This is a genomic window from Acinetobacter apis, assembly GCF_900197575.1.
Taxonomy (GTDB): Bacteria; Pseudomonadota; Gammaproteobacteria; order Pseudomonadales; family Moraxellaceae; genus Acinetobacter; species Acinetobacter apis.
In genome coordinates this window covers 115,343-173,013 of sequence record NZ_FZLN01000003.1, presented here as the reverse complement: position 1 = coordinate 173,013, position 57,671 = coordinate 115,343, and the positions used below count along the sequence as shown (strand labels likewise).

The 57,671-nt window shown below is 38.3% G+C and carries 36 protein-coding genes and 2 tRNA genes (1 of these 38 cut by a window edge); 17 read left to right on the top strand and 21 right to left on the bottom strand.

What is annotated here, in order from left to right:
* Positions 1-595 precede the first annotated feature (595 nt).
* From recD to CFY84_RS08790, 3 genes are all read right to left on the bottom strand, one after another.
* Positions 596-2,353: an exodeoxyribonuclease V subunit alpha gene (recD, locus tag CFY84_RS08800; protein WP_143218781.1), complete on the bottom strand. Its 1,758-nt coding sequence runs from the start codon at positions 2,351-2,353 to the stop codon at positions 596-598.
* A gap of 108 nt (positions 2,354-2,461) precedes the next feature.
* Complete coding sequence (locus CFY84_RS08795) at positions 2,462-6,175, bottom strand: UvrD-helicase domain-containing protein (RefSeq protein WP_088823844.1); 3,714 nt, start codon at positions 6,173-6,175, stop codon at positions 2,462-2,464.
* Positions 6,176-9,859, bottom strand: coding sequence for an exodeoxyribonuclease V subunit gamma (locus tag CFY84_RS08790; RefSeq protein ID WP_088823843.1), 3,684 nt, complete (start codon positions 9,857-9,859; stop codon positions 6,176-6,178).
* 175 nt (positions 9,860-10,034) lie between these two features.
* On the opposite strand from CFY84_RS08790, the gene CFY84_RS08785 reads away from it, so the two are divergent.
* Both CFY84_RS08785 and CFY84_RS08780 read left to right on the top strand, forming a co-directional pair.
* Positions 10,035-12,125: a TonB-dependent siderophore receptor gene (locus CFY84_RS08785; RefSeq protein WP_088823842.1), complete on the top strand. Its 2,091-nt coding sequence runs from the start codon at positions 10,035-10,037 to the stop codon at positions 12,123-12,125.
* A 324-nt stretch (positions 12,126-12,449) separates the two neighbouring features.
* Complete coding sequence (locus CFY84_RS08780; protein WP_088823841.1) at positions 12,450-12,989, top strand: hypothetical protein; 540 nt, start codon at positions 12,450-12,452, stop codon at positions 12,987-12,989.
* A gap of 35 nt (positions 12,990-13,024) precedes the next feature.
* Here CFY84_RS08780 and CFY84_RS08775 read toward each other — a convergent pair whose 3' ends face one another.
* Positions 13,025-14,434, bottom strand: coding sequence for a phosphate--AMP phosphotransferase (locus CFY84_RS08775; protein WP_088823840.1), 1,410 nt, complete (start codon positions 14,432-14,434; stop codon positions 13,025-13,027).
* A 256-nt stretch (positions 14,435-14,690) separates the two neighbouring features.
* Between CFY84_RS08775 and CFY84_RS08770 the strand changes: the two genes are divergently transcribed.
* The 4 genes from CFY84_RS08770 to CFY84_RS08755 all read left to right on the top strand — a co-directional run bounded on the left by CFY84_RS08770 (position 14,691) and on the right by CFY84_RS08755 (position 19,255).
* Positions 14,691-15,665, top strand: a complete 975-nt coding sequence (locus tag CFY84_RS08770) for an SUMF1/EgtB/PvdO family nonheme iron enzyme (RefSeq protein WP_088823839.1) — start codon at positions 14,691-14,693, stop codon at positions 15,663-15,665.
* Positions 15,666-15,886: 221 nt separating this feature from the next.
* A complete protein-coding gene (locus tag CFY84_RS08765; protein WP_088823838.1) occupies positions 15,887-16,864 on the top strand; it encodes a formylglycine-generating enzyme family protein in 978 nt (325 codons plus the stop codon).
* 221 nt (positions 16,865-17,085) lie between these two features.
* Positions 17,086-18,060: an SUMF1/EgtB/PvdO family nonheme iron enzyme gene (locus tag CFY84_RS08760; RefSeq protein ID WP_088823837.1), complete on the top strand. Its 975-nt coding sequence runs from the start codon at positions 17,086-17,088 to the stop codon at positions 18,058-18,060.
* Positions 18,061-18,280: 220 nt separating this feature from the next.
* Positions 18,281-19,255, top strand: a complete 975-nt coding sequence (locus CFY84_RS08755; protein ID WP_088823836.1) for a formylglycine-generating enzyme family protein — start codon at positions 18,281-18,283, stop codon at positions 19,253-19,255.
* A gap of 47 nt (positions 19,256-19,302) precedes the next feature.
* Here CFY84_RS08755 and CFY84_RS08750 read toward each other — a convergent pair whose 3' ends face one another.
* Both CFY84_RS08750 and CFY84_RS08745 read right to left on the bottom strand, forming a co-directional pair.
* On the bottom strand, positions 19,303-22,212 hold the full coding sequence (locus tag CFY84_RS08750; RefSeq protein WP_088823835.1) for a hypothetical protein: 2,910 nt from the start codon (positions 22,210-22,212) through the stop codon (positions 19,303-19,305).
* A 16-nt stretch (positions 22,213-22,228) separates the two neighbouring features.
* Positions 22,229-25,003: a type VI secretion system Vgr family protein gene (locus CFY84_RS08745; protein ID WP_088823834.1), complete on the bottom strand. Its 2,775-nt coding sequence runs from the start codon at positions 25,001-25,003 to the stop codon at positions 22,229-22,231.
* Between the two features lie 411 nt (positions 25,004-25,414).
* On the opposite strand from CFY84_RS08745, the gene CFY84_RS08740 reads away from it, so the two are divergent.
* The 3 genes from CFY84_RS08740 (at position 25,415) to CFY84_RS08730 (ending at position 29,056) form a co-directional block, all read left to right on the top strand.
* A complete protein-coding gene (locus tag CFY84_RS08740; RefSeq protein WP_088823833.1) occupies positions 25,415-26,128 on the top strand; it encodes an FFLEELY motif protein in 714 nt (237 codons plus the stop codon).
* Between the two features lie 116 nt (positions 26,129-26,244).
* Positions 26,245-27,168 carry a bifunctional demethylmenaquinone methyltransferase/2-methoxy-6-polyprenyl-1,4-benzoquinol methylase UbiE gene (ubiE, locus tag CFY84_RS08735; RefSeq protein WP_088823832.1) on the top strand — a complete coding sequence of 308 codons (924 nt, stop codon included), beginning with the start codon at positions 26,245-26,247 and terminating at the stop codon, positions 27,166-27,168.
* Positions 27,169-27,436: 268 nt separating this feature from the next.
* Complete coding sequence (locus CFY84_RS08730) at positions 27,437-29,056, top strand: ABC1 kinase family protein (protein ID WP_088823831.1); 1,620 nt, start codon at positions 27,437-27,439, stop codon at positions 29,054-29,056.
* A gap of 133 nt (positions 29,057-29,189) precedes the next feature.
* Here CFY84_RS08730 and CFY84_RS08725 read toward each other — a convergent pair whose 3' ends face one another.
* Positions 29,190-30,317, bottom strand: coding sequence for an acyltransferase family protein (locus CFY84_RS08725; RefSeq protein ID WP_088823830.1), 1,128 nt, complete (start codon positions 30,315-30,317; stop codon positions 29,190-29,192).
* A gap of 186 nt (positions 30,318-30,503) precedes the next feature.
* Between CFY84_RS08725 and hisIE the strand changes: the two genes are divergently transcribed.
* Positions 30,504-31,268, top strand: a complete 765-nt coding sequence (gene hisIE / locus CFY84_RS08720; RefSeq protein WP_088823829.1) for a bifunctional phosphoribosyl-AMP cyclohydrolase/phosphoribosyl-ATP diphosphatase HisIE — start codon at positions 30,504-30,506, stop codon at positions 31,266-31,268.
* Positions 31,269-32,756 (top strand): UvrD-helicase domain-containing protein, encoded by a 1,488-nt coding sequence (locus CFY84_RS08715; protein ID WP_088823828.1) that lies wholly within the window; start codon positions 31,269-31,271, stop codon positions 32,754-32,756. It begins immediately after the preceding gene.
* 38 nt (positions 32,757-32,794) lie between these two features.
* Here the strand turns inward: CFY84_RS08715 and fbaA are convergent, their stop codons facing one another.
* Positions 32,795-33,874 carry a class II fructose-bisphosphate aldolase gene (gene fbaA / locus CFY84_RS08710; protein ID WP_088823827.1) on the bottom strand — a complete coding sequence of 360 codons (1,080 nt, stop codon included), beginning with the start codon at positions 33,872-33,874 and terminating at the stop codon, positions 32,795-32,797.
* Between the two features lie 928 nt (positions 33,875-34,802).
* On the opposite strand from fbaA, the gene CFY84_RS08705 reads away from it, so the two are divergent.
* Genes CFY84_RS08705 through CFY84_RS08680 form a run of 6 tightly spaced genes read left to right on the top strand, consistent with a single transcriptional unit; the run spans position 34,803 to position 41,060 of the window.
* A complete protein-coding gene (locus CFY84_RS08705; protein WP_088823826.1) occupies positions 34,803-37,622 on the top strand; it encodes a monovalent cation/H+ antiporter subunit A in 2,820 nt (939 codons plus the stop codon).
* A 6-nt stretch (positions 37,623-37,628) separates the two neighbouring features.
* Positions 37,629-38,000 carry a Na+/H+ antiporter subunit C gene (locus CFY84_RS08700; RefSeq protein ID WP_088823825.1) on the top strand — a complete coding sequence of 124 codons (372 nt, stop codon included), beginning with the start codon at positions 37,629-37,631 and terminating at the stop codon, positions 37,998-38,000.
* Entirely contained in the window at positions 38,000-39,829 is a 1,830-nt protein-coding gene (locus CFY84_RS08695) for a monovalent cation/H+ antiporter subunit D (RefSeq protein ID WP_088824059.1), read from the top strand. Before CFY84_RS08700 ends, CFY84_RS08695 begins: the two co-directional genes overlap by 1 nt.
* 2 nt (positions 39,830-39,831) lie before the next feature.
* Complete coding sequence (locus tag CFY84_RS08690) at positions 39,832-40,362, top strand: Na+/H+ antiporter subunit E (RefSeq protein WP_088824058.1); 531 nt, start codon at positions 39,832-39,834, stop codon at positions 40,360-40,362.
* Complete coding sequence (locus CFY84_RS08685; RefSeq protein WP_088823824.1) at positions 40,359-40,634, top strand: monovalent cation/H+ antiporter subunit F; 276 nt, start codon at positions 40,359-40,361, stop codon at positions 40,632-40,634. Before CFY84_RS08690 ends, CFY84_RS08685 begins: the two co-directional genes overlap by 4 nt.
* A gap of 9 nt (positions 40,635-40,643) precedes the next feature.
* Entirely contained in the window at positions 40,644-41,060 is a 417-nt protein-coding gene (locus CFY84_RS08680) for a Na+/H+ antiporter subunit G (protein WP_088823823.1), read from the top strand.
* Between the two features lie 52 nt (positions 41,061-41,112).
* Here the strand turns inward: CFY84_RS08680 and CFY84_RS08675 are convergent, their stop codons facing one another.
* The 13 genes from CFY84_RS08675 to gltB all read right to left on the bottom strand — a co-directional run.
* Entirely contained in the window at positions 41,113-41,511 is a 399-nt protein-coding gene (locus CFY84_RS08675; protein WP_088823822.1) for a ribosome-binding factor A, read from the bottom strand.
* A 5-nt stretch (positions 41,512-41,516) separates the two neighbouring features.
* Positions 41,517-44,213: a translation initiation factor IF-2 gene (gene infB / locus CFY84_RS08670; protein WP_088823821.1), complete on the bottom strand. Its 2,697-nt coding sequence runs from the start codon at positions 44,211-44,213 to the stop codon at positions 41,517-41,519.
* A gap of 10 nt (positions 44,214-44,223) precedes the next feature.
* Positions 44,224-45,708, bottom strand: coding sequence for a transcription termination factor NusA (gene nusA, locus CFY84_RS08665; protein WP_088823820.1), 1,485 nt, complete (start codon positions 45,706-45,708; stop codon positions 44,224-44,226).
* 32 nt (positions 45,709-45,740) lie between these two features.
* Positions 45,741-46,259 (bottom strand): ribosome maturation factor RimP, encoded by a 519-nt coding sequence (gene rimP, locus CFY84_RS08660; protein ID WP_088823819.1) that lies wholly within the window; start codon positions 46,257-46,259, stop codon positions 45,741-45,743.
* Positions 46,260-46,465: 206 nt separating this feature from the next.
* Positions 46,466-46,542 (bottom strand) — tRNA-Met (locus CFY84_RS08655).
* Between the two features lie 589 nt (positions 46,543-47,131).
* A tRNA-Met gene (locus tag CFY84_RS08650) sits at positions 47,132-47,208 on the bottom strand.
* Between the two features lie 120 nt (positions 47,209-47,328).
* Positions 47,329-48,957: a PglL family O-oligosaccharyltransferase gene (locus CFY84_RS08645; RefSeq protein ID WP_088823818.1), complete on the bottom strand. Its 1,629-nt coding sequence runs from the start codon at positions 48,955-48,957 to the stop codon at positions 47,329-47,331.
* A 42-nt stretch (positions 48,958-48,999) separates the two neighbouring features.
* Complete coding sequence (locus CFY84_RS08640) at positions 49,000-49,431, bottom strand: pilin (RefSeq protein ID WP_088823817.1); 432 nt, start codon at positions 49,429-49,431, stop codon at positions 49,000-49,002.
* A gap of 206 nt (positions 49,432-49,637) precedes the next feature.
* The gene (locus CFY84_RS08635; RefSeq protein ID WP_088823816.1) at positions 49,638-50,201 is read right to left on the bottom strand and encodes a TPM domain-containing protein; all 564 of its coding nucleotides are present in this window, start codon (positions 50,199-50,201) and stop codon (positions 49,638-49,640) included.
* Positions 50,195-51,277 (bottom strand): TPM domain-containing protein, encoded by a 1,083-nt coding sequence (locus CFY84_RS08630; protein WP_407640205.1) that lies wholly within the window; start codon positions 51,275-51,277, stop codon positions 50,195-50,197. Before CFY84_RS08630 ends, CFY84_RS08635 begins: the two co-directional genes overlap by 7 nt.
* A gap of 22 nt (positions 51,278-51,299) precedes the next feature.
* Positions 51,300-51,893 (bottom strand): LemA family protein, encoded by a 594-nt coding sequence (locus CFY84_RS08625; RefSeq protein WP_088823815.1) that lies wholly within the window; start codon positions 51,891-51,893, stop codon positions 51,300-51,302.
* 110 nt (positions 51,894-52,003) lie between these two features.
* The gene (locus tag CFY84_RS08620; RefSeq protein ID WP_088823814.1) at positions 52,004-53,425 is read right to left on the bottom strand and encodes an FAD-dependent oxidoreductase; all 1,422 of its coding nucleotides are present in this window, start codon (positions 53,423-53,425) and stop codon (positions 52,004-52,006) included.
* 71 nt (positions 53,426-53,496) lie between these two features.
* On the bottom strand, positions 53,497-57,671 hold the 3' portion of the coding sequence (gene gltB / locus CFY84_RS08615) for a glutamate synthase large subunit (RefSeq protein ID WP_171289069.1). The gene runs 301 nt beyond the window's last position; the window shows 4,175 of its 4,476 coding nt (coding positions 302-4,476); its start codon lies beyond the right edge, outside the window — the gene reads right to left on this strand; it ends in the stop codon at positions 53,497-53,499.

Below are 57,671 nucleotides of genomic sequence, written 5' to 3'. Positions count from 1 at the left end.
TTATGCCAACATATAACCACAAACAAAGTAATAGATAAATTTTATTTATAAATAATTTGGATTCACAGTAACTCGAATGATTCCCATGGTAAATAATAAACTAAGTCGTTTACGATACAATATGATTTTTCTTAAAATAAAAAACTGTAGACCAATAATAAAATTAAAACGAGCTATTCACATAGCCATTAAATTAATAATAGATAAATACAAATAAGTTTTAAATATACAGTATTATATGTTTTTATGTCATGGTTCACATAAAATAAAAAATAACTGATTTATAATAGTATCTCAAGGTAATGATGGGCTGTAACCTAGAATATTTATAATACGAATAAAGAAAAAGGCCTTTTAGTCTCTCCCAAAACTAAAAGGCCTAATCATTACGCTATTTTATTTAACCCACACTTCATTGTAAGTTCGCTGTCATTCATTTGACTCTTTTAATTATTCTTTACGGTTTTAACTTAATTTCCTATTAAGCTTATTTATAAAACCAATCATCGCAGATATTAGAGATTTAAACTACTAGTTAATTTCTTGATTCTATGTAAGCCAAAACGTACACCGAATTACAAAATTTACCGTTAAGTTAATTAAATTTTGATGAAAAATGATATAAAAAGCCACTTTGGCGTACAGTGCGTTGCAGTAATGCAGAACTTAGGGTGGTTTCATCTGCTAAGAAGGTAACTACTTTTTTAGCGCGAGTAATCGCTGTATACAATAACTCTTGACTCATTAATTTGGCTGCTGCTTGCTCTAATACCACGGCAGTATGGGTAAATTCTGAACCTTGTGACTTATGAATCGTCATTGCAAAAGCAGTTTGTATCGTTTTTGGCAAGCGTGTCGCCAACACCCACATATTTAAACTTGGAAAGTAAACTTCAAATTGGGTGTGATGCTGCCGATGCTGAAAGCAGATCCCAATATCTCCATTCGATAACCCCAATTGATAATTATTTTCTGTCACCATGACAGGTCGTCCAACATACCAATCCCCTTGCCTTACATGAGTAGATGGCAGTTCACTTAATAGTTGTTGCTCCATATATTGATTCAGACGCTGAACACCAAAGTCACCATAGTGCATGGCTGTTAGAATTCGATAATCATCAAAACATTGAATCACTCGATCAAAGGCATGCGTGTCAGATGGTTGATGACAATACGCTGTGACTGCAACTGCATACTGTTCAAAGCCATACCATAAACGATTTAAATATTCTGTTTTTTGCGCTGAATCGTGCCATTGCGCAGGTAAATATTCAAACTGTACTTGATCTACTGTAATACGCTGCAAATCGATAGGTTGAATTGTCGTAGGCTTTGTCACCTTTTGTTCAAACAATTGGCGTATATGTACAGCATCTGACGTATTTGATTGCTGAATAAAGTGCGCAAACTGACCAATTTCAGCATCTGAAGTAAAACGACGGCTATGTTTTAAAATGACATGCTGGTTTTTTAAAGCAGGTACAGTTTGCAAATCGGCAAGTACTGCACCAACATCCACCGAAGTAAGCTGATTCGCATCACCCAATAAAATCAATCGAGTCTGATCATCAATTGCTTCAAATAACTGTGTTGCTAAGCTCAAATCAAGCATAGATGCTTCATCAACCACCACCACATCATAAGGTAAGGGCTGTTGTAAATGATATGAAGCACGACCTTGCCGACCAATATTCAAAAGGCGGTGAAGTGTGGTGGGTTGGATCATTTTTAAAGCAGGTGTAACCAAATCACGAGCAACCAAATCATGATCTGAAAAGGCATATTGTAATGCTTCTTGCATCCGCTGAGCAGCTTTCCCTGTTGGTGCAGCCATGGCTATCCGCAGATTGGGAATGGTTTTATTCAATACAGCAATAATTCGCGCCAAAGTATAAGTTTTACCTGTACCTGGCCCACCTGTGATTAATGACAATGCAGAATGGCTGACACAAATTAATGCATGTTTTTGATAAGTATCAGTTAACAATTCATGGTATGGGCGACTGTCGCATGGGGCAACAGTTTGGCGACTTAAACGCTGAACTTGCTTGGCCAAACGCTGTTCAAGTATAAAGTGCCGATAAAGATATAATAAACCATGCTGATAAATAAAAGGCGTGACATGCGTAGATGGCTGATCTGACACCAATCCCCCTAACGGCTGAACATCAGATGGAGATATTTTTAAACAACTATTGCCTTGCTCAATTGCAGCAAATAAATAGCGAATAACCATGATCGCTTGCTGACGACGCTGTTCTGTTTCAAATACAGCATGTTGTGTTATATAATTTGCCCATGCCACTACCCATGTATCTTCTGCAAGCGTATATTCTGACCATTCATCCACGTTTTAACTTCCTTATATTCAATCAGATATCAACAGAGTTATACTCAATGTTATCCACAATTTAAGTCATTATTTTTATTATCTATTAATACAAAAACACCATTTTATTTACTTACCGTAGTAGCCTAAAATTGCGTCTAAACGTGCAATAAACTCAACTGATGGTTGCCAATGGTATACGCCATAATTTGGATCACCAATCATACCTCGTAAATATAAATAACTTGCACCGCCTAAATGATGGCTTATATCATAATTGCGAAGACGCTGTTTTAAATAGCGATGTAATACCACTAAATATAAGCTAGCTTGCAACCAATAGCTGCTCTGTGACATATTTTGTGCGATGGCTTCTTTTGAGTAATCTTCAAGATCCTCACCTAAAAAATTACTTTTATAATCCGCTATATAGTATTTGCCATCATATACATAGACCAAGTCAATTGATCCATTTAAAAATCGTGCAGACTCTGCTGTGTTTAATGCTGGAATATATATTTGATACTCTTCAAATAACTTATAAATTCTTTGGCTTGAAAAAATATGGTCTGCCATCGCCAAATAAAATGAAAACTCAGACAAATAACTGTTTTGAGGCAATTGATTTAAACAAAAATGATCATGCAAAGGTTGTGCTAAAACTTGGCTTAACCAATATTGCACAGCGTTTATCACCTGTTCATCTAATATTTCAGCAGATGTTGTATAAGTAATACGTTTTTGATAAGTCTCACTGAGCTGTTGTTTTAATGCATGATAATCATTTTTGAAACGACGATAAACCTCTGTCCCCCATTCTGCATTATTTTGAAAATCAATATGTTCAAAAATTTCATGTAAGAAATTTCCTGCTTGAACACCCATTGGAAAATCTCGTGCAATATCTAAAATCGGATGCTGTTTTTCATTTATGGGCTCAAAACGTTGAATTGGATCTTGCACCTGTTCATCATCTGCGGGGGCAGTAATATCTAAAGTTTGTGCCATAAAATCCAAAGCCTGTTGCCGAGTCAAATGCTGAGCAAGCCCTGTAAAACTGGTTTTAAGCCGTGGATATAACCTTAAACGAGGCTGCGGTTTTGCATATAATGTTACAGCTTCAGTACGGATTTCTTGATATCTTTCAGGAGCACTATCCATTATGGTTTCAAAACCACATGCAGGGTGTGCAAAAACATGCTCCTGATGACGCCAATAATTGACCCCAACCTTCGATTTCGGCTGTGTTAAGACAGCATAAATACGATGGCTTGCACGTGTTAATGCCACATAATACAAGCGATATTGTTCTGCTTGCGTTCTTAGCTGATGTTGGCTGACTTCATCTTCATTTAACTGTTGTTTATCATAAATCGCAATCACACGCTGTGATTCAAGCTGTTGAGTTTGAGTATTTTCAACCTGTTGTATTGAAAAATTTAACGTTGGCTGTCGGTCTTCAGAGACCTTATCTGCTTCTAGAATAAATACAATTTTAAATTCAAGACCTTTGGACTGATGAATCGTCATCAGCTGTACACCCGCTGCAGTAGATAAACGGCGCTCTAGCTCCCATTCACGGGTACTTGGAGAAGTCAGTTGTTTTAAATACCACTGATAAAGATTTTGTGGACCTTGATATTGAGCACTGTACTGGCTTAATAAATCAGTCAAATGCCTTAAATTGACCACTACCCGCTCATTGTCACGGCTTTGATAGCGAACTAAATTGGCCCAAACATGAAAATGATCAACCAAGGCATGCCATGCGGTTAAAAAATTGCGCTCAAACCAAAGCTCACGCATATCATTAAACACACCAATATACTGCCCTAAGCCATCAGCATGTTGTTCAAGCTCTTGTAAATCTGAAAGTTTAAATCCAAGTAAACGACTTAATAATGCCCGCCGAATATAGGTTTCATCATAAGGAAATAACATCGCGGTTAATACTGCAGCCACATCTTTAGCAATAGGGCTGTCAAATACACTGCGTTTTGCAGGTCGATTGACCCGAATTCCCAATCGTTCTAATTCATATTGGACTTGGTCAAGGGCTGTATGATTTCGAGATAAAACCGCAATATCATCTGCAACTACAGGATGATGTTCTGCTTTGTGCTCTAAATAAAGCTGACCACGTTGCGCTTGTTGAAGCAATACTGAAATTTTCCAAGCAACCTGAATCTCAAACGAAATATCATTATTAATTTCAAGCCAACGTAATGGCAAATGATTGGCACCTTGCTCATCCATTAAATTTGGATGTGGACGTGTTCCCGCTTCAACAGGCTCATAAATAACGCCTTCACCAAAATCAGGCTGGCGTTGAAATAAAGCATCAACGGCTTCAACCAAAGGACGAACCGTTCGATGATTATATTTAAGACGATATAAATGACCTTGTTTGGCAAATACATCATGATATGCTCGAATAAATGTCAGCATATCTCCACCACGAAAACCATAAATCGCTTGTTTTCGATCTCCCACCATCACCATACAACCATCGCCATAGCGCGTTACATCTCGCCAAATGGTGGCAAGCATATTGTCTTGATCTTGGTTGGTGTCTTGAAACTCATCAACAAATATTAAAGGATAACTACGATGGACAAATGCTGAAAATAATTGCCCTTGCTCACCTTGCAATGCTTCTGCCAAAGTTCGAATTTGCTCAGAAAAAGTGGTTTCACCATGTTGTTTTAAACGCTCAGGTAACCGTCTTTTTACTTCTTGGCATAGGTGGTATTTTAAATAACTTTCACTTTGTTGCAGTGTTTGTTCAATGACATACAAATGACTGACGAGCTGTCGCCATTGTGTCAAGGTTGTATCTTGATAAAAAGCATCTATCGCACTGGCAGGGCATTTTTTAGTGAAGAGCTTTTGATTTTCAATCAGCTCGGACAGCTTATATATCCGTTCGCGTGCATCAGATAAAGGGCGTGCAAAAAAAGCTTTGCCATCGCCATCAAGTAAAGCTTGAATTGCTTCAGGAATCAGCACTGTAAATAAAGTCGTAAACTTATCCTTTGGCTTAAAATACGTACCGCTCACAAAAGGAAAAAAATCTCCGTCTGCGCTGTAATATGTACTTAAATGATCAAAAGACAACCCTGCAGCTTGACGTTGTAATTCACGTAGTTGTTCAAAATCCAAAGCTTGGGGTTCGGGTACTTTAAAGCGTGCCGCAGTAAAGTTTAATGCAGTTTCAACTACACCTAAATAACTTGTCGTAGGCTTGAGAGCACCTGAAAAATAAAGCCAATCAATCGTTTGCTGTGATTGATCATTAAGCCATGCCCGCAGCACATCATGGATCAATTGCTCTACATAAGTTTTGGCTTGATCTGTAATTTCAGCAGGTTCAATTTTTCCACTTTCAAATGCAAAATCTTTTAACAATTTTTGGCTAAAGCTGTCTAACGTGCCTACCACCAACTCATCAAGTTGATCTAAAACCAACTTTAATCGTTCACATGCATATCCCACTTGATGGGCAAATTTTTGTAATAACACCGCATACAATGGATCGCCTGTACGCTGTAACTCGGCTGCTAGATGTAAATTGTCTGCTTCTAAATGACCACGGCGTTGTTCAAAAAATTGACGCACCTCAACCAAACGCGCACGAATACGAACTTTCAGCTCAGCTGCTGCTGCTCTTGTAAACGTGGTTGCAATCACTTGACGCGGCAAATACTTTTCCACCAATGCGCGTACAATTAAGCTTGATAATGTGAATGTTTTACCTGAGCCTGCGGAGGCTTCTATCCAATGTAATCCTGAAAACTCAATATCTCGAATTGGATCCAATGAAGCTGTAAACAATGCTGTCATTTATTCCTCGACACGGCGCTGATATTGATAAATCGGTGCATACAATAAAAATGACCAACGTGTACATGCGTCCAACAACAACGCCGTGGCATCTTGTTCTTGTAAAATAAACTGCCAATCTTGGTGATATTTACTCGACTTGTCATCTACAGCAGAAAATAACTCATTATATTTTTGTGGATCATTCCATTGTTTTAATAGACTTTGCATGCTTTTTTCATCCAATACAGGTGCTGATGATACCGATTCAAGCCAAGTCAGCGCATTGTTTTTTTCAGCAGCTTTCATCAATAACGCCGCAGGCAATACCAAAGGTGACACTTGACCCGCTGACCATGCTTGCCACCATAAATTTAAATAAGCTTGTGCTTGGTTTGACGTTAATCCTTCATTCACAATGGTTTGATCACTAAAAACCACAATACGCTGATAATTTTGCCCTTGTTCACCTAAATTCAAGTGACTTAGCCACAATAGATATTCAAGCCAAACTTTTGTACAGCGTTCAGCACGTGCACTAGATGCCTGCAAACTGACCCATTGCGTCGTCTCATGCTTTGGCACTTGTAATTGTAAATAAAGATGCGTATTGATTTGCAAACGCTGTTGGGTCGTGACTGTGGGTGTTTCTGCATAAGTATGTAAGCGACTCATCAGCTCACTGTGTTCAAATTGCACTTGTAACCATGCACTCTGCTGTACTTTACCTACAGGCAATTGATCTTGTAATAAACTAGCATCACTCATCGAATCAGCATGTTGCATTAACTCACGTACACGATAACGACCCAAGCCATCTAATAATAAGGGTTCACTGTTCTCAACCACATCATCTAAACGTACATTTTTAATGCCCAATTGCTTTAAATACAGCTGAGCTGGAAAAGTAATATCTGCAAGCCACTGTTGATAGTTTAACACCACATGATGTTGTGAAGCATCTGTAGTCAAAGCATGATCTACCCATGCTTCACGCTTACCCGCAGGCTGTTGCAACTGCGATGCCACTGTAAACCATTGATCTTGAAATCGAGTTTCTTTTGGGTTTTCAAACCCATGAACATCAAACGGTTGTAATGGATGAATGTGATATATCGATTCAAGCTGTTTAGGAAGATCTAAACCTTGTACTTGAATGAGTTCACCTACTTTTAACTCAGGGTCATCAGCAGCCACAATAAACGCCAAATGATCAATTAATTCTTGTAATACACTCGATGGTTGTCGTACTTCACCATCATTGGCATCAAAACCATTATAAAAAAACCAAATATTGTCTTGTGCTAATAATAAGGCATCTAAAAAAGCACCTTGATCATCTTCTAACCGTGAACGGTCGCCTAAAACTGGTCGTAAGACTTTCATTAAATCAAACGGCGTATGGACTTGTCGGCTCGGAAAAACGCCACTTTCTAAATTTAACACCACCACCAAACGATAAGGCAGCGGTCTAATTTGCCCAATTTGACTCACCGTGATTTGTCCACTCGGTACTGCACTTTCCAATTGGCTTTCAATATTATGCTCAATTTCAGCAATCACATCAGCCAATGGTAAGCTCAAGTCATCTAAATGCCCTATACTTTCTGCACGCTGCTGTCTTTTTTCATACGTAACAGACAAAGTGAGCATTCGAATTTGTTTTTGAATGACCTCAGATACAGTCCGTAAAATAGTTTCACCTTGATCTTGAAAAGCACTGACCTCGCGTGCCAAGCAATACAACCAAGACTCAACCGTATGCCCTGTATGATGTTCATGTGCATTTAACCAATCACGGCGCTCATTAAAGTCATCATACATGGCAATTAGTACAGAAATTAAAGCAAAATCTTCAGGTTGCACATCGCTATAGCTGAGTGTTTCAAGTGCAATACAATGTTCAGGTACAGCCACACCCATAGCCAAACGGTCTAATGCAAATTTAAAACTAAAACGGTAATCTTGATCACCCTCGCTTAACTGCTGTGCTAAATGCAAAGCATCTAAACCACGTTTAAAACCTGCCTGACTCAGCAATGTCAGCATACGTTCAACATCTTGAACATCAATTCCGTAAAAATGCTGAGTACCTAATAAACTCAGCCAATCAGCAAATTCACTGTATTGAAAACGTCCATGCGGTAACTGAATACGCCCAAGCACTGCACGCCAAGCATTGCTTAAATCAATTTGTGCAATGCCTGCAATTTTGATCGGCAAATAGACTTGATTTAAGTCACTGCCTGCACGTGGTGGTGTGAAAACACTTCGAATTAAAGGTTCTATATCTTTTAAAATAGGCGTTAAAATTAAAATATCATCTAATTTACGCGGCTGTTCAGTACTGCCTTCTGATAACCAATGAATCAACTGATCTTTTAAGACTTCTAGCTGTCTTAAATGAGAATGACATACATGAATTTGTATAGATTGGTCATGTGGCTCCAAAGCATAACTGTGTTGGATTGGCTCCATTAAAAACAAGATATCCGATTGCAATTGTCCCAATAGATGAGATGCATAATCATCAATAAAAATATCTAACCATTCACCTTCTTCGCCCGAAGACAACCCTGCCAATAAAGAAAAATGATCACGCGCTTGTTTACCAAAACGGGTTAATAACGGATGCCTAGACTCTCGCGACTCGGCATTAAAGCTTCGATTAAATGCGTCAAAAAATGCTGCAATTTCAGCATCTGAAACTTTTTTACCTTGTGCTGTACGTTTATCAATAAATCGTTGTTTCACTTCAGCATCGTAGTTTTGCTTCCACTTTGGATCAACACTATCTGCCCAATATTCTTGTGAAGGATTATAGTGATAAATGACCACATCAATATACTGTGCAAGCCTACGTAAAAAATACAATTGATTCGGTGGTAAATCCAATAACGTAAATACAATCAACTGCTCAGGTAAATGTTTTTTGACAATAGCACCCTCATTGGCATCTAAAGCGTCCCAAAAGGCATGATCAATGGCTTTAATATTGAGAAAGTCTTCATGAAATACCGTTTGCCAAAGCCAACTTTGCCACTTTTCAAGCGCAATGGTTTGTTCTAAGTTATATAAGGAAATTGAGCTTTGCGTATTAATTAAATGCTCAATATCTAAATGCTCACCTCGTCCCCAACGATCTAGCCAATTGTGTGGGCAAGTACATGCACCTTCGGCATGCCCTTTGACGCAATATCCACGATACAGCATATAATGGCTAAACAAGCGCGAAACATGCTCTGCAACCCAATACAACATACCTTGCTTTTTTTGATACTTGGCATGGCTGGTTGTTAATCCAATCGCACTGTCATAAATCCGCTGAATCAACGCATAAGTCGGATGCGAATCATGCACTTCCATTTGTTCAGGTGTAATCAGTGGTAAAAGTACAGCATAGATTCGCCACTTCATGACCAAGCGTGGAATATTGGCTTGTCGCACCTGTTCTTTGTCTGTCAGTACCTGTTGATAGATATACCACTGAAATGTTTGAATGCGCTGATGATAGGTTTGATTGGCGCTGATTCCTTGCTGCTCTGCCAAATACTGACTTAACCACTGCTCAATGGCGGGATTAGGCACAATAATATGCTGTGCTTTTAAAATCTCTAAAGGTTGATCACTTTGGGTTGAAATTTGGGTCAAAAAAGCTTGCGCAAGTACGTCTAGTCGTTGGCTTTGGCAAACATGAATACCCATAATTCCTCCATAATTCAATAATTTATCGTTATATATATCGTTTTAGCTTAAATTTGCGCCTGTTATGCATTATAAGTGAGATTATCTGACAATTCTCATCTATTATTACAATAAAATGCTTTGAGTCTTTAAATAATAATCATTATAATTCGCATTCAAAATGGGGAATGACCAAATGCTGACCACTAAATCGTCTTTAGCTCTTTCTATACTTGCGATAATTTCGACCACCACGTTTGCCGAAACCGATGATCAAGACACATCATTATCGACATTGCCATCAATTAAAGTAAAATCTGAAATTACAGAACAAAATAACAATAAATATGCAGCAACCACTGCGTCTGTGTTAAAAACTCACCTTCCTTTATTTAAAACCGCACAATCGGTTAGTGTGATTAGTCAGCAACAAATTCAAGAAAAACAAATTCAAAGCGTTACTGAAGCCTTACAAGGTGTTGCAGGTGTCAATGCTGCACCTTATGGTCGCCGTGGTTGGGATGACTTTATTATTCGTGGACAAATTTCAAGTGCACAAACTTATATAGATGGACTTCGTGCGCAAACTTCAACCAATGTTTTACGTTCAGAAGATATTGCAGGCGTACAATCGATTGAAGTCGTTAAAGGTCCGACCTCTGTTGGCTATGGTTTGTCATTGCCTGGCGGATTAGTCAATTTAACCACTAAGCGCCCTGAAGCTGAGACTTTTTATCATGCCAATGCCACTTATGGCAGCTATGCTGACCGTGAAGGCATCATTGATGTGAACTACTCACCCAACAACACCAAACAAGGTGCTGTGCGTTTTGTGGCTAAATATTCAGATCAGCATGACCCAACCGACTATGTTTATTTTAAAAATACCTATCTTGCAGCCTCTTATAACTTTGATTTAGGTCCAAAAGACGAATGGTCTGTCATTGCAAGCTATCAACACCGTGACTATATTCGTAACCAAGGCATTCCACAGAATTACTTAAAATATGGTCGCAATGTATTTATTGGCGAACCTGACCGCAGTTATGATGTCAATGTTTATCGCTTTGGCAGCAATTATAGCCATTACTTTGATAATGGCTGGACCTACCATCAAAACTTTGCAGTCACCAAAAGTACAAGCTGGAGTGACTCAGTTTTTGCGGCATCGGGTGCAAGTTTTCCAACGGTTACACGTCAAATTAACTTCCAAGATAAACAAGATGTAAACTATGCGTTAGACCAAAATTTACAGAAAACCTTTAATTTTGGTCCTGTTGAATATGATGCCATGATTGGTGTCGACATGATGAAAGAGCGCAGTAGCTATTATCAACGTGTGGATAACGTCAATTCATTCAATGCCAATACCTTGGTTTATGGAATTACAAGTGTTAGACAAGGGACACCCTCTTGGAATTTAACGTATAACCAATACACCGGCTTATATTTAAAAAACAACTTTAAAATCAATGATAAATGGATTTTAAATTTATCAGGTCGTCATGACTGGACACAAGTTGAAGTTGATAACTTACGTACTGGTAGCATCACAAAAAATTCAGACAATGCTTTCACAGGCAGTGCATCTCTCATGTATAAACTGAATGATCATTTTGCACCGTATGTTACTTATGCCACCTCATTTATGCCTGTTACTGATGTGGGTGCTCAAGGTCAACTTCTTGACCCTGAAGAAGGCAAACAAACAGAGGTTGGGATAAAGTTTCAAGCTTTAGATCAGCGCTTACAAGGCTATGTGTCTTACTATGATTTGGTACGAAAAAATGTTACCGAAGCGGTTGCATCAACAACATATTCAATGCAAACAGGTGAACAAACCACTAAAGGCTATGAAGCAGAATTGTCTGCTGCACTAACACCACAGTGGAATATTTCAACAGCATACAGTTATATTCCAACAGCAAAAACCACTGCAAGTACGACAACATCTGACATTGGTAAACGCATTAATCATGTACCTAAAAACATAGCATCTCTTTCAACACAGTATTATTTTGCAGAAGATAAGCAAGGTTGGAATATTGGTGGTGGTGTCAGTTATCAAGGTGAATCATTGGCTCAGCGCACAACCTATTACACACCGATTGCAAGCTATACATTATTTAATGTCAATGCAGGCTATCAAGCCAAACATTGGGGCGCAAGCTTAAGTATTAAAAACCTCTTTGATAAAGACTATATTCAAGGTACAACACCAAATGCACAGCTCATCACTTTTGGTAATCCGAGAACATTTACATTCAATGTCAATTTTAAATACTAATTTAAGCTTTCAACAATAATGCCAAGCACTGACTCTATTCAGTGCTTTTTTATGCCGATTGAACAATCAAACTATTAAAATGATGCTTAATAACCGCCTGTCAAACTGGTTATAGCGCACAGTTTAAGCCAATGCCATCATTAAAAACTTAGTCATCGTGATCTACTTTTATGTTTTGATTGGTTACATAACCCTCTGAAAGCATAAAAATCAGTGCTATATTAAATTTAAAATATTCCAACTGCTGTGTTGCTATCAATTGTTCATGATGCAAAACACGGTTCAAAAGTAACGCAACAAAAATAACGTTTAAAGGTATTAAAAATGAAAATTGAAAATGTACCCTCTTCAATTGATCCGCAAATAGACTTAGAACGAGCTAAACGTGAATGTTTGGAACTAACTAAAAAGCGTGCCTATATTTCTGCAGGCGCAGCCATTGTTCCTATTCCTTTTTTTGATGTGGTCATTGATGTTGGTATTTTAACGGCACTGATTCCTGAAATTAACCAAAAACTTGGGTTATCAAAAGATTACACCACAGTTTTTAATCCACAAACCAAAGAAGTTCATTGGGATGAACTCAAAAAACGTGGTATCGAATTTTCAGGTTTGATGGTGGCAAGAACTGGGGTTAAAAAATCAATTAATGGTTTTGTCAGCCGCATGTTAACCAAACAAGTTACAAAATTTGTGCCCCTTGGCGGTCAAATTATTGCTGCAAGTTTAGGCTATATTGTTTTCAAAAAAATCGCAGAATCACATATCGAAGACAGCTATAACCTTGCTAAGAAAATTCAAAATGAGCAGCGTGAGCGCGATGCTGCTGCTCAGAACCAAAATCAAATCCCACACCAAGCATAGTCAAATCTATGACATACAGCAGATTGTGAAGCACATTAAGACGACTCAATCTGCTGTATAATTTGTTTTAACACCTGTATACGAGCTTCTTTTTTATGGTCTGTGGCAATCACATGCCAAGGTGCAGTAAGTGTATTGGTGTAAGCCAACATGTCTGATGCTGCCACCAAATAGTCAGCCCATTTTGCTCGGTTGCGCCAATCTTCTTCGGTAATCTTAAACTGTTTTTCTGGTGTAAACGCGCGTGCTTCAAATCGTTTGCGCTGCTCATGTTGACTGATCGACAACCAAAATTTAATGACAATGTGATTGGCATCAACTAAATTGTTTTCAAAACGATTAATCTCAGCATACGCACGTTGCCATGCAACAGGAGATGCAAAACCCTCTACCCGCTCTACCAATACGCGCCCATACCATGAACGGTCAAAAATAGTTAACTTTTTGTGATTCACTTTAGACCAAAAACGCCATAAATATGGATGCGCCAATGCTGTTGCATCAGGTGCTGCAATCGACTGAATCTCATACTCAATCGGATCTGAATATTGTACAATCCGCTCAATAATCCCACCCTTCCCTGAAGCATCCATCCCCTCAAACACTAAAATAATTTTTCGCGCATCTTTACGAACTAAATCCACAACATGCCGATTTAATCTCTCAAATAACACATCATATTCATCTTCATTGTATGTAAAATCCGTATAATGCACATGCAACTGTGGTGCTATCGGCTGTGATTCCCAATGACTTGCTGATGGGTTATGTTGCGCTTGATTGATTTGATGCAAATGATGCAGCATCTGTGTCAAAAAGCTTTTACTGCGTTTTTTCTCTTTACCTTCATCAATAATGATCCAATCTTGGGTAAATAATTGACGTATCTGTTGTAATTGATCATATTCTGGTTTTTTAAGCCAATTTAAACCATATTGCTGCTGTATTTCACGCCATCCTGTGTTGGCCTCTGTATCCAATTGCTTGAGCTTGTCATAAGGCAAATCAAACCAAAATTTAATTACCTCAACATCATTCTGCTTTAGATCTTGCTCAAAAGCGTCAATATTTGCTAAGTGCTGCTTAATTTTTGAGGTTGTGACTTGGGTGTCATTGATGGCAGCAACTAAGATGTCTTGATACCAATGACTCAATAAAATTGAAATTTGTCCTTGCTGCGGAATTGCTGCAACATAAGGTTGCCAAAATAATGCATTAACTTGTGATGGTTGAACCGGATTAGCATGAATCATTAAACCTTTAGGGTTTATGGTTTGTCTTAATTTTTGTGCTGCAAATGATATTCCTGAAAAGCTAGTACCCGCCAAAATAACGCAAATACCTTTACCTTGGCGTGCTTCAGCATGTTTTTGAAGCAATGCCTGTGCTTCGATCAGTTGTAAAGCTAAGCTATTTTCGTGATCTGAGTTTTTTTTATTGTCCATAACGACCCTGCTATTCTTTTTGATAACTCATGTATACCCTAGAAACTATACCTGTTGGGGTTATTTTCGAACATATTATGTTGTATTCAGTAATAAATTCTGATGACTTAGTCATCTATTTTCATGAACGTTAAAATCATTACGGTTCATTTTAATTAAAAATAACGTTAAACAAGTATCATAATTAACTTTAAATATTGACTTAGTTGTTATAAAGTAGGCTAATTAATCGAATAAAAGAATGAGTCTATAGACCATGATCCCAAAAAAACTAGCCATTATTTTATTGTCTGGTCTTGCCATAACGGCTTGTGCTCAATCCAATTCAAATAGTTCTCAAGCCAATCAAATTCCAACCACCAAAAGCAACTTATCTCCTGAACAAAAACAACAACTGCAACAACTGATTGATAAAACCAAAAAGAACTTGATATTTGTTAAAGGTGGCACCTATATGATGGGTGACTTTGGTTCAGAACATAGCGAAGACAAACTCCCTTATGATGGTGCTGCAGACAGTAAACCACTCCATAAAGTCACTTTAGATGACTTTTATATGAGTGCGACAAAGTCCAATTATGCAGATTTTGATGTGTATACCAGTGTCACAGGGCAAAAACCCGTTGGAGACTTTGATGAGCAATTACTTCGTAATCGTGTGCCTATAGCAGCGGCAGGCATTAATTGGCAACAGGGACGCAACTATTGCCAATGGTTAGGGCAGCAACTGAATATGAAAATGGATCTGCCTACAGAAGCACAATGGGAATATGCAGCACGTAACCGTGGTCAGTATGTGATGTACCCTACAGACAATGGTAAAATTGACACTGGACGTAATGTATGGAGCTTTGAGCAACGGCAAGACTCTGAGGAAAAATATAAAGCTTTTAAACACCTTCCAATATTACAGCAGTTTCCACCAACACCAATGGGCTTTTATGACTTAATTACTGACAATTATGAATGGATGCTCGACTGGTATGACCCTGAATACTACAGCCACTCACCGGAAAAAAATCCTCAAGGCCCTGCAACAGGTAAAGAAAAAGTAGTGCGTAGTTATAAACCTTTTGATGGGCAATCGTTAAAAAAATATCATGGTAAAACTATGCAACGTAATGCTGTAGATCCTATAGCAGACCCTGAGTCTGTCCAAGAGGCAGCTGATTTAAAAGTTCATATTAATTTTAACGAAAATAATTCAGTCCGTTGTGCTGCTAATCCTTAATTAAAGTATGAATGTGTCAAGTTGAAGATGTTTCATATTTAAAACATTGACGAATAAAAACTAAGATTAATACGCTTTATCTTTTAATAAGTGGTAATTTCAATGCTAGATTACCAATACCTTATATTAATGTTAACTAAATAACATATTTAACTACAAAGATTGACTCAATTAGAATAAAATCGATTCATTGATTGAATAATAGAGTGAATCTATAGACCATGATCCAAAAGAAACTAGCCATGATTTTATTGTCTGGTCTTGCGATAACGGCTTGTGCTAAATCCAATTCAAATAGTTCTCAAGCCAATCAAATTCCAACCACCAAAAGCAACTTATCTCCTGAACAAAAACAACAATTACAACAACTGATTGATAAAACTAAAAAGAACCTGATATTTGTTAAAGGTGGCACCTATATGATGGGTGACTTTGGTCCAGAACATAGCGAGGAGAAACTCCCTTATGATGGTAACCCAAACAGTAAGCCATTACATAAAGTCACTTTAGATGACTTTTATATGAGTGCGACAAAGTCCACTTATGCAGATTTTGATGTGTATACCAATGTTACAGGACAAAAAGAGGTGGGGGATTTCACTGAAAAACAGAGAAAAAAATACCGTATAGCAAGTTTTGCTGCAGGCATTAATTGGCAACAAGGGCGCAGCTATTGCCAATGGCTTGGACAGCAAATAAATATGAAAATGGACTTGCCCACAGAAGCACAGTGGGAATATGCAGCACGTAATCGGGGGCAGTATGTTGTATTCCCAACTGACAATGGCAATATTGACACTGGTCGTAATGTATGGAGTTTTGAACAGCGACAGAACTCTCAAGAAAAATTTAGAGCTTATCGTGATATTTCTGAACCAAAACAGTTTCCACCAACACCTATGGGCTTTTATGACTTAATTACCGACAATTTTGAATGGATGCTCGACTGGTATGACCCTGAATACTATAACCATTCGCCAGAAAAAAATCCTCAAGGTCCTACAACAGGTACACTTAAAGTAGTACGTAGCACCCCACCAAGTGATGGACAATCGTTAAAAATGTTTAATGGAAGAACCATGCAGCGTTATCCAATGCACCCTATTGCCAACCCTGAAGAAATAAAGGATGCAAAAGATTTGAATATTCATATAGATTTTAATTACAACCATTCTGTACGCTGTGTTGCCAATCCTTAATTAAAGTATCAATGTGTAAAATTTGAGATGTTTCATATTTATAACATTGACGAATAAAAACTAAGATTAATCCGCTTTATCTTTTAATAAGTGGTGATTTTAATACTAGATTATCAATACCTTATATTAATGTTAACTAAACAACATATTTAACTATAAATATTGACTCAATTGGAATAAAATCGATTCATTGATTGAATATAAGAGTGAGTCTATAGACCATGATCCAAAAAAAACTAGCCATGATTTTATTGTCTGGTCTTGCCATAACGGCTTGTGCTCAATCCAATTCAAACAGTTCTCAAGCCAATCGAATTCCAACCACTAATAGCAACTTATCTCCTGAACAAAAACAACAATTACAACAACTGATTGATAAAACCAAAAAGAACCTGATATTTGTTAAAGGTGGCACCTATATGATGGGTGACTTTGGTCCAGAACATAGTGAGGAGAAACTCCCTTATGATGGCAACCCAAACAGTATGCCACTCCATAAAGTCACGTTAGATGACTTTTATATGAGTGCGACAAAATCCACTTATGCAGATTTTGATGTGTATACCAATGTTACAGGACAAAAACCCGTTGGGGACTTTGATAAGTATTCAACTCATGAGCGTGTGCCTACAGCCGCAGCAGGCATTCCGTGGCAACAAGGGCGCAGCTATTGCCAATGGCTTGGACAACAACTGAATATGAAAATGGACTTACCCACAGAAGCACAATGGGAATATGCAGCACGTAATCGGGGGCAGTATGTTGTCTTTCCCACAGACAATGGCAATATTGATACAGGCCGTAATGTATGGAGCTTTGAACAACGACAAGACTCTCATAGTAAATATCATACAGTAAAAGATATTCCTGTATTACAACAATACCCACCAAATCCAATGGGCTTTTATGATTTAATCACCGACAATTTTGAATGGATGCTCGACTGGTATGACCCAACATATTACAGCCATTCGCCAGAAAAAAACCCTCAAGGCCCTGCAACAGGTACGCTTAAAGTAGTGCGTAGTACCCCACCAAGTAACGGACAATCATTAAAAATGTTTAATGGAAGAACAATGCAGCGTTATCCAATGCACCCTATTGCTGACCCTGAAGATGTAAGAGGATCAAAAGAACTTAACTTTAAAATGGATTTTAATCGTACTAAATCTGTACGCTGTGTTGCTAATCCTTAATTAAAATATCAATGTGTAAAGTTGAAGATGTTTCATATTTAAAACATTGACGAATAAAAACTAGGATTAATCTGTTTATATTTCAATAAGTGGTGATTTTAATACTAGATTACCAATACCTTATATTAATGTTAACTAAATAACATATTTAACTATAAATATTGACTCAATTAGAATAAAATCGATTCATTGATTGAATATAAGAGTGAGTCTATAGACCATGATCCAAAAGAAACTAGCCATTATTTTATTGTCTGGTCTTGCCATAACGGCTTGTGCTAAATCCAATTCAAATAGTTCTCAAGCCAATCAAATTCCAACCACCAAAAGCAACTTATCTCCTGAACAAAAACAATCACTGCAACAACTGATTGATAAAACCAAAAAGAACCTGATATTTGTTAAAGGTGGAACCTATATGATGGGTGACTTTGGTCCAGAACATAGCGAGGAGAAACTCCCCTATGATGGTGATCCAGACAGTAAGCCCCTCCATAAAGTCACTTTAGATGACTTTTATATGAGTGCGACAAAATCCACTTATGCCGATTTTGATGTGTATACCAGTGTCACAGGACAAAAACCCGTTGGGGACTTTGATGAGTACTCAATTTATGATCGCATACCTACAGCCGCAGCAGGCATTCCGTGGCAACAAGGGCGCAGCTATTGCCAATGGCTTGGACAACAACTGAATATGAAAATGGACTTACCCACAGAAGCACAATGGGAATATGCAGCACGTAATCGGGGGCAGTATGTTGTATTTCCAACTGACAATGGCAATATTGACACTGGACGTAATGTATGGAGCTTTGAGCAGCGACAAGACTCTCATAGTAAATATCATACAGTAAAAGATATTCCTGTATTACAACAATACCCACCAAATCCACTCGGCTTTTATGATTTAATCACCGACAATTTTGAATGGATGCTCGACTGGTATGACCCAACATATTACAGCCATTCGCCAGAAAAAAACCCTCAAGGCCCTGCAACAGGTACGCTTAAAGTGGTGCGTAGTTCTGCTCCTGATGATGGGCAGGGGTTAAGTATGTTTACAGGTCCAACAGTCAGACGTCATGCCATTCACCCTATTGCTGATCCTGAAAGATCAGAGTGGGCATCAAAATCTAAATATACAATTGATCTTAATGAAGATAATTCTGTACGCTGCGTTGCTAACCCTTAACCGCATATATAAGGGTGATATTACATCACCCTCATTTTTAAAATACGTTAAGCCAAGTCAGTTGCAGATGGGTCGTTAAATGCAGCCATAATATGTATGTTACTTGCTTTTAACTCTTTGGCTTCAAAGCCTTCACTGATTAACCCTTGCTGCGCAACAAACTGCTTATAGGCTGGCTGATCTTGGTTTTGCACCAATAAATAATGACATGAGCTTTCTGTGACAGCATGAGCTTGATCTCTATACTTCAAATAATCTTTAAGCCAAGGGCTCATACTGTCTTTTGCACCGTATTTGCCTTGGTTAACATTAGAAATAATATCTTGTGCTATTGAGTGGTCATGCCCATGGTTTAAAAAGCGTACAAGATCGCCTTCAACCTGACCCAATTGTTCACAATTGAGCTTTTTACCTTCAGGGTGAATATGTTGAATGGTATTTTGCCACTCTGAACGCGTCAAACAAGTTTTTAAAATATTAATGACTGCTTTTTTACGCTCTGTAAAAGTTTCAAAATCACCTGTTATTGCTGTTTTAACCGTAATGTTACTATCAAAAATTGCAGCAGTTCGATCACTCCAATGCGTCACCCCATATAGCAAAATGCCCTTGCTTTCAGGCCATGCTCGGATGAATTCACTGCGGCCTTGCGGTGAGTTAATATTCCGAGCCATATTTAAACGTTCTTGGTCTTGATCTAAACGTCTAATCCACGCTCTATAATCTCTCGCAAGCTCATCAACACCTATAGTCAATGAAGAGTCACCCCCAATACAATAAGCCAAAATTTGTGCCATGGTACTAAAAGCCTGAGATTGAACATATACCAGTGTTTGAAAGCCAGCTTGTAAAAGCTGCAGCTTAATGAAGGCAAAAAAATCGGGTAAATACTCTTTATTAACTTGAAAGTGTACAACCCCTTTACTATTTGCTCCACGACATAAATGAGCGGCTACTAAAAATTTAAAGTTACGTGTATCTCGGTCAAAACCAATTTGGAATTGCCCTTGTGCCCCGAATCCAGCAGTTGCTGTTCGGCTAGCTTGAACAGATGCAATGGTTACAAACTCACCTTCACCGTTTTTACCTAACTCGGTATTTGGTTTAAACCATTCAATTGCGCCTTGTAACATAATGTCCATATCAACGCCTGCAAAAGCAGTGATTGCAACATTCGCTTGATTGGTTGCATTTTCTTTATTTGCTTCAATTTGCTTTAAACTGCCTGCCGCAGGTTGAAGTATAGGACGGTTTTGGCGGTCTAACATATTTGACATTGAACGCTCTGGGGGACGATTTGCAGGTTGAATTGTTTGGTTACCATGCTTATTGAATGAGATATCTACAGAAATATTGCCTGATATCGCTAAATTTGCACCAGCAAAGCCATATAGCTCAGCCCCCATCAAAAAACGGATAGTCCCTAAATCATGATTATGGAATTCCATTTTCCAGCCAGACTCGCATGGGAAAAACTTCCTCCACTCTTTAAATCCTTCAAATAACGTCCACTTTAAAGAAGCATCGGCTTCTGTATTAATAGAAACACCCGAAGGACCCGTATCCATTGAACCTTTAGCATGTGCCCCTGTAGTCATCCTTAACCATTGTGCTTCTGTATGCACAAGAATATTATCGGAATTCATATATTCTGTTAGGATCTCATCTTTCAACCCTGCTAGTCCATAAACTGTTTTTTCTTTACTGCCAATTTCGAACTCTTTATGGTCAAAATTATTAAGCTTAGGTTTTTGCTGAGGTTTATATTTTGTTGCGGTTGGACTTTCTGCAAACAAAGGAAGCCCAGATAAACGACTACGTCTAATTTCTGCATAATTCTTTTTTGTCATATAGCGTGAAACTAAACTACTTCTAGGAGCATTTCTATTGATTTTTCCTGTTGATTGAGCTACCCAGACTTCTGTTAAATCTTCTGGTTTTTTAAACTCCTCATTAATTCTTTTTATCGCAACCTCTTGACTTAAATTTAATCTTTTTTCAAGCTCTTTAATTTCATCTGGACTTCTCACCATAATCGCTTTAGTAAGAGCTGCATTCGATTCATGCACATTACGAACTGCATCTGATAAAATTTTCGTTTGACGATCAAACTCTTCAAACATCTCTAAAGGAACAATGTTTATTTCATTGGTATGTGGATTAATGATAACCCGACTTGTATCAGTTTGAACTAAACATACTTTATGTTCAGGGTTTGATGCTGTTATCGCTGTTGTTTGTGGTAATTTTATTTTATAAATTTCTTGAGGATCGATACAAGTAATTGGCTCAAAAAGCGCGGTCTTTTGTGGTGTTTTTCCAAAGTCATACTTCACAAACAACATCCCATCTACTCGATCTTCAGCTAAATCTGTAAAGCCATTTTGATTTAATCTTGCACTTCTATCATTAACAACCGGCCTGTCTTGACCTAAAGCAAAAATTTGATAATTAATCTCAGAAACAACTGTATTCAATGAATTAATAAACTGAAATAATGCATATGATTTAAAAACTAAATCATGTCTTATCGTCTGAATACGGGTTCTTTGTTTTTTATATTCACCATATAATACTTTTGGATTTTGCTGACCATTCAGTTGCTGTAAATGATATTCTGCTTGACTAATAAATGCACTGTTACGTTTTAATTCAACAGAATTAATATCAATCATTGTTGGACCACTAAGTAAACGTGGTGTTATCAATTTCTTTTGTGTACTCTTTATACTTGAATAGCCTTCAACAGTGATGGAGAGCTTCCCATTCTCTGTAATGCTAACTGGTACAGTTCTTCCGTTAGCATCAGTTTTACCATTAACATTCAAACATTGACCTGTTTCTGATAAAAATTTAATTTGATAGTGTACATTCTTAAGGCGTTTACGCTCACCTTGTATGTAACAGCCTAAAAAAGTAAAAATATATTCTGACTCTCTATAAGAATTTATCTGCATAGTCTGTACCCTGTACTTAATCTTGGCTTGCTAATTTATATTTAGATGCATTTTTATCAGAAATGTGTACTGACACTTTTTCTGGCCCTTCAGTTTGGACTCTTTGCGTTTGACCTGATGCATTCGTGCGTCCTGTCTGACGACTACCATCTTCTCTAAAAATAATATATTCAACGTTTTTAGCAGGTTGCCCTTTTAAGTCCACAATTTTAAATGTAATGTAAAAAGGTCTTGTATCTTGTTTTACATCATTTTTAGGCAGTTCTGCTTTCTCCCCACCAGTAAATACATGCTGAGCTGCTTTAAACTCCATTTTTCCTGAAGTTTTACTACAAATGCCTGATTCATTGACGGTAATAGATGATGCCCCCCCTGTAATCACAATCTCCTTAGGACTGTTAATCAGAATACGGTCTTCCGTAGATGCAATAGTGACGCCTAATTTTGCTAATAAAGACAACGCATCATTTTGAGCTTGTATCTCAACTTTATTTTTTGCAGCAACAGCTTTGATGCCATCTTGAATCGCAAACAAACTAATTTTATTTCGCGCATGAGCAATCAAATTATTTTGTGTACTGATATTTATGCTGTCACCTGCTGTTTGACTAATATGTCCATTTGCAGATAAATGAATATCTTGTGCCGTACTAAGACCAATTCCATCAGGTGAACTTAAAACCAACAGTGCTTTATTGAACTTCGCAATTTCTTTTTCTAAATGCTGAGCAAATAATTTGAGCTCTTCAACGGTTTCTATTGGGTCAGTTTGCTGATTTTTTGCTACTTCACTTAAAGCTTGACTATTATGTTGGCTCTCTTGAAATTGAAGTTTTGCATCTTCAGCATGAAGATGATCTCCCTCTGCATGGGCTTGCTGGTAAGTCGACAACAATAAGCCTTGCCCTGCACGCACTGCCCCCCATTGATCTGTTCTCAGCTCAAAACCCTCTCCTCGATCTTGACTTTCAGAAGTTTGTTTTGGTTGACTGAGTTTTCCAAGGTTTAATTGACTGACACCATGGCTGCTTTGTAATTGTGTACTGATCTGTCCTGTCGTATCATCAAAGCGCAGCTGGTTAAAGCCATCGCCTTGAACTTCTTGAGAGCGAATACCACTTAGATTTTTTGTGTCAGGAAGCTGTCCTTTTTGATCAAATTGAGTTGTGTGACGCTCTGCTTCATGCAAACGTCCTGTGACAAATGGTCGGTCAATATTGCCATCAAAAAAGTCAATGACAACGATTTCACCGACACGCGGTAAAAACCTTGCACCATAACCCTCACCTGCCCATGGGGTCAGCACATCAACCCATGCCGAATCGGTATCTGAATTATTACTGCCTGCACCACCATCATGTGCATTATCATTTTCACGGCTAAATAAAAAACGAACTTTGATTCGTCCCCATTGATCAACATGAATCTGCTCACCCTCAATGCCAACCACTCTTGCTCGCTGAACATGGGCTGTTGGTTTATATTTTTCAGGGTGGTAGTCAGGAACGACTGTAATCTTTCGTCGTATTAATGTCAGCGTATTGCCTTGGCGCTGTTCACCTTCTTTAATATTTTTGGTGTGCCAACGGCTAGCCGTCAGTAATTCTTCGGCTTGTTTCTGAATGTCTTTTGGTAAGTTATTTTGATTATAAAAATGCTTACTTAGAATCAATAATTCTTGATCAGAACCTGTATGTGTATCAATTTCGGGATGGCCATTTAATTTAAACCAATAACCCACTTGGACATCACGGACAGTACTGTGAGCAGTAAAATATTTAGATTGAAGCTGATTTAAATCTGTTAAATGTTGGTTAAGTATTTCAACCTGACGATGACTTGATGGTGTTGTACCATCTTCACCGTTTAAATCACTGACCCATGCTGGACTAATATGCCATGCATCTTCTAAAGAAAGCATTTCGCTATCATAATGCTCGCTTTGTACGTTTGCAGAAAGTACTGAGCCTGAGCCATCTTCTTGTTCTAAATATTGTGGTTGCCATCTTTGAACATGTACTGCGCCTGTTTGCAATTGACGTGCTGATGTTAAACTTGTAATTGTATCAAAACGTTCTGTTGCATCACTGCGATGGAAACGAATGACTTTTCGTTCTAGAGCAGAAAAGTGCTGATTATTATCAATTAATTTTAACTTCTGTGGCTGGATACTGTCTTTATTATGTGCAACAAAATTTTGGCTTTCATCAATCAGCCAATTGATTCCTTCACTACGCCAAAGGCGTGTTACAAATTCATATTCAGTTTCCAATGATGTTTGCATGGTGAACGGACGAATATCATATTCTTTTTTTAACCCTGCTAAATCTAATACTAAACTTGATGCAAATAGCGGACTTTTTTCTTGCCATTCTTTAAATATAACCTGAGTAATCTCAAGAACAGATTTACTCATAAAGACACGACTGTTTCTACGTTTGTGCCAAAGCGATGTTGCATCTTGGAGTTTTAGTTTATAGACAGTCAGTGAACCATCATTTTGTCCTTGTGCTGCCTCTACAATAATACCTGTGGTTCTAAACAATAAGCCGGTATCAGTAATCTGATCTATCGCAACTTGAGCACCAATAAATTGTTTCAGTGGAATTGTTGAATTATTTGATAAGCAAATTAATTCACAAATAAGGCCTTGGTTAATTTCATGATGGCCATCTATACGCTGTATAAATACTTGTGAATCTAAAAAAGGTACAGAAAATTGAGCATGGATTGCTCTTTTTTGATACCCAAACCCCAACTTTTCTAAGAGAGTAGAAATGTCATGTGTCATTTGTCACTCGAAAAATAGTAATAAAATCAAAGTATACAACAAATAAACAGAAATTAACCACACTATTAAAATTAAATGATAATTAAAACACATTTAATGCATATAGATTGACACAAAACATCATATCTTATTCTGTTATTGAATGAATATAGCGTTCAGTAATTCAAGATCAGTCTTGATCATTCTCAAGCCATAAAATCGATTCAACTTCATTGAATTTTTGCTCATGATGATGATTTGATCATTTTAGAATATTAAAATTAGACTGATAATCTACTCAATTATCAGGTATATGGGTTTACCATGATTTAAATATTATGCTGATTTATCATTTCGTTACTCGAAATAAATACCAATCATCTAGCCAACAAATTATTATAAAAGCTATTGTTCATCATTTATACTTATAATATGTCTAAACTTAACGTACTGGATGATTTATTAGTTCGTTACCACCAATTACAATATCATCAAAATGCATTGCTCAGACAACGCTTGAACGATGTTCAAACATGGCAAAAAAAACGTTTACTTGAGACGCATCAATGCCTTTTTAATCAAAAAAACCATCAAGCATTGGCTCAGTATTTTGTTCACCGCCTCTATGGCGGACCTGACTTTGATTTAATTGCAGTACAAATTGAACGGTTAATTCATCATGCCCACAAAATTGAACACATCATTCCTGCAAGTGCCTTACAAACAGGTACACATGGCATTGAACTTTCAATTTTAGCGGTAGAGCTTGATGAACAAGTTGCCCAACAAGTATTACGCGATTACCCGCAATCTACAGAAATTACTGATGATGTGATGCGAAGTACCTATATGCAGATCAACCAAAAAGAGTTACGGTTAAAACAATTAAAAATGACGGATGAATTAGGGACTCACCTTGATCAATATGTCAAATCCTTCATGCTCAACACTGCATTTAAACTTTGCAAACCAATGGCTTATAAACACCATTTTCATATGATGTATGATTTCATTTATGATGGTCTTGTGGCCTTAAAACCACTTAAATGTACTGCAGATTTTGTCAATAGATTTACTGAACAAGAACGACATGTCTTACTGAAAGTCCATAATGGTCATCAAAATCCATTTCGTTCCTCATCATAATGTTCGCTCATGCTGTTTTTATGTATATTCTGCAACGATTTTCTGCAAAACTATAAATTTTCTGTCATGATGGCTCTCTTTTAAGTCATTCTTTATTTGGTGATAGGAGAAACTCAATGTCGAATGAAAAACAAACACCGAAAGCTGAACAAGCTTCAGCGGAGCCTAGCCCATTTTTATCTTCTCCTTTGCCTGAAGGAACACCACAAGGTCAGCAACAGACACTCAAAGAAATTACTCAAGAGACTGCGATACCTTATTATAATTTACCACGTGGTGCTGGACGAGATGATTATGTTGGTGAAACCACACATTTTGGTTTTAGTACCATCAGCACAAAAGACAAAGAACAAAAAGTTGCACATGTTTTTCATTCAGTCGCTAAAAAATATGACTTGATGAATGATTTGATGTCATTTGGTATTCACCGTTTATGGAAACGCTTTGCCATTCAAATGTCAGGTGTTCGAAAAGGTCAGCATGTTTTAGATATTGCAGGTGGAACAGGTGATTTAGCCAAAGTCTTTAGTCGCGAAGTTGGTCCATCAGGTCGTGTAGTATTGTCTGATATTAATGAATCCATGCTGAATGTTGGTCGAGATCGTTTAATTGATGCAGGCTGTGGCAATGTCGATTATGTCCTTGCCAATGCAGAGTCTTTAGAACCATTTGCAGACAATAGCTTTGACTTGGTCACCATCAGTTTTGGTCTACGCAATGTCACAGATAAAGATGCCGCATTAGATGCAATGTACCGTGTGCTCAAGCCAGGTGGTCGATTACTCATTTTAGAATTTTCAAAGCCAGTCTTTGAACCGTTTTCTAAATTATATGATTTGTATTCGTTTACAGCACTGCCTGTAATGGGAAAAATTATTGCCAATGATGCAGAAAGCTATAAATATTTAGCAGAGTCTATTCGTATGCATCCAGACCAGCGTACTTTAAAAGGTATGATGGAAAATGCACAATTTCAAAATTGTGATTACCACAATTTAACGGGTGGCATTGTTGCTGTTCATCGTGGTTTTAAAGTGTAATTAGATATAAAAAATCTAAAAATAAGCACATGTTATCGATGTGCTTATTTTTTATCAAATCTTGTGATGAAGTCGTAAAGCAGCTTTTAGCGACGCTTTTTTTTGCTAAAATACGTTATACTTGTAAGGGTAAATCATACTTTATTTATATATATTTCTTGATTGTATGAACTATATATTCATGCCAATTATGCATGAAAGTCACTGTATATTAAGTCAAAGGTCATTAATGAATGATCTAAATTGAGTGAAGCGAGGCATTTGCATCATGATTCCACATTTTTCGCGTTTAATAGAACTTTGGCGGATTGCTGCTTACTATCGCTTAGACACTTTGATTGCGAAAGAACATCTGCCTGCTAAACTCAAACCGTTACTGAAACTGATCGTATTGCATCCCGCAGCATGGTCAAGCAAACATTTAAATAATCCGCTGAAGCTCAAAGAAGCACTTGAAGAAATGGGGCCATTGGCCATTAAAATGGGGCAATTGCTTTCAACACGGCGTGACCTGATTCCCCCTCAAGTATTACAACAATTGGTCATGCTACAAGACCAAGTAAAACCCTTTTCAATAGATGTAGCAAAAGCACGCATCCAAGATGGTTTAAAAGCAGAGCTAGATACATTATTCAAGCGCTTTGACGATAAACCGTTGGCAGCGGCATCAATTGCGCAAGTCCATACAGCTGCTTTGCATGATGGTCGTGAGGTTGTGGTTAAGATTACCCGTCCTGACTTAAAACAACAGCTAGTACGCGACTTTGACATTTTAAAATGGTTAGGACAGCAATTTGAATTTCGTCTAGAGGCAGCACGTGCACTGCACATCTCAGAAATTATTGCCAATTATCGTCAAACTATTTTGAATGAGCTTGATTTAACGCTAGAAGCAGACAATACACGCCGTATGCGTAAATACTTCGAGGGTTCGCCCATGATGTATGTACCAGAAGTGTATATGGACAGCGTTGACATTATGGTGGTCGAGCGCATTATTGGTGTTCCAATTTCAGATACAGAAACTTTTGATCGTTTAAACATTGACCGCAGAGTATTGGCAGAAAATGGTTTAAAAATTTTCTTTACACAAGTATTTCGTGACAACTTTTTCCATGCAGATATGCATCCGGGGAATATTTTTGTTGAAACGCTAGGCTCAAAACATCCCCGTTATATTGCTTTAGATTGTGCCATTATGGGAGAGCTATCTAAACGTGACCAAATGACTGTTGCACGTATGCTGTTGTCGGTCATGAATGGTGACTTTTTACAACTCATTCAAGTGGTTCATCAAGCAGATTGGATTCCACCCAATACTGACCAAGATGCCTTGGCTCGTGAAATGCGCCGCACTGTAGGGCCTATGATTTCTAAGCCGATGAATGAGCTCGATTTTGCCGGGATTTTAGTGCAAATTATGGACATTGCACGGCGTTTTCGCTTGGAAATTCCACCACAATTAATGCTACTGCTCAAAACCTTGGTTCATGTAGAAGGTTTAGGGACTGATTTATATCCACAGTTAGATATTTGGAAACTTGCTCAGCCAATTTTAAATCAATGGGTAAAGGACAATGTTAGCCCGATTAAAAACTTCAAGCAGTTTCGCCAAAACCTTCCTGAGTTTTTATTTACTGCACAGCAACTTCCAACATTACTGATTGACAGTTTAAACGGATTAAAAAGCCAAAATGCTTGGCAAGATAAACAAGTTCGTGAATTACAAACCCTTCGGACTCAATTAGAGCAACAGCAAAAACGTAGTTGGATTTTTGGCAGTCTAATGGCGATTTTATTGAGTATTGCAATTGTGAGCCCTTGGTTTATTGCCACCCCGCTCATTGTATTGGCATGTATTATCGCTAGTTGGCGTGTGCTTCGTTAAAGCATCGTATAATGAGTCATTAGATCGTTAGCTTCAGCAAATAAATGTCATTCGAATGGCAAAGATTGTTATGTGGATTTTTCAGATCATATACAACTATGATCTGAAAAAGCACATCACAAATACAAACTCATTATTTTTCTATTAAGCGTTTTCTTATTTTATAATTTATGGGATGAGAGAAAAACTTTTCAATATAAAAACTGAATAAAAAAGTCACGACTAAATAGGTCAGCAACAACAATAGTTTTATATTGCCACTTGTTTCTTGTGGTAAATAAACCACTTTAATCAAACCGAGAATAACCAAATGAAATAAGTAAATTTCATAACTGTTACGACCAATGCGTTTAATTACACGCGAGATCAAATTATCCTGAACAGGTATTGGATGCGAGACGCTTGTCAGGATGAGTACACTGCTACATAAGGAAAATGCACTCACACCCCATACACATGTTTCTCTAATTGGTCCCGAAAAATAAATTAAGATTAAACACATCATCATCACATATTTAAAATAATGACTATTTTTAGTGATGCTCACACGCCTTGAAATTAATGCAGTCAGACAACCAAATGCAATACCATCTATGCTCGACAAGTAATGATATAAATATGCACCATTTTCATCTGTGATTGTCAAAGCTCTAAAATAAGGGCAAATACCAATCACAACCAAGCATACAACATAGAAAAAATACTCTTTCTTTAAACATATTGCCAACAACGGAAAAATCACATAAAAAACTTCTTCTACTGACAATGACCAAAGCACGCCGAGCGCATAATTAACCCACCCCTCATGTATAATTAAAATATTCATCCAAAAAGTCAGTGCAGCCAAATTGACTAAACTTTGAATCATGGGGAGTTCATGTGAAGTCTGAGTGATAAATGGTTTCAGTCCAAACATTCCCAATATATTCACTACAATCACTAATAAGAATAAAGTCGGTATAATTCTTGCGCATCGCAGTAAGTAAAATACTTTATAATCAATGTTTTTTAGCTCTTTCCACCGTTGTAAAGCATGAAATGTAATTAAATAACCTGAAATCACAAAAAACATTGTGACACCATAATTGCCGTTTCGAGCCAACAACGTAATAAAGCTATGGTCTAAAATACTGAATGTAATCCATGTATCACTGAGTTTATATGGAATATTAAAATGATGTATTAATACAAGCATGATCGAGATAAATCTTAATACATCAATGAATTCATTAGGTGGATCTCGTTTTTTGCTCACAGACATATCCTTGTCTTATCGTTTTATTGTTCTCAAGTATCGACTTATAACTTGCATTGAAAAAAAGAGATCAAGTGTACTTTTATAAACTTCACTAGAAAAAGTCGTAATCCATTTTAGATTTTCACTGCAATGCCGTACACTATAGCGGCATTTTTATTTTCTTTTTCTATTTTATACTGAGTAATTGGCATGAATAATACACAATGGCTTGATGACGTAAAGTTTAATGATCAAGGGCTGATCCCTGCAATCGCTCAGCATCATCAAACAGGTCGTGTATTGATGGTTGCATGGATGAACCGTGAATCATTAGAAAAAACAGCCACATTAAAACAAGCGGTTTATTTTTCAAGATCACGCCAAAGACTTTGGCATAAAGGTGAAGAGTCAGGCCACTTTCAAACAGTGCATGAAATTCGCTTAGATTGCGATGCAGATGTGATTACTCTGCAAATTGAACAACATGGTGGAATTGCCTGTCATACAGGTCGTGAATCATGCTTTTATCGTAAATTAACAGCAAATGGCTGGGAAACGGTAGATGCACAGATCAAAGACCCAAAAGACATTTATCACTCGCTTTCATCAGATGAAATAACGGATACACATACAGAATCTGTTGATGTTCTCACCCATTTAGGACGTATGATGATCGAGCGAAAACAAGCTGATCCTGAAAGCTCTTATGTGGCATCACTGTATAAAAAAGGTTTAAACAAAATCTTAGAAAAAGTTGGTGAAGAGTCTGTTGAAAGTATTATCGCTGCCAAAGATTTAGCACAAGAATTTAATGAAAGCCATAAAAACGACTTCATTTATGAAGTGGCTGATGTCTGGTTCCATAGCATCATTGCACTTGGTTATTTCGACTTACAACCTCAAGATATTCTGAACGAACTTGCACGCCGTCAAGGGCTATCAGGTTTAGTAGAAAAGGCAAATCGTACACAATAAATGACCCAACATGTAATTCAGCCGACACACGAGCAGCAATGTGCTATTGATACTGCGCAGCATGGGCAATCTTTTAAAGTGGTGGCATATGCTGGCACAGGAAAAACCACCACGTTGCAAATGATCAGTAATGCATTACCCAATAAACGTGGTATGTACTTGGCTTTTAATAAAGCCATTGCCAATGAAGCAAAAGATAAATTTCATGGTCGTGTCGACAGTAGAACCTTTCACTCATTGGCCTTTCGCAGTGTGCCCCGTGAAATTACAGACAAACTGCGTCTGCCCCGTTTAAGTCCAAGTTTTTTAGCGAAAGAATATCGTTTAGAACCCATTACTTTACGGCGTTTAATGAGTGGACGTTATGAAAAATATACGCTCATGCCAAGCAGACTGGCTAGCCTTGTGACCAATGCTGTTGGATACTTTTGTTCGACCAGCTCACAATACCCTGCGCCAAGACATATTCAAGCGCCAAGTTGGTTACATGCAGATGATATTGATACCTTACAAAAGCACTTGTATCCATTTCTTGAACGTCGTTGGTTAGAATCCATTCATCCACAGCATCAAGCAGGGATTGGACATGACATTTATTTAAAACTGTGGGCACTATCCAATCCAATTATTCCTGCAGATTATGTGTTATTTGATGAAGCACAAGATGCAGACCCTTTAATGCTAGGTATTTTATTGCAGCAACAGCAAACTCAAGTCATTTATGTTGGCGATGCACATCAACAAATTTATGCTTGGCGTGGTGCAATCAATGCCATGCAACAATTGCCTTTGCCTGAGTCAAGGCTCACCACTTCATTTCGATTTGGTGAAGATATTGCACAAGTTGCCAATTTATTGCTCAGTGGCTTAAAAGAAAATGTTCCGCTATTGGGTAATCCAAAACGTACTTCAAGAGCAGTCAATGTACCCCACTCTAAAAAGCGCGATGCCATTTTATGCCGAACCAATGCTAGAGCCATGGAACTGCTGCTGTCAGGCTTAGTGAATGGTGATAAAGTCGGTTTACAAGCCGATCAAACACGGCTCAGCCGCTTTATCGATGCTGCAACGCTGCTTAAACAAGGTAAACGCGTCACTGATGTGCCAGAACTTGCATGGTTTAACTCATGGAATGATGTTCATGAATATTGTGAAACGCATGAAGGCAGTGATATTAAACCTTTAGTTCGTTTGGTAGATGATCATGGAACAACGCCATTAAAAAATGCATTACATAAAATCACACCACTTGCTGAAGCCGACTATGTCATTTCGACAGCACATAAAGCCAAAGGCTTAGAATGGGATCGTGTACATATTGAAGATGACTATCAATTTAAAATTAATCCGCATGATTATAAAATCAGTGATGAAGAATTAAGGCTGCTATATGTTGCCTGTACACGTGCCAAAGACACTTTAAATATTCATCATATTTACGATTTAATCCAACGATTAAAACAGTCACCTCCCAATATGAAAAAATAAAAAAGGGCCTTATGGCCCTTTTTTATTTTCAAAATTAATTAATTACGGTCAACACTATTCAGCTCTTGGAACGCTTGCTCTAAACGAGACACCATAGATGTCTGTGCTGCACGCAACCATACACGTGGATCATAGTATTTTTTGTTTGGTTTATCTGCGCCATCTGGGTTACCCAATTGGCTTTGCAAATATGCTTCGTTCTTTTTATAGAACTCTAACACACCATGCCAGTTTGCCCATTGCGTGTCTGTATCAATGTTCATTTTGATCACGCCATAGCTAATAGATTCTTTAATTTCTGCTGCTGAAGAACCTGAACCACCATGGAACACAAAGTCTAAGCTGTTATGTGCTAAATTATGTTTTTCAGTCACATATTCTTGTGAATCACGTAAAATAGTTGGTGTTAGTTTCACATTACCTGGCTTATACACGCCGTGTACGTTACCAAATGACGCTGCAATGGTAAAACGTGGGCTAATCGCAGATAGTTTTTCATAGGCATAATCAACATCAGCAGGTTGAGTATATAATGCAGATGCGTCCATATGACTGTTATCTACACCATCTTCTTCACCACCTGTACAACCCAACTCAATTTCTAGCGTCATGTCAATTTTAGACATACGTTCTAAATATTTGCTGCAGATTTCAATGTTTTCTTCTAAAGATTCTTCTGACAAATCGATCATATGTGAAGAGAATAATGGTTTTCCTGTTGCAGCAAAATGTTTTTCGCCTGCGTCTAATAGACCATCAATCCAAGGCAAAAGTTTCTTTGCAGCATGATCTGTATGTAAAATTACAGGTACACCATAATGTTCAGCCAATAGGTGTACATGCTGCGCACCAGAAATTGCACCTAAAATTGCTGCATCATGTGGCTTTTCTGTTTTAAGCCCTTTACCTGCAATAAATGCCGCACCACCATTAGAGAATTGGATAATGATCGGCGCTTTAACTTTTGCAGCAGCTTCAAGTGTCGCATTAATAGAGTCTGTACCTACACAGTTCACTGCAGGAAGTGCAAATGCATTTTCTTTAGCGATAGCAAATACTTTTTGAACGTCATCACCTGTGATTACACCAGGTTTCACAAAATCAAAAATCTTAGACATATTACATTTCCTATTTCATCAGTTTAGATGGATTAAATCAGATTACAACAATGAATTGACTTAAAACTAAGCATTCTTATTGTGCTTATAGCAACTGACATTCCTTATTTAAAAGCGATGTCTGCTATCGATACAGAGTTGATATTTTGAATCATCAAATGATTCACAGATATCAATGTGCATTCATCCCACCAGTAATCTTGCATCAGAGGGTTAAAATCATGGCTTTTCACAATGACCTGACGTATATGCTGGGCCTAAATATATACATTGAGGTTAAACCTAAAGATCTCAAGAGCAACCTGCGATATATCTGTAAAGCCACTTTCATGCCCATGATTGATCACTGAATCTTGATTCAGTTATGGTGACGTCATTTCCTTGACTGTTTCAACCATAAACGTGTATCAGATCAGCATAATTCTATCAAAATTTAAGCGTAAATATCACAGTTCTGTATCACTATTTGTCAAAACATAAACTAACATTCATTCTCATGCTTCACTAGCAATAATGTGTTTTTCAGCTTACGACTTTGGACTAAGACACACTCATTTTAGCTGTAAAATGGCACTATTTTTCTCATATAAATATACTTTTTTAAGATGATGCCAAACAACACGATCTTTTATCGACAAAGTTGAATGTAACAGTCTCTAAATTAAAACCAATTTGGCTGAGATGATTTGTTTTTTATGCTGTTTTTATATGTTAAAAAGCTCGTAATTCATTCAATGAATTGATTACAATATGTTTCATTCATCAAGTTTATTTTTTTGTGTTTGAATCTTGTTGTTGCTTTTATTATTGTACAACAAACTAAATGATGGCTTTTAAAATTTAGATGATTGATTTTCATTGCAAGCCCTTAATTTTAGAAGAAAATAAAACATAGGCTCCCCGCCTAAATCATAAAAAGGATACAAGTGTGTTAGCGATTATCATACTTCTACCTTTGCTCTTGGGTACAGTGCTTAGCGTTGGGTTAAATCAAGCACCTCGCTTATTTAAAATGCTAGTTGCTGTAGGCATAAGTTTAGGTTGTTTTATACTGCTGCTTAGCCAAGCAAATTCCGTATTTAATGGACAGATTATTTCGCAATCTTGGGATTGGTTACCTCAATTAGGAATCAACTTAAGTTTTCGTTTAGATTCGATTGCTTTGCTTTTTGCATTATTGATTAGTGGCATTGGCACACTAATTTTTATCTATGCCTATTATTATTTAAGTGAAAATAGTTCACTCAGTAAGCTCTATGCTTTACTCATGGTCTTTATGGCAGCCATGCTTGGCATTTCATTGTCGAATAATTTAATTATTCTCTTGGTGTTTTGGGAACTCACCAGTATTTCATCTTTCTTATTGGTGTCTTATTGGAAACAGTATCAAACTGCTCAGCAAGGTTCTCGTATGGCATTGACCATTACGGGAATGGGTGGTCTCGCTTTGCTTGGGGGCTTTGTTTTACTTGGTCAGATGGCAGGCACGTATCAAATTGATGAAATTTTATCAATCGGTGCATCTCTACAAGCCAATCCTGTATTTAATTCAGCGCTCATTTTAATTTTACTTGGTGCATTTACCAAAAGTGCGCAATTTCCATTTCACTTTTGGCTCCCAAATGCTATGGCGGCTCCCACGCCTGTCTCTGCTTATTTACATTCAGCGACAATGGTAAAAGCGGGTATTTTTCTAGTTGCACGCTTATTACCTATATTTGTTGGCTCAGCACTGTTCCATCAAATGGTTACCACCGTTGGACTCATTACATTTTGTATTGGCGCTTTTTTTGCCATTTTTAAAGATGATCTCAAAGGTCTATTGGCGTATTCCACCATTAGTCATTTGGGTTTAATTATGTGTTTATTGGGTATGGGATCGCCGCTTGCGATTGCTGCTGCAGTATTTCACATTATTAACCACGCTACATTTAAAGCTGCATTATTCATGATTGCAGGCGTCATTGATCATGAAGCATCTACTCGAAGCATGTATAAATTGCGCGGTTTATGGCAAGTCTTACCCTTTACAGGTACGCTCACGTTTATTGCAGCATCTGCCATGGCGGGTGTTCCCCTAACCAACGGCTTTATTTCAAAAGAAATGTTCTTTACTGAAATTGTCAGCTATTTTTCAGGCGGACAATTTCTTCTTGCCATCACAGTGACGACATTGGCAGGTATTTTTGCAGTTGCTTATTCAGCACGCATGATTCATGGCATTTTCTTTGATGGTAAATTGGGCAAAGATGTCAATCAAAAAGCACATGAACCTGCCTTTGGTATGCTTGCACCGATTTTAGTTTTAGCAATTGGCTGTATTTTAGTGGGTGTTTTACCTGCTTTCTTTGCCGAGAATATTGTCAATCAAGTCACACGTTCAATTACGCTTGTTCATGACTTTCATGGCGTACATTTGGCCATTTGGCATGGAGTCAATACCCCTTTAATCATGAGTGTCATTGCACTCGTGGGTGGTACTGGACTGTATTTTGCTCTCGCGCGTCAAAATAAAATTCGCCATATTGAGCTAGAAAAATACATGGGTAAATTTCAAGGGAAGATTATTTTTGAAAAAATCTTATCAACACTTGAAACAACATCCCGTACTGTAAAACTCAGTACAGAAACCAGTAGTTTACAGAATTACTTGTTTTTAATCATTGCCTTTACGATCGGACTAATTTGTATTCCACTCTTGCCATATGAACTCAATACTGGCACTCGCGTACTGACCCATGCACCACTGACAGCCATTGTAATTTGGCTCATGTTATTTAGTGCATGTTGGATGATGCTGTGGTTTCATCACGAACGTATTAAAGCTGTTCTCATCAGTGGTGCTGTTGGCTTGGTGTTATCAGCAACTTTTGTGACATTGTCTGCACCGGATTTAGCACTCACACAGATCACCGTAGATGTTGTCACCACAGTGCTGCTTTTAATGAGCCTATCGCTTTTACCACAATTAACGCCGTATGAATCGTCCCAAGCTATTCGTTGGCGTGATGCCATCATTGCCATTATTGCAGGTGGTGGTATTGGATGGATTGCTTGGTTGGTATTAACTCGCGATCACAATTCAATTTCATGGTTTTTTGCACAGCAATCCTTACCGCTTGGTGGTGGCGCCAATATTGTGAATGTCATTTTGGTCGACTTCCGTGGCTTTGATACCTTTGGCGAAATTACAGTACTTGGTATTGCAGGCATTGGGGCCTTATGTTTAATGGATGGTATGCGTACCCATGGGACACAAACCACCAAAGGACTGACTTATCGCTTTAACCCCTCGCCACTGTTGGTACGAACAGCAGCATCATGGGTACTGCCTATTGCACTTGTGGTGAGTTTATATATTTTCATGCGTGGTCATAATGCCCCAGGTGGTGGTTTTATCGCCGGATTAATCACAGCAATTGCATTGGTTTTACAATATATCGCGCTTGGTCAAGAGCGTGCTGAACGTTTGATGTGTGCGAAATCAGGTCGTCTGTATGAAATTTGGATTGGCTCAGGGCTTGTGATTGCAGGACTAACGGGTGTTGGTGCTTGGTTTTGGTCTCGTCCATTTTTAACGAGCGCTCATTTTTATATTCCTATTCCATTTGACAAAATTCACTTCGCTACCGCTGTATTTTTTGATTTAGGTGTATATCTAGCTGTTGTCGGCTCAACCATGTTGATGATTTCAGTCCTTGGTGACTCAAAACATTCATCCATGTCTGGTCCAGTAAGAGAGGAGTAACTAATTATGTTAAGTATTGAATTATTACTTGCAACTGGAATTGGACTGTTGGTTGCAACAGGTGTTTATCTAATATTAAGAGCAAGAACCTTTGCCGTTGTACTTGGGCTTGCCATGCTCGGTTATGGGGTAAATCTATTTCTGTTTTCAACAGGTAGAGTCCTTGTGAACTCCCCTGCTATTTTAAGCGAAACCACATCAATTACTGATTCATTGCCTCAAGCCTTGGTTTTAACTGCAATTGTTATTGGATTTGCCACCACGGCTTTTATTATTCAATTGTCTTTACGAAGCCGTTATGAGTCAGGAACTGACCATGTCGACTCAAAAGAAATCAGTGAATTAAAGCATGATCCAAGTGAGGATCAGAGCTCATGATGAATACACTACTTAATTTTTGGCATACCAATACCCCCATTATCAGTATTTTGATTCCTGCATTTGCTGGTTTCTTCTTATTATTGCTTGGTAATCCGAGTGCCAATGACTTACCGAATGAAAAACGACATAAATTTAGACGCTTAATCAGTTTTATTGCCACCATTGCAGGCTTCTTAACTGCAGTCAGTTATGTGGTTCAAGCCAGCCATGGACAAATTACCGTATATGAACTGAGTGAATGGTCTGCACCTTTTGGTATTGTATTGGTGCTTGATCGATTATCTGCATTCATGTTGTTACTGACCTATCTTTTGGCCTTGCCAATTTTATGGTTTGCAAGTTCAGATTGGGATTTAAGAGGGCGCTATTTTCATGCCCTCTTACAATTCTTATTAATGGGTTTATGTGGTGCATTTTTAACAGGCGATTTATTTAACTTATTCGTATTTTTTGAAGTTCTGTTAATGTCATCGTATGTGCTACTCGTCTATGGTCAAGGGAAAGCACGTTTTCAATTAGCAATTCACTATGTAGTTATTAATTTATTTGCCAGTGCAATCTTCCTCATCTCATTGGGTTTAATTTATGCCAGTGTAGGAAGCTTAAATATGGCAGATGTGGCACGGCTAATACCTACACTGCATGCAGACCAGCGTCAACTTGCAACAGCAGGTGCCTATTTACTTTTCACAGTATTTGCCATTAAAGCGGCGGTATTACCGCTTGGTTTTTGGCTACCCAAAACCTATGCTGTTGCCAGCACCCCTGTTGCTGCGCTATTCACGCTAATGACCAAAGTGGGTATTTATGCCATTTTGAGAGTCAATTCTGTTTTATTTATTGATGAACAATACACACCATTATTTAATTTATTATTGGTTCTTGGGTTAATTGGCTCTGTATACGGCGTAATTGGTGCGATTGGTGCGATTCGTTTACGCCGTTTTGCCGGATTTATGATTCTATCCTCATTGGGTACAATCTGTATTGCATTAGGAATTGATCGTCCAACCTCTTGGACTGCAAGTATTTATTATTTATTTCACAGTACCATTGTTGGTGCGGCATTTTACTTGCTCTGTGGATGGATTACCGCACAACGTGGTGAATTTAAAGATCATTTACGAATTGCACCGCGGATGAAACAAGACAAGTTACTTTCAGCTTGTTTTTTCTTGATTGCATTGATGATGTCAGGATTACCGCCTTTTAGCGGATTTTTAGGTAAAGTACTTATTCTACAATCGACAGCAGGCTATCCATTTCAATTAGGCATTATTATTACTATTTTAGTGGTTAGCTTACTAAGTATTTTGGCGTTTGTTAAAGCAGGATTTGTGATTTTTTGGCGATCAACTGACCCTGAGCAAGATCCGATTAAAGAAGATTATCGGGCTTACCAAGCATTGCCAACGCGAGCACCAAAACGCTATGACATCACGTTATATTTCTTTTTATTATTGCTGATTTTATATGCTGTATTTACCCAACCAATTCATAACTATCTGTCGGGTGCAACAGCTGACTTATCACAACAGCAAATTTATCAAGATGCTATTTTGAAAAAAGATCCGCGTGGTAATGTGATTAGTGTTGAGCCTTTTGATCCAAAAAATATTCCTGAAACCAAATATGCAGGTGAGAATTTAGATCCAAATGCGTATTTAATTCCATCTATTATTTCAGAGAAAACCCTACAAGGGGATCATATTTCACTGTATAAAAAAGAACAAATTGAAAAACAACACCAGCAAATGGCTCAGCCTAAGACTGAAATTACCCCAGTCCAAGACAGTGGTGCCAAACTGCAGCAGATGGAGCCTTAATGATGAAAAAGAAAAGCTTAATGCGACGTTGGTTACCTCATCCACTTGTGTCTGTTACATCAGGATTAGCTTGGCTGATGCTAAACCATAGCTTTGATGGGTTTAGCATCGTTTCAGCCGTTATTATTGCGATTATTATTCCGAAATTGGCAGCCCCTTTTTTAGTCCGTACCCCACATATTTGTTGGCCAACCTCCTTCAGGCTGTTTCTAGCAGTCTTATGGGATATTATTCTGTCAAATTTTTGGGTTGCAAAATTAGTATTGGGGCCTAAAAAAAATCTTAAGCCTGTGTGGTACCGTATTCCGCTATCTACCAACCATGAGCATGTGAATGCTTTATTGGCGATGATCATTACCATTACACCAGGTACAGTCAGCGCAGGGATCGATCAAGAACGCGGTGATATTTTAGTTCATGCATTAAATACTGAAGACCCAGACGATGAAATCCGTTTTATTAAAGAACGTTATGAATCTCGTTTGATCAAGATCTTTAATGCTGAAAACACCATTGTTGGAGAGAGTGCATGACTATACTTCCTTATATTCTTGGTATATCGCTATTGGCAATCACCATCTCAATGTTTTTATGCTTAATTCGCTTGGTGATGGGTCCATCAATCGTTGACCGACTGTTGGCATTAGATACGCTGTTCCTAAATACAACTGCACTGATTATTGTGCTTGGCATTTATTGGTCTACTACACTGCTTTTTGAAAGTGCACTACTGATTGCTATGCTTGGATTTATTTCAACTATGGCATTGGCAAGATACTTTACCAGCGGCCATGTCATTGATTAGGAGAATATTATGCAACTGATGATGGAAATTTTAGTCTCCTTTTTTGTGTTATTAGGGAGTACATTCATGCTCATTGGCAGTATTGGTATGATCAGGCTTCCTGACTTATTTGCTCGTCTGCATGCGCCTACTAAATCAAGTACTTTAGGCTTAGGTAGTTTTTTAATTGCTGCCATGATTTATGCAGGTTTTCATGGACATATTGGTTTCCCAGAACTGATCATGACATTTTTAGCATTTATCACAGGTCCTGTATCTGCAAATTTGATGGCACAAGCTGCACTGCATTTGAAGTTGCGCTCTTTAAGTGGAGAAGTTCCTGAGTCGATTGAACGTCCACTGCCTTGGTCAAAGTATCGGTTCTCAACACGGGTCGATCCTCAAACTGTCGCCGATCAAACCAAAAGTCGAAATTCTGAAAAATAATTTGCACTAAAAAGCCACCCGAAGGTGGCTTTTTATATGAAGAGAATTTCAATTAAGATTGGTCATTTTTTCGTTCAGGTAAATCTTTTACCGCTTCTTCAATCAAATCAAACATGTAATTACCATAAGCATTCGTTTTATCATAATGAAAACGAAGACGTGGGGTAACACGTGTTTTAATTCGACGGCTCAGCTCTTGACGTAAAAAACCTGAGGCATTATTGAGGACGGTTAGCGTTTCTTTATTTGCTTCTTCCGTCTGCTCATCGCCTAATTCACGTCCCATTACAGTGACATAAATTTCTGCATAGCCCAGATCAGGACTCACTTTTACTGCAGAGATGGTTACGTATCCACCTAAACGAGGATCTTTTAATTCTTGACGAATCAGTTCAGCGACTTCGCGCTGAACTGAGTCTGCCATACGTTTTAAACGCTGACTACCAGCCATATGTGTTATAGACTCCGTTTAATGACTTGTACATCATAAACTTCGATTTTATCTAAAGCTTTGATGTCTTTGTAACCTTTAACCGCAAGACCACATTCCATGCCTGCACGTACATCTTCAACCACTTCTTTATAGCGACGTAATGACTCAAGCTCACCTTGGAAAATCACGACATCATCACGCAAGATGCGGATTGGTTTATTACGGTGAATTACACCTTCCGTTACCATACAGCCTGCTGCTGCACCAAACTTACTTGAGTGGAATACTTCACGTACTTGCGCAACACCTAGAATAGTTTCTCTGTGCTCAGGTGCAAGCTTACCGCTCATTGCATTTTTCACATCATCAATCAATTGATAGATCACGCTGTAATAACGGATATCGATTTCGTCTTGCTCTGACTTTTGACGCGCCGTTGCATCTGCACGCACGTTAAAGCCAAGTAAAACTGCATCAGATGACTCAGCCAATGTCACATCAGACTCAGTGATTGCACCTACCCCTGAACCAATAACACGAACTTTTACTTCATCTGTTGCAAGATCATACAGTGCTGTTTGTAATGCTTCTAAAGAACCACGAACATCTGTTTTTAAGACAATATTGACTGTCGGAACGTCTTTCTTGCCCATTGATGCCATCAAGTTTTCTAAACGCATTGCGCTTGCACGCTCTAAACGTTTTTGACGCTCACGCGCAGATCGAGCATCTGCAACTTCACGCGCTTTTTTCTCATCATTGACAACAAGAACTTCATCGCCTGCCATTGGTGCTTCAGGTAGACCTAAAATCTCAACAGGAATCGATGGACCCGCAGTTTTAATTCTCACACCATTTTCATCTGACATCGCACGTACACGACCATAAGATGAACCTGCAAGGACTAAATCACCTACATTCAATGTTCCGTTTTGAACAAGAATAGATGTCACTGCACCACGGCCTTTATCAACACGTGCTTCAATCACAACACCTTGAGCCGAACCTTCAGTCGATGCTTTTAACTCCATCAACTCAGCTTGAATACTAATTAAATCAAGTAAGTCGTCAATACCTGCACCTGTATGTGCTGATACTTTTGCAACAGCAACATCACCACCCCACTGTTCAGCAACAACTTGCTTCGTAGTAAGTTCGTTCAAGACACGGTCAACATCTGCAGACTCTTTATCCATTTTGTTGATAGCAACAATAATTGGCGTTCCTGCAGCACGCGCATGATCAATCGCTTCAGCGGTTTGTGGCATCACGCCATCATCTGCTGCAACAACCAATACCACGATATCTGTCGCTTTAGCACCACGTGAACGCATTGAAGTAAATGCCGCATGGCCTGGGGTATCTAAGAAAGTAATAATTCCTTTCTCAGTTTCAACATGGTATGCACCAATATGTTGAGTAATCCCGCCAGCTTCTCCCGCTGCAACTTTTGCACGACGAATACGGTCAAGTAATGAAGTTTTACCATGGTCAACGTGACCCATAATAGTTACTACTGGCGGACGTGTTGTTTGCGCACCACGTTCTTGCTCAGCTTGCTCCATTAGATTGTCTTCAGTCGCTGTATCTGAAACTAAAATTGGGTTATGGCCCATTTCTTCAACAACAAGTGACGCAATTTCTTGATCAATCACTTGATCTTGATTAACAAGCTCACCCATCTTCATGAGTGTTTTAATAACTTCACGAACTTTGATCGCCATTTTTTGTGCAAGGTCAGCAACAACAATGGTTTCACCAATTTCAACATCGTAAACTTGTTTTTTAACAGGTTTTTCGAAGCCATGCTTGTTCACTTGGCTTGTTTTTAAGCCGCGTTTATGATGGTTTTTATTGAAATTTTGCTCTTCTTGGTTATTACGTCCTTTTTTCTGACCACGACCATCTTTGGTGTTACCACCACGTTTGATTTCGCGGTCTTCTTTGTTGAACGAGTCTTCATATGCTTGACCGACAAGGCCAGCTGCAAGTGGAGAGTCATCAACTACACGAACGGTTTTGGTATCTTCAGCTGAATACTTCGATGCCATTTTACGCATTTGCTCAAGCGTACGCTGTTGTGCTTCTTCAGCAGCTTTACGACGTACAGCTTCTTCTTGTGCACGTAATTGAGCTTCTTGTGCTTGACGCTCTTTCTTTTGTGCAGCATTAATTGCAGCAGGCTTTGGCGTAGCAGGTTTTACAACTGCACCACCACGCTTTTTCACCACAACAGCGGCTTTCGGTGCTGTTGATACTTTGTCTTGATCTTTCTTTTGTGCAGCACGCATTGCTTCTAACGTTGCATTTGCTTTGTTTTCTGCAGGTGCTTTCGCATCTGTTTCAGCCTTAGGCTTAGATTGCACCGTATTGTTTTCAGCTTCAGCTTTTGCTTTTGCTTCAGCTGCTAACTGTTTAGGATCAGGCTTAGTAAATGTATGCTTCTTACGAACTTCTACATTAATTGTTTTCGCCTTACCTGAAGTACTCGCAACTTTTGCTGTACTTGTTGTTTTGCGTTTCAATGTAATTTTTCCTGCATGGCCTTCATTCTGACCATGTGATTTTTTCAAATGGTTGAGAAGGGTATTTTGCTGATCAGTTGTCAGCGTATCTTCAGCATTTCGTTGCGGCAATCCTGCATCACGTACTTGCTCTAGGAGCTTCTCAACAGGACGTTCCACATTTTTCGCCAATTCGTTAATCGACTTGTCCGTCATTTATTACCTCCTAGTTAAACCATGATTCTCTAGCTTTCATAATCAATTGACCTGCTTTTTGTGCATCAAGACCTTCAATATCAGAGATATCGTCGGTGGCTTGGTCTGCAAGATCATCAACTGTTACGATGCCACGGTGAGCAAGTGCATATGCAATCTCTTGCGTTATGCCTTCCATACTTAATAGCTCTTCGCTTGGCTCTTGAATGTTTTCCTGCTCTTTCAGTGCATCTGCAAGTGCCACTTCTTTCGCGCGGTTTTGTAACAATTCAACAGTGTCTTCGTCGAGTTCAATTTCATTAAATGTTTCTGCAGGCACATAAGCCACTTCATCTAATGAAGTAAAGCCCATTTCAACCAATGCCATGGCTAAGCCTTCGTCAATATCTAAACGTGTGACAAACATATCTAAATATTGCTGCGCTTCATTTTGCTGACGTGCATGGTATTCTTCTTCTAGCATCATATCGAGCTTATAACCCGTTAAATCTGATGCTAAACGAACATTTTGACCTTGAGAGCCAATTGCACGTGCAAGCTGATCGCTGGTTGCAAAAATAATATCTGCGGTACGCATATCTTCATCAATCACAATGCCTGTTACATCTGCAGGCTCTAAAGCACTTGCAATATATTGTGCAGGATCATCAGACCAAATCACGACATCAATACGCTCACCATTCAACTCTTGTTGTACAGCTTGGATACGTGTACCACGCATACCAATACATGCACCAACAGGATCAATACGGTGATCGTTGGTTTTCACAGCAATTTTAGCACGTACACCTGACTGACGCGTTGCTGCTTTAATCTCAATGATTTCTTCAGAAATTTCAGGAATTTCTTTTTTCATGAGTGCAATTAACATTTCAGGTTTAGCACGAGACAATAAAAGCTGCGCACCACGTCCTTCACGGTTAACTTCGTATAAAATTGCGCTTACACGTTGTTTAGGACGTAAAATCTCTTTAGTGATCATTTCATCACGTGATAAATAGCCTTCTGCGTTATCACCTAAATCAATGATAAAGCCATCTTTGGTTTGCTTTTTCACTTCACCATAGATTAACTCGCCCACTTTAGACAAATATGCATCTGCAATAAGTGCACGTTCTGCTTCACGAATTTTTTGAATGATTACTTGCTTTGCAATTTGCGCTGCAATACGACCAAATTCAATTGATTCAACTTCAAGTTCACGAATATCACCAATCGCCCATTGTTCAGGGTCAAGATCAGAAATTGCATCTTGGCATGCAGGCATTTCATGATCTTCATCAGCAACCACTTCCCATTGACGGAAAGTTAAATAATCACCTGTTTTACGGTCAATTTCTACGCGTAAACGTGCTTCTTCTGCTGTGGTATTTTCATAAAACTTTTTCTTTGTCGCAGCAACCAATGCTTGTTCAAGTGCTTCAAAAATAGCTTCTCGACCAACACCTTTCTCATTACTGACCGTTTCTACAACGGTAAGAATCTCACGACCCATAAGTCACCTATTATTCAGATTTTCTTAGTAATTTAGTCTTGATAAACCAGATTTGCTTTATCGATATTGTGACCATCAATTTCGAGTACTTGCTGTTTTTCAACTTCGACTTGAATCATTTCACGTTCAAGATCAACAGCAACAAGCTTGGCTTGAAATTTACGGCGGTTATCTACAGCGCTAATTAAACGCAGTGCAACCTGTTGACCAATATAATCTTTCATTTGCGCTAACTGAAAAAATGGGCGATCCCATCCTGGTGAAGAAACTTCTAAAGCATATTCACCAGAAATTGGATCGTGAACATCTAAAAGTGCGCCAACTTGCTGGGTGACACGAACACAGTCTTGAACGCCAATACCACGACCTTGCTCTTCTTCTGAGTTTTCATCAGTTACATCATCCAATGTATGCGGTTTATCAATATAAATCCGAACCATTGAACGTTTGCCTTGGGGCGTAAATTCAAGCCCCCAAAGATCGACGCCACAAGCTGCAACTGCAGGTGCAATTAGGTCTTGTAACATTTGATTTTTATTGGATACTTTCATGTACTCTCATCAGTTTGTGCATTGCAACAATTGGCCGCTGATTGTGGCCACCCTCTATGTAGTGAAGCATGGATTCTTGACCAATTGATGTCGACACTACAGAATAATCAATAAAAAAGGGCGAAAACCGCCCTTTTCAGCACAGAAAAGCATAGCCCACTGTGCAAAAAGGCCCACCTATTTGTGAGCCCTTTTAGCAAGAATCTTGGTAGCGGGAGCTGGATTTGAACCAACGACCTTCGGGTTATGAGCCCGACGAGCTACCAGACTGCTCCATCCCGCAATAGTGTGTAATCATTATAAGTTAATCATTACAAAAGTCAATTTAAGGTCTGACTAAACCTTGAGTTGCGTTGTTTAAGTAAACTACAACATCTCTGGTGGGGTGAACTATATGCGTTTAGGGTTATGTTGTCAACCTACTTTTCTAATAAGGCGCATACTCATGCATCATATGTTTAAAATACAAACAATATGTCATGAAGAGTCAACATTGGTAGGCTTATCTTGAGTTTTAGAGAACTTAGAGTACAAACAGAAAATGGATTTTATGCTTAAATTCGGGCAGCCATACTACTTCAGTGAAAGAATTAAAAAATTAGCTAGACGTGGCTCATCAGAGAAATAGAGAACAGCACCTTTTATAAGCACTAAAATATGTAAATTATTTTAAAATTAAACTTTGACACAACAAGATTTAAGATTTAGCGGAAGCCTTCAGACAAATTTATTTTATTTATTCAAAATTACAGCTATTAAATTTAGCATTAAAATGAGTTCAATAAATTATTGATCAGCTCAAACTAAGATGTAAATATATGAGATGTTTAGTCAATAGATTTGATAATAAGAGGATATTTATTTTTAAAAAATGGTAGCGGGAGCTGGATTTGAACCAACGACCTTCGGGTTATGAGCCCGACGAGCTACCAGACTGCTCCATCCCGCACCAACATTACGCTATTCTGGCAAATAGGTAATTGATCTAAGCATTTCGCTTGATGTTGTGCATTCTATAGAAGCATATCACTTCATGCAAGCTTATTATAAATAATTAAATTTAAATGTTTTATTTTTGATCGCTCTCTTTTTTGAGTAGTTCATCATAAGTGACATTACGCCGATAAGTATAATTCAAAATTTTTAATTGCCTTTTAGCTTCTTCTTCTTGACCATTTAATGCAAGAATTTTCGCATATTTTTTTAAATCATAGGGTATGGTATATAAAGAAGACATTTCTTTTGCAAGATTCCAATCTTCCCCGCTCATTTTCTTATAAGGATTTAAAGCAATCCATCTCGCTCTTGCATCATATTGATCAAATAAAACTAATTTATAAGGAAGCGTTATAGGCTCTAATGATTCATTCATGTTAACCCGCTCTGCTTCAACTAAATTATCTGTTATTAAACTGTACTGATTAAATACAGCATAACTAAGAGGAAAAGATCCTAGGAATATAAAAAACAAATATTTTTTACTAAGCTTTAAAAATCCACAATCACTTTTAGATAACACAATTCCTATAAACAAGCCAAGCGGCAGCAGAAAAAAAGAATAATATAAAGGGAATTCCAATAGAGAATGAATCCCCAAAGCAGAAATCATTAAAATGACTATCAACTCATTCTTCGATTTCACACTTAAAAATAACTTCTTGTAAAACCATATAATATAAAAACCAATTAATAATCCAAGCGGCAATCCACACCATATTAAAATATCTAAAAAAATGTTATGTGCACTACTGATCCACTCATAACCTTGGTAAATATCAATAACTTTTGACTGTGCAATACTTGTTTGGTTCCACCCATACCCACTTATAGGTTCTTTTAGCAAAGCGTAATACATCTGTTTCCAAATATCTAACCTCAAATACCCAGAGGACAATCGATCTGCTACAGAATTAACAGATACTATATTAAAAAAAGATCCAAGTAAGGATGTCAAAAATGGAAGCAACACAATAAATGTAAGGTATAAAATTGGTAATGTAATAATTTGGCTTTTCTTCAATATCATCTTATCTCTATTTAACCAAATGATAAAGAAAGAAAATATAATAATTAACCAGCCTGTACGCGACTGTGTCAATGCCATGCCAAATAATGCTACACCTACAAAAAAAATCATTGATGGATAATTAATAAATCTGCGTTCATAGCAATAAATGCTAGATAAAACACCTAAAGACAATAAAGTTGAAAGCTGATTAAATTGACCTATATTTCCGTAAGGACGGTTGCCAGTAAAAGACATCATCCAACTTTGTCCTATAAACAAACCCGTCCATTGAAAAAATGCAATTAATGTTGATACAAAAGAAGCGATTATAAATGTAATACATAATGACATGAATAAGCTGTCTGTTTCTCTAGACAAGCTAAATCCAATAACAATAGAAATAAAAAAACTAAAAATATAAAGCGAAGAAGTCCATACTGTCGTAAAAAATAAGATTTGATCAGTTATGAAGTATTGTAATAATGGAATAAAACATACCACTAAAAAAGGTAAAGCTACTTTAGGAATTAAGATCTTTTTATTTTTTATAAAGAAGATTGGTATTAAAAATAATAGACTAAAAAATGCTAAAAATTCAGAGAAGAAAGTTGTCCAAGGCAGCAAATGTACAGGTAAAATATATGACAATAAAAGAAAAAAAATAAAAATAAAATACATATTATTTCTCATAAAAAACGCCTCCTTCAATAGGAGGCGTTTTTTTCAAATATTTTAAGTACAAGATTTAGGCTTATAATCAGCTGCAACATCTGTTGAACATGACCATGAACCTGTTGTACCTGAAGTTGTATTATCTGCACTACGAGTCCAAGTAATTTTCTTACCTGTAACAACAGTTGTACCTTGTAATACACATTGAATCGTTGATGTATTCGTAGGGTCAATATTTACTGTAATAGCAGAACAGTTTTTAGTTGATGTTTGTAAATTAACTGCTGTCGCGCTTGTGATAGGAGTTGAAATACCTGTGGCCATAGTTGCTTCAGCATTCGTTTTACCTGGGCTAATTTCAGCCAAGCCAGCTGCAACTTGTGATTTAGCAATATAACCTTGATATGCAGGAATAGCAATCGCAGCCAAAATACCGATAATCGCAACAACGATCATCAATTCAATTAATGTAAAACCTTTTTGAGCGTTCATATACTTACCCCAGTAAATTTCTTTAATAAAAGCGAAACACTGTATTCAAATGTGTACAGTTTGATTTTAATACTGCATGTTCCATGCCAACTTTTTTATTGTTTTTTTTCAATAATTTATAATATTGGCTAAAATAACATTCACTGCAAATAATGTACATAAGTGACATAAATTGTCACTTATGTATTAATAACGTCTGTGTGCATTCATAATATGGTCGGTTGATTGGATAATTCATTGATGTTCTCATCTTGGATTCTTAAGTCAGAATAATATTGCTTGAGAACTGAACCAATCTCTTGAACACCTTGCTGTATTGCAGAGGTATATTGCTGTTTTTGCATCTTTATGATGATATTTTGGCAAATTGTAGACCATCGCTCAGCTTCAGTATGTTGCTGTACACCCCGATCAAAAACAATCTCAACACGCGATTCACACAAATTTATATAGAGCAAAATACCACTATTGTGTTCTGTATCCCACACTCCAAGTTCAGCAAAGAGCTGCCTTGCTCTATGGGTTGGGTTTTGATAGAAGGCCATTTTGATAGGTAAATGTGCTTCAATGACCACCTGTATTTCACCAATATGGCCCTCTTCCGCCTGTTTCACTGCATCTGCGATCAGATCATAATCAGATTTTGCAAAAAAACGAGAAGGCTGTGTAAAGTAAAAGGCATGTTTAAACCATCGCTTTAAGCTTTGATCTTGACCATATTTATATTTTGAGTGCGTGATAATATGCGCTGATTCTTTTTTATCTACCATGATCCAGATGCTCCTCCGCCACCAAAGCTACCACCGCCACCGCCATATCCATCACTGTCATTTCCGCCACTACCTCCACCACGACCAGCCACAGATAAAATCAATTGCAAAAGAACTTGAGCCAATGATGTCACCAACAAGAAGAATACGCCAACTCCAAGAAGCAAGCTGACCAATATACTTGCGCCAGTGACAATACCTGCTGTGACAGCAGCCACACCAGCAACAGATGCGGTAAGGCGATGTCCAATCAAAGACGATGCAAACACACCAACAATCAAAATAATTGCTGTATATAACAACATTTGATCTTTGGCTTGTTGCTCATGCAAGGCTCGTTCTTGCTGTTGTTTTAATTGATCAGCAGCCTGCTGAGCAATTTCAGGATCTAAGTTTAATATACGCTCGATTTCAGTTGTGCCTGCAATCAGGCCTGCTGCTACATTTCCATTTTTAAATTCAGGGGTAATTTGATTCCGAATAATGCGACTGACAACCACATCAGGTAATACGCCCTCTAAACCATAACCCGTTAAAATTTGTATGCGACGATCGTTCACAGCAACAGCAATTACGACACCATTGTCCTGCTTTTCTGTACCTAGCTTCCATTGATTGGCAACACGCATTGCAAAGTCAAAAATATCTTCTTGACCTGTTGTTGGTACAATAATAATTCCAATTTGTGCTTTCGCTTGTCGATTAAGCTGAATAAGTTGACTTGATAAACGACTTAACTGTGATTGATTCAATAGCTTAGATTGATCAATCACAGGTTGTTTTAGAGATGGCAGCACACGTGTAGCTTGTCCCTCTTGCAAATCATTTTCAGCCACAGCAGGTTTTTCATTTGATGTCGTTGCTGTTTGACTGGCTGTATTTTGCTTTGCGCGCGATTGCTGCTCTTGAATAATCCGACCCACTACCGCTTGGTCAGGTGATGATTCATTTGCAGCGGCTGTAATGATATTTGATTGTTGATTATTTGCCCACGTTAACGCAGCCGTGCTCCAAATCAAACAACCCAATAAAATACACAGCACATAGCGTACTTTGTTAGAACACCACATTTGCATCATGTCTGCCTATTATTTTGAATTATTGATCAAATGACACCGTTGGTGCTTTTTCAGCGCCTGCTTGTGCAGCAAAGTTAGGACGAACTTTTAAGCCAACCACTTTGGCTGTAATGGTCTGTGGGAACTGACGAACATATGTATTATAGTCTTGTACTGTACTGATATAGCGATTACGTGCAACAGCAACACGGTTTTCGGTTCCTTCAAGCTGTGCTTGTAAATCTCTAAATTGTTGATTGGCCTTTAAATCTGGATAGTTTTCAGAAACAGCAAGTAAACGCGATAAGGACCCACTTAACTGATCTTGTGCTTGTTGGTATTTTTTAAATAATTCAGGATTTTCTAAAACTTCTTTGTCTACTTTTAATCCCGCAACATTTGAACGTGCTTGAGTGACTTCAGTTAAGGTTGAATTCTCATGTTTTGCATAACCTTTGACCACATTAACTAAATTCGGCACTAAATCTGCACGGCGTTGATATTGGTTTTCAACATCAGACCATGTCGCATTTACAGCTTCGTCTTTGGCTTGCAGTGTATTATAACCACATCCAGTCATTGTAAAGGTTGTAATTAATAGACCAGACATTGCCGCTTTTTTTAAAAAATTCATCATAACCTCATTCATTTTATTCTCGTTATTGTTATTTTAACTACTTTTTAGATATTTTATGTTTTTTTATTTAGCACAGTCTCAATTTTTTGAAACTGTGCTGTCACTAATTACACCTTTAAATAATCTAAGATTCCTTCAGCAGCTTGGCGACCTTCCCAAATTGCAGTCACGACCAAGTCTGAACCACGTACCATATCTCCCCCAGCAAATATTTTTGGGTTCGAAGTTTGGAACTTATATTCCTGCTGCTCATGAGCAATGACTCGCCCTGATCCATCTAAATCAATTTGATTCGATGTAAACCAATCTGCAGGACTTGGACGAAAACCAAATGCTAATAATACTGCATCGGCAGGAAGTACTTCTTCTGATCCAGGAATCGGTTCTGGGCTACGACGACCACGCGTATCAGGTTCACCCAATTGGGTCGTCACAACCTTCACACCAACAACCTTTCCATTTTCACCAACAATTTCGACAGGCTGACGGTTAAATAAGAACTGCACGCCCTCTTCTTTGGCATTTAATACTTCTTTACGTGAACCTGGCATATTGGCTTCATCTCGGCGATATGCGCAAGTCACTTCTGTTGCACCTTGACGGATTGAAGTGCGGTTACAGTCCATGGCTGTATCACCACCACCAAGGACAATCACTTTTTTGCCTTCCATGGAAATATAATCCGAAGGATCTTTTTCCCAATTTTGACAACGGTTCACATTGGCAATCAGAAAATCAAGTGCATCATGTACACCATTTAAATCTTCACCAGCAAAACCACCTTTCATATAGGTATAGGTTCCCATACCCATAAACACGGCATCATATTCAGCAAGCAATTGTTCAATAGTAATATCTGTGCCAACGTCTGTATTTAGACGAAATTCTATTCCCATGCCAGTAAAAATTTCACGGCGGCGTTTCATAACGTCTTTTTCCATTTTAAACTCAGGAATACCAAACGTTAATAAGCCACCAATTTCTGGGCGTTTATCAAAGATTGTCGGTTTTACCCCACCACGCACAAGAATATCTGCACAACCAAGACCTGCTGGTCCTGCACCAATAATGGCAACTTTTTTATCAGTCCACTTCACATCAGACATATCTGGACGCCAGCCCAAAGCAAAGGCTGTATCATTAATATATTTTTCAGCATTCCCAATGGTCACTGCACCAAAACCATCATTTAATGTACATGCACCTTCACATAAGCGATCTTGTGGACAAACACGACCACATACTTCAGGCAATGTATTGGTTTGGTGGCATAGTTCAGCCGCTTGGAAAATACGTCCTTCTGAAATCAGCTTCAGCCAATTAGGAATATAGTTATGAACTGGACACTTCCATTCACAATATGGATTACCACAACCTAAACAACGGTGCGTTTGATTTTGTGCTGTCTCTTTACTATAAGGTTGATAAATTTCTACAAATTCTGCTTTACGAACATCAATTTCTTTTTTTTCAGGGTCTTGGCGTGCCACATCCAGAAACTGAAAGTCATTACTAAGGCGCTCTGCCATATCGTTCTCCATGGGGTCAGTGAAGATCAGATGGGTATGATCTTCACCTGCCTGGTCATTTAAGTCTCAAGTTATTGTGGGTCAGCTTGTGTGGTTTTTAATAAGGTCAATAAGTTTGCAGCCTTCGGTTTAACCAACCAAAATTTACGGCTGTAGAAATCAAACTCATGACGTATTTTATAAGCCCATGCACTACCAGTTTCTTTAATATGTTCATCAAGAATTTGCAATAAATGCGTTTGATGCTCATCCATTGATTCTGTTGAGATTCGAGTTAAATCAATCAGTTCATGGTTATATTTATCCACGAACTCATTGTCTAAGTCGAGCACATAGGCAAAACCACCCGTCATGCCTGCACCAAAGTTATAACCCACTTTACCTAAAATGGTGACCACACCACCTGTCATGTATTCACAACAGTGATCGCCTGCACCTTCAATCACAGCAAAAGCACCTGAGTTACGGACCGCAAAACGCTCGCCTGCTGTACCTGCAGCATATAAACGTCCACCTGTTGCGCCATATAAACAGGTATTACCAATGATTGCAGTGACTTGTGTTTGGAATGGTGAACCTTGTGGTGGGAAGATCGAAATACGCCCCCCGGCCATGCCTTTACCAACATAGTCATTGGCATCGCCTTCAAGACGTAAATGCAAACCGCCTGCATTCCACACGCCTAAAGATTGCCCTGCTGTCCCTGTTAAATAGACTGTTACAGGATCATTCTGCATGCCTAAATTACCATGCACTCGTGCAATTTCACCAGATAACCGTGCGCCAATGGAACGATCACAGTTACAAATGGTAAAGTGATAATCTCCGCGTGTTTTTGCTTGAATCGCAGGCAAAATATCCGCAACCATTTGCTCGGCCAAAAGCCCTTTATCGAATGGTGCATTGCCTTCTTGCTGACAGTATTGTGCCTTACCTTCTGCCGAAGGATGTGACTGTAATAATGCAGATAGATCAAGATGCTGATGCTTCTCTGTGTCGCCTGGCAACACACTTAAAAGATCGACACGACCAATTAACTCTTTGAGTGATTTCACACCAACAGCTGCCAACCATTCACGGGTTTCTTCTGCAATAAACTTAAAGAAGTTAATTAGCATTTCAGGCTCACCAATATAGTGTTCCTTACGTAAATGATCTTGCTGTGTGGCTACACCCGTTGCACAGTTATTTAGATGACAAATTCTTAAATATTTACAACCAAGTGCAATCATTGGCGTTGAACCAAAACCAAAGCTTTCAGCACCAAGTATGGCCGCTTTTACCACATCTAGGCCTGTTTTCAATCCACCATCGGTTTGCACACGAACTTTTCCGCGTAAATCATTGATTCTTAAAGCTTGATGCGCTTCTGCCAAACCAAGTTCCCACGGTGAACCAGCATGATGGATTGATGATAATGGCGATGCTGCTGTACCACCGTCATAACCTGAAATGGTAATAAAGTCAGCATATGCTTTCGCGACACCAGCAGCAATGGTTCCGACACCAGGCTCAGAGACCAATTTTACAGATACCATGGCTTTTGGATTAACTTGCTTTAAATCAAAAATAAGCTGCGATAGATCTTCAATAGAATAGATATCATGATGTGGCGGTGGAGAAATTAAAGTGACTCCAGGCACAGCATAACGCAATCTAGCAATTAGACTATTGACTTTACCACCTGGCAATTGACCACCTTCACCAGGTTTTGCACCCTGCGCCACTTTAATTTGCAATACTTCTGCTGAAATTAAATACTCTGGAGTGACACCAAAACGGCCAGATGCAATTTGCTTAATTTTCGAGTTTTTCAACGTCCCATAACGCGCAGGATCTTCACCACCCTCACCTGAATTTGAACGGCCACCCATGGTATTCATGGCAATGGCAATCGCTTCATGGGCTTCTGGTGATAATGCACCAATTGACATCCCTGCAGAGTCAAAGCGCGGTAAAATGGTATCAATCGGTTCAACTTGATCTAAATCAATCGAGTTTGATGTATTAAGGGCAAATAAATCACGAATGGTTGCTATTGGACGTTGATTAACAAGTTCCGCATAAGCTTTAAAGTCTTGATACTGTCCTGAACGCACAGCAGTATGAAGTGTGTTAATCACATCTGGATTAAATGCATGGTATTCTTTACCAAACACAAACTTCAGCATACCACCTTGGTCAATTGGTGTACGGTGTTTCCATGCCAAATCTGCAAGTTTTTGTTGGTCTTTTTCTAAGTCTGCAAATGTTGCACCTTGAATACGGCTTGGAACGCCTTTAAAGCATAGGTCAACCACTTCACTCGATAAGCCAACTGCCTCAAAAAGCTGTCCACCACGGTAAGATGCAACAGTTGAAATACCCATTTTAGACAAGACTTTCAGTAAGCCTTTGTCAATGCCTTTACGGAAGTTCGTCTGTGCTTGAACAGGGTCGCCAAGCAACTCTCCTTTCGCAACCAAATCATTAATTACATCATAAGCAAGATAAGGGTAAATGGCTGTTGCGCCAAAACCTAAAATCACAGCAAACTGATGTGCATCACGTGCCAATGCAGTTTCGACCACAATATTGGCATCTGTACGTAATCCTTGTTGGATTAAATGATGATGAATTGCACCCGTTGCCATCAATGCATTAGCAGGTAAATATCCTTCACGAATTTTTTTATCTGAAATGATTAAAACTGTTTTGCCATCACGAATCGCTTGAGCAGATTCTTCACAAATGCGTTGAATTGCAGCATGTAAGCCTTCTGAAGCCACATAGTTTAAGTCAATATCTGCAATTTCATAACCTTTACGTCCAAGTGTACGCAATTGATGCATTTTTGAATTCGATAAAACGGGACTAGCAATAATCAAACGATCTGCATGTTCAGGTCCTTGCTCAAAGACATTTTGCTCACGTCCCATACATGTTTCTAATGACATGACGATTGATTCACGTAATGGGTCAATCGGTGGATTGGTCACTTGGGCAAATTGTTGTCTAAAATAGTCAGACACATGGCGAACTTGTTTAGACAAGACGGCCATTGGCGTATCATCTCCCATCGAGCCTACAGCTTCTTGCGCATTTTCAGCAATTGGACGTAAGATCTGATCACGCTCTTCAAAGGTGACCATAAACATTTTTTGTGCAGCTTTTAATTGATCACCCGTTAAGCCTTTATCAATCAAATGTTCTTCTAATTGTGGGCTTACTTTTAGACGGAATGCATTTTCACGTAACCATTCACGATATGGACGCATTCTTTTTAAATGATTACTGATTTCTTCTGTGCTGAGCAATTTACCGGTTAAGGTATCTACCACTAAAATTTGCCCGGGTCCAACACGGCCTTTGGCGACCACATCTTCAGGTTGGTAACCCCATACCCCAATTTCAGATGCTAAGGTGATATAGTCATTTTTAGTGATAACCCAACGTGCAGGACGCAATCCATTACGGTCTAACATACAAATGGCATGACGACCATCTTGAATCACAAGACCTGCAGGACCATCCCATGCTTCCATATGCTTTGAGTTAAACTCATAAAAAGCACGTAAATCAGCATCTAAGTTTTCAACATTTTGCCATGCAGGTGGAACAAGCATACGTAGTGCACGGAATAAATCCATACCACCACCAATTAGAATTTCCAACATATTGTCTAGGCTTGAAGAGTCTGAACCTGTGCGGTTTATAATCGGATCAAGTTTCGATAAACCTGGTAATAACGGATTTTCAAATTTTGGCGTACGTGCAGCGGCCCAATTGCGATTGGCCGTAATGGTATTGATTTCACCATTATGTGCTAAATAGCGAAACGGCTGTGCAAGTGGCCAACGCGGTAATGTATTGGTTGAAAAACGCTGATGGAATACCACAATATGTGATTCTAAATCTTCATTGGCCAAATCTGTATAAAAGTCAGCAATGGCCGCTGGCATCATTAAGCCTTTATAGCTAATGACTGTAGAGCATAATGTAGTGACATAAAATTCAGGGTCATCTTTTAATAATTGCTCTGCACGACGTCGCGCCAAAAATAATTTGCGATTAAATTCTGGCTCGGTCAATCCCATTGGGCAATTCACAAATATTTGTTCGAAATGAGGTAAAGACTGCATTGCAATCTCGCCCAATACATCATTATTTGTAGGTACCACACGCCATCCAATGACACGGAGGCCATCTGCTTCAATTTCTTTGGTTAAAATACGCTTTGCATGTGCTGCAGTTTCTGTATTTAAAC

Excerpts from the sequence above, each read along its gene's own strand:
- ubiE (WP_088823832.1), top strand. The coding sequence starts at position 26,245 with ATGTCGAATGAAAAACAAACACCGAAAGCTGAACAAGCTTCAGCGGAG.
- CFY84_RS08680 (WP_088823823.1), top strand. The coding sequence starts at position 40,644 with ATGCAACTGATGATGGAAATTTTAGTCTCCTTTTTTGTGTTATTAGGG.
- CFY84_RS08715 (WP_088823828.1), top strand. The coding sequence starts at position 31,269 with ATGACCCAACATGTAATTCAGCCGACACACGAGCAGCAATGTGCTATT.
- CFY84_RS08635 (WP_088823816.1), bottom strand. The coding sequence starts at position 50,201 with ATGGTAGATAAAAAAGAATCAGCGCATATTATCACGCACTCAAAATAT.
- CFY84_RS08640 (WP_088823817.1), bottom strand. The coding sequence starts at position 49,431 with ATGAACGCTCAAAAAGGTTTTACATTAATTGAATTGATGATCGTTGTT.
- CFY84_RS08740 (WP_088823833.1), top strand. The coding sequence starts at position 25,415 with ATGTCTAAACTTAACGTACTGGATGATTTATTAGTTCGTTACCACCAA.
- CFY84_RS08780 (WP_088823841.1), top strand. The coding sequence starts at position 12,450 with ATGAAAATTGAAAATGTACCCTCTTCAATTGATCCGCAAATAGACTTA.
- CFY84_RS08685 (WP_088823824.1), top strand. The coding sequence starts at position 40,359 with ATGACTATACTTCCTTATATTCTTGGTATATCGCTATTGGCAATCACC.
- CFY84_RS08725 (WP_088823830.1), bottom strand. The coding sequence starts at position 30,317 with ATGTCTGTGAGCAAAAAACGAGATCCACCTAATGAATTCATTGATGTA.
- CFY84_RS08730 (WP_088823831.1), top strand. The coding sequence starts at position 27,437 with ATGATTCCACATTTTTCGCGTTTAATAGAACTTTGGCGGATTGCTGCT.
- infB (WP_088823821.1), bottom strand. The coding sequence starts at position 44,213 with ATGACGGACAAGTCGATTAACGAATTGGCGAAAAATGTGGAACGTCCT.
- CFY84_RS08695 (WP_088824059.1), top strand. The coding sequence starts at position 38,000 with ATGAATACACTACTTAATTTTTGGCATACCAATACCCCCATTATCAGT.
- CFY84_RS08690 (WP_088824058.1), top strand. The coding sequence starts at position 39,832 with ATGAAAAAGAAAAGCTTAATGCGACGTTGGTTACCTCATCCACTTGTG.
- CFY84_RS08630 (WP_407640205.1), bottom strand. The coding sequence starts at position 51,277 with ATGCAAATGTGGTGTTCTAACAAAGTACGCTATGTGCTGTGTATTTTA.
- CFY84_RS08770 (WP_088823839.1), top strand. The coding sequence starts at position 14,691 with ATGATCCCAAAAAAACTAGCCATTATTTTATTGTCTGGTCTTGCCATA.
- CFY84_RS08675 (WP_088823822.1), bottom strand. The coding sequence starts at position 41,511 with ATGGCTGGTAGTCAGCGTTTAAAACGTATGGCAGACTCAGTTCAGCGC.
- CFY84_RS08765 (WP_088823838.1), top strand. The coding sequence starts at position 15,887 with ATGATCCAAAAGAAACTAGCCATGATTTTATTGTCTGGTCTTGCGATA.
- CFY84_RS08790 (WP_088823843.1), bottom strand. The coding sequence starts at position 9,859 with ATGGGTATTCATGTTTGCCAAAGCCAACGACTAGACGTACTTGCGCAA.
- CFY84_RS08645 (WP_088823818.1), bottom strand. The coding sequence starts at position 48,957 with ATGAGAAATAATATGTATTTTATTTTTATTTTTTTTCTTTTATTGTCA.
- CFY84_RS08625 (WP_088823815.1), bottom strand. The coding sequence starts at position 51,893 with ATGAATTTTTTAAAAAAAGCGGCAATGTCTGGTCTATTAATTACAACC.
- CFY84_RS08700 (WP_088823825.1), top strand. The coding sequence starts at position 37,629 with ATGTTAAGTATTGAATTATTACTTGCAACTGGAATTGGACTGTTGGTT.
- CFY84_RS08620 (WP_088823814.1), bottom strand. The coding sequence starts at position 53,425 with ATGGCAGAGCGCCTTAGTAATGACTTTCAGTTTCTGGATGTGGCACGC.
- CFY84_RS08745 (WP_088823834.1), bottom strand. The coding sequence starts at position 25,003 with ATGACACATGACATTTCTACTCTCTTAGAAAAGTTGGGGTTTGGGTAT.
- CFY84_RS08755 (WP_088823836.1), top strand. The coding sequence starts at position 18,281 with ATGATCCAAAAGAAACTAGCCATTATTTTATTGTCTGGTCTTGCCATA.
- rimP (WP_088823819.1), bottom strand. The coding sequence starts at position 46,259 with ATGAAAGTATCCAATAAAAATCAAATGTTACAAGACCTAATTGCACCT.
- CFY84_RS08750 (WP_088823835.1), bottom strand. The coding sequence starts at position 22,212 with ATGCAGATAAATTCTTATAGAGAGTCAGAATATATTTTTACTTTTTTA.
- nusA (WP_088823820.1), bottom strand. The coding sequence starts at position 45,708 with ATGGGTCGTGAGATTCTTACCGTTGTAGAAACGGTCAGTAATGAGAAA.
- CFY84_RS08785 (WP_088823842.1), top strand. The coding sequence starts at position 10,035 with ATGCTGACCACTAAATCGTCTTTAGCTCTTTCTATACTTGCGATAATT.
- CFY84_RS08760 (WP_088823837.1), top strand. The coding sequence starts at position 17,086 with ATGATCCAAAAAAAACTAGCCATGATTTTATTGTCTGGTCTTGCCATA.
- CFY84_RS08775 (WP_088823840.1), bottom strand. The coding sequence starts at position 14,434 with ATGGACAATAAAAAAAACTCAGATCACGAAAATAGCTTAGCTTTACAA.
- hisIE (WP_088823829.1), top strand. The coding sequence starts at position 30,504 with ATGAATAATACACAATGGCTTGATGACGTAAAGTTTAATGATCAAGGG.
- fbaA (WP_088823827.1), bottom strand. The coding sequence starts at position 33,874 with ATGTCTAAGATTTTTGATTTTGTGAAACCTGGTGTAATCACAGGTGAT.
- CFY84_RS08795 (WP_088823844.1), bottom strand. The coding sequence starts at position 6,175 with ATGACAGCATTGTTTACAGCTTCATTGGATCCAATTCGAGATATTGAG.